This window comes from Enterobacter sp. KB-280D8 (assembly GCF_041399405.1).
In the GTDB taxonomy this organism is placed as follows: domain Bacteria; phylum Pseudomonadota; class Gammaproteobacteria; order Enterobacterales; family Enterobacteriaceae; genus Enterobacter; species Enterobacter cloacae_N.
Genome location: NZ_JBGKEC010000001.1, coordinates 623,342 through 680,336 on the forward strand (window position 1 = coordinate 623,342; position 56,995 = coordinate 680,336).

At 56.5% G+C, this 56,995-nt stretch carries 52 protein-coding genes and 1 pseudogene (2 of these 53 cut by a window edge); 20 read left to right on the top strand and 33 right to left on the bottom strand.

What is annotated here, in order from left to right:
* The 3 genes in view from AB8818_RS03020 to AB8818_RS03030 are tightly spaced (at most 18 nt apart) and all read left to right on the top strand, a layout consistent with a single transcriptional unit that may run on beyond the window.
* A protein-coding gene (locus AB8818_RS03020; protein WP_192982168.1) for a branched-chain amino acid ABC transporter substrate-binding protein crosses the window boundary here: on the top strand, positions 1 to 271 show its end. It extends 887 nt beyond the left edge of the window; the window shows 271 of its 1,158 coding nt (coding positions 888-1,158); its start codon lies off the left edge, out of view; the stop codon is at positions 269 to 271.
* Positions 272 to 289: 18 nt separating this feature from the next.
* Positions 290 to 772, top strand: coding sequence for an L-2-amino-thiazoline-4-carboxylic acid hydrolase (locus tag AB8818_RS03025; RefSeq protein WP_116339718.1), 483 nt, complete (start codon positions 290 to 292; stop codon positions 770 to 772).
* On the top strand, positions 769 to 1,995 hold the full coding sequence (locus tag AB8818_RS03030; protein ID WP_192982165.1) for a Zn-dependent hydrolase: 1,227 nt from the start codon (positions 769 to 771) through the stop codon (positions 1,993 to 1,995). Before AB8818_RS03025 ends, AB8818_RS03030 begins: the two co-directional genes overlap by 4 nt.
* A gap of 61 nt (positions 1,996 to 2,056) precedes the next feature.
* Here the strand turns inward: AB8818_RS03030 and AB8818_RS03035 are convergent, their stop codons facing one another.
* A complete protein-coding gene (locus tag AB8818_RS03035) occupies positions 2,057 to 3,544 on the bottom strand; it encodes an MFS transporter (RefSeq protein ID WP_116339714.1) in 1,488 nt (495 codons plus the stop codon).
* A gap of 116 nt (positions 3,545 to 3,660) precedes the next feature.
* Between AB8818_RS03035 and AB8818_RS03040 the strand changes: the two genes are divergently transcribed.
* The 6 genes from AB8818_RS03040 to narI all read left to right on the top strand — a co-directional run bounded on the left by AB8818_RS03040 (position 3,661) and on the right by narI (position 12,552).
* Positions 3,661 to 4,236: a TetR family transcriptional regulator gene (locus tag AB8818_RS03040; RefSeq protein WP_163329529.1), complete on the top strand. Its 576-nt coding sequence runs from the start codon at positions 3,661 to 3,663 to the stop codon at positions 4,234 to 4,236.
* A gap of 209 nt (positions 4,237 to 4,445) precedes the next feature.
* The gene (locus tag AB8818_RS03045) at positions 4,446 to 5,831 is read left to right on the top strand and encodes a NarK family nitrate/nitrite MFS transporter (RefSeq protein WP_192982162.1); all 1,386 of its coding nucleotides are present in this window, start codon (positions 4,446 to 4,448) and stop codon (positions 5,829 to 5,831) included.
* Between the two features lie 67 nt (positions 5,832 to 5,898).
* A complete protein-coding gene (locus tag AB8818_RS03050; RefSeq protein WP_192982159.1) occupies positions 5,899 to 9,639 on the top strand; it encodes a nitrate reductase subunit alpha in 3,741 nt (1,246 codons plus the stop codon).
* On the top strand, positions 9,636 to 11,180 hold the full coding sequence (gene narH, locus AB8818_RS03055) for a nitrate reductase subunit beta (protein ID WP_192982155.1): 1,545 nt from the start codon (positions 9,636 to 9,638) through the stop codon (positions 11,178 to 11,180). Before AB8818_RS03050 ends, narH begins: the two co-directional genes overlap by 4 nt.
* Complete coding sequence (gene narW, locus AB8818_RS03060; protein ID WP_192982152.1) at positions 11,180 to 11,875, top strand: nitrate reductase molybdenum cofactor assembly chaperone; 696 nt, start codon at positions 11,180 to 11,182, stop codon at positions 11,873 to 11,875. Before narH ends, narW begins: the two co-directional genes overlap by 1 nt.
* Positions 11,872 to 12,552, top strand: coding sequence for a respiratory nitrate reductase subunit gamma (narI, locus tag AB8818_RS03065; RefSeq protein ID WP_061098122.1), 681 nt, complete (start codon positions 11,872 to 11,874; stop codon positions 12,550 to 12,552). The genes narW and narI overlap by 4 nt, the downstream gene beginning before the upstream one ends.
* A gap of 82 nt (positions 12,553 to 12,634) precedes the next feature.
* On the opposite strand, the gene AB8818_RS03070 is transcribed toward narI, so the two are convergent.
* The 12 genes from AB8818_RS03070 to AB8818_RS03125 form a co-directional block, all read right to left on the bottom strand.
* Positions 12,635 to 14,074: an anion permease gene (locus tag AB8818_RS03070; protein WP_116339702.1), complete on the bottom strand. Its 1,440-nt coding sequence runs from the start codon at positions 14,072 to 14,074 to the stop codon at positions 12,635 to 12,637.
* Between the two features lie 96 nt (positions 14,075 to 14,170).
* Positions 14,171 to 16,765, bottom strand: a complete 2,595-nt coding sequence (gene acnB / locus AB8818_RS03075) for a bifunctional aconitate hydratase 2/2-methylisocitrate dehydratase (RefSeq protein WP_192982149.1) — start codon at positions 16,763 to 16,765, stop codon at positions 14,171 to 14,173.
* A gap of 17 nt (positions 16,766 to 16,782) precedes the next feature.
* Positions 16,783 to 17,331 (bottom strand): alpha/beta hydrolase, encoded by a 549-nt coding sequence (locus AB8818_RS03080; protein WP_116339699.1) that lies wholly within the window; start codon positions 17,329 to 17,331, stop codon positions 16,783 to 16,785.
* A 27-nt stretch (positions 17,332 to 17,358) separates the two neighbouring features.
* Positions 17,359 to 18,234: a triphosphoribosyl-dephospho-CoA synthase CitG gene (gene citG, locus AB8818_RS03085; RefSeq protein WP_192982147.1), complete on the bottom strand. Its 876-nt coding sequence runs from the start codon at positions 18,232 to 18,234 to the stop codon at positions 17,359 to 17,361.
* Entirely contained in the window at positions 18,209 to 18,748 is a 540-nt protein-coding gene (gene citX / locus AB8818_RS03090) for a citrate lyase holo-[acyl-carrier protein] synthase (protein ID WP_192982145.1), read from the bottom strand. The genes citG and citX overlap by 26 nt, the downstream gene beginning before the upstream one ends.
* 5 nt (positions 18,749 to 18,753) lie before the next feature.
* Complete coding sequence (gene citF / locus AB8818_RS03095) at positions 18,754 to 20,274, bottom strand: citrate lyase subunit alpha (protein WP_192982143.1); 1,521 nt, start codon at positions 20,272 to 20,274, stop codon at positions 18,754 to 18,756.
* A gap of 30 nt (positions 20,275 to 20,304) precedes the next feature.
* Positions 20,305 to 21,180, bottom strand: coding sequence for a citrate (pro-3S)-lyase subunit beta (gene citE / locus AB8818_RS03100; RefSeq protein WP_116341116.1), 876 nt, complete (start codon positions 21,178 to 21,180; stop codon positions 20,305 to 20,307).
* Positions 21,180 to 21,470, bottom strand: a complete 291-nt coding sequence (gene citD / locus AB8818_RS03105) for a citrate lyase acyl carrier protein (protein ID WP_163329545.1) — start codon at positions 21,468 to 21,470, stop codon at positions 21,180 to 21,182. The genes citE and citD overlap by 1 nt, the downstream gene beginning before the upstream one ends.
* Before the next feature lie 24 nt (positions 21,471 to 21,494).
* Complete coding sequence (gene citC, locus AB8818_RS03110) at positions 21,495 to 22,562, bottom strand: [citrate (pro-3S)-lyase] ligase (RefSeq protein ID WP_192982141.1); 1,068 nt, start codon at positions 22,560 to 22,562, stop codon at positions 21,495 to 21,497.
* A gap of 18 nt (positions 22,563 to 22,580) precedes the next feature.
* Positions 22,581 to 23,444, bottom strand: a complete 864-nt coding sequence (locus AB8818_RS03115; protein ID WP_192982139.1) for a fumarylacetoacetate hydrolase family protein — start codon at positions 23,442 to 23,444, stop codon at positions 22,581 to 22,583.
* A gap of 70 nt (positions 23,445 to 23,514) precedes the next feature.
* Positions 23,515 to 24,759 carry an MFS transporter gene (locus AB8818_RS03120; protein WP_192982137.1) on the bottom strand — a complete coding sequence of 415 codons (1,245 nt, stop codon included), beginning with the start codon at positions 24,757 to 24,759 and terminating at the stop codon, positions 23,515 to 23,517.
* A 75-nt stretch (positions 24,760 to 24,834) separates the two neighbouring features.
* On the bottom strand, positions 24,835 to 25,923 hold the full coding sequence (locus AB8818_RS03125) for a 4-oxalomesaconate tautomerase (RefSeq protein ID WP_166711303.1): 1,089 nt from the start codon (positions 25,921 to 25,923) through the stop codon (positions 24,835 to 24,837).
* Positions 25,924 to 26,077: 154 nt separating this feature from the next.
* On the opposite strand from AB8818_RS03125, the gene AB8818_RS03130 reads away from it, so the two are divergent.
* The 3 genes from AB8818_RS03130 to AB8818_RS03140 all read left to right on the top strand — a co-directional run bounded on the left by AB8818_RS03130 (position 26,078) and on the right by AB8818_RS03140 (position 28,834).
* Positions 26,078 to 27,004, top strand: a complete 927-nt coding sequence (locus AB8818_RS03130) for a LysR family transcriptional regulator (protein WP_116339681.1) — start codon at positions 26,078 to 26,080, stop codon at positions 27,002 to 27,004.
* Between the two features lie 101 nt (positions 27,005 to 27,105).
* Positions 27,106 to 27,819: an isochorismatase family protein gene (locus tag AB8818_RS03135; protein WP_192982491.1), complete on the top strand. Its 714-nt coding sequence runs from the start codon at positions 27,106 to 27,108 to the stop codon at positions 27,817 to 27,819.
* Positions 27,820 to 27,880: 61 nt separating this feature from the next.
* Positions 27,881 to 28,834 carry a GlxA family transcriptional regulator gene (locus tag AB8818_RS03140; protein ID WP_192982135.1) on the top strand — a complete coding sequence of 318 codons (954 nt, stop codon included), beginning with the start codon at positions 27,881 to 27,883 and terminating at the stop codon, positions 28,832 to 28,834.
* An 8-nt stretch (positions 28,835 to 28,842) separates the two neighbouring features.
* Here the strand turns inward: AB8818_RS03140 and nhoA are convergent, their stop codons facing one another.
* Positions 28,843 to 29,679, bottom strand: a complete 837-nt coding sequence (gene nhoA / locus AB8818_RS03145) for an N-hydroxyarylamine O-acetyltransferase (RefSeq protein ID WP_192982132.1) — start codon at positions 29,677 to 29,679, stop codon at positions 28,843 to 28,845.
* Between the two features lie 108 nt (positions 29,680 to 29,787).
* On the opposite strand from nhoA, the gene AB8818_RS03150 reads away from it, so the two are divergent.
* Positions 29,788 to 30,360 carry a flavin reductase family protein gene (locus AB8818_RS03150; protein WP_192982130.1) on the top strand — a complete coding sequence of 191 codons (573 nt, stop codon included), beginning with the start codon at positions 29,788 to 29,790 and terminating at the stop codon, positions 30,358 to 30,360.
* A 212-nt stretch (positions 30,361 to 30,572) separates the two neighbouring features.
* On the opposite strand, the gene fusA is transcribed toward AB8818_RS03150, so the two are convergent.
* Positions 30,573 to 32,672 carry an elongation factor G gene (fusA, locus tag AB8818_RS03155; protein ID WP_116339671.1) on the bottom strand — a complete coding sequence of 700 codons (2,100 nt, stop codon included), beginning with the start codon at positions 32,670 to 32,672 and terminating at the stop codon, positions 30,573 to 30,575.
* Positions 32,673 to 32,832: 160 nt separating this feature from the next.
* Here fusA and AB8818_RS03160 point away from each other — a divergent pair, with 160 nt between their 5' ends.
* Positions 32,833 to 33,132, top strand: coding sequence for a helix-turn-helix transcriptional regulator (locus tag AB8818_RS03160; protein WP_192982127.1), 300 nt, complete (start codon positions 32,833 to 32,835; stop codon positions 33,130 to 33,132).
* A gap of 40 nt (positions 33,133 to 33,172) precedes the next feature.
* On the opposite strand, the gene AB8818_RS03165 is transcribed toward AB8818_RS03160, so the two are convergent.
* Positions 33,173 to 33,409 (bottom strand): tautomerase family protein, encoded by a 237-nt coding sequence (locus AB8818_RS03165; RefSeq protein WP_192982125.1) that lies wholly within the window; start codon positions 33,407 to 33,409, stop codon positions 33,173 to 33,175.
* Positions 33,410 to 33,469: 60 nt separating this feature from the next.
* On the opposite strand from AB8818_RS03165, the gene AB8818_RS03170 reads away from it, so the two are divergent.
* Positions 33,470 to 33,931, top strand: coding sequence for a helix-turn-helix domain-containing protein (locus AB8818_RS03170; protein WP_192982122.1), 462 nt, complete (start codon positions 33,470 to 33,472; stop codon positions 33,929 to 33,931).
* Positions 33,932 to 34,017: 86 nt separating this feature from the next.
* Here AB8818_RS03170 and AB8818_RS03175 read toward each other — a convergent pair whose 3' ends face one another.
* The 11 genes and pseudogenes from AB8818_RS03175 to AB8818_RS03225 all read right to left on the bottom strand — a co-directional run bounded on the left by AB8818_RS03175 (position 34,018) and on the right by AB8818_RS03225 (position 44,296).
* Positions 34,018 to 35,019, bottom strand: a complete 1,002-nt coding sequence (locus tag AB8818_RS03175) for a Kdo(2)-lipid IV(A) acyltransferase (protein ID WP_116339663.1) — start codon at positions 35,017 to 35,019, stop codon at positions 34,018 to 34,020.
* 191 nt (positions 35,020 to 35,210) lie between these two features.
* Positions 35,211 to 35,441, bottom strand: coding sequence for a tautomerase PptA (gene pptA, locus AB8818_RS03180; RefSeq protein WP_063956516.1), 231 nt, complete (start codon positions 35,439 to 35,441; stop codon positions 35,211 to 35,213).
* A gap of 37 nt (positions 35,442 to 35,478) precedes the next feature.
* Entirely contained in the window at positions 35,479 to 36,096 is a 618-nt protein-coding gene (locus tag AB8818_RS03185) for a glutathione S-transferase family protein (protein ID WP_192982120.1), read from the bottom strand.
* Between the two features lie 41 nt (positions 36,097 to 36,137).
* Entirely contained in the window at positions 36,138 to 37,025 is an 888-nt protein-coding gene (locus tag AB8818_RS03190) for an ABC transporter substrate-binding protein (RefSeq protein WP_192982117.1), read from the bottom strand.
* 9 nt (positions 37,026 to 37,034) lie between these two features.
* Entirely contained in the window at positions 37,035 to 37,808 is a 774-nt protein-coding gene (locus AB8818_RS03195; RefSeq protein WP_163329568.1) for an amino acid ABC transporter ATP-binding protein, read from the bottom strand.
* On the bottom strand, positions 37,792 to 38,718 hold the full coding sequence (locus tag AB8818_RS03200) for an amino acid ABC transporter permease (protein WP_116339655.1): 927 nt from the start codon (positions 38,716 to 38,718) through the stop codon (positions 37,792 to 37,794). The genes AB8818_RS03195 and AB8818_RS03200 overlap by 17 nt, the downstream gene beginning before the upstream one ends.
* Before the next feature lie 9 nt (positions 38,719 to 38,727).
* Positions 38,728 to 39,237 (bottom strand): GNAT family N-acetyltransferase, encoded by a 510-nt coding sequence (locus AB8818_RS03205; RefSeq protein WP_192982115.1) that lies wholly within the window; start codon positions 39,235 to 39,237, stop codon positions 38,728 to 38,730.
* 9 nt (positions 39,238 to 39,246) lie between these two features.
* Positions 39,247 to 41,510 (bottom strand): annotated as a pseudogene (locus AB8818_RS03210) (NtaA/DmoA family FMN-dependent monooxygenase).
* A 16-nt stretch (positions 41,511 to 41,526) separates the two neighbouring features.
* A complete protein-coding gene (locus AB8818_RS03215) occupies positions 41,527 to 42,648 on the bottom strand; it encodes an amidohydrolase (RefSeq protein WP_116339649.1) in 1,122 nt (373 codons plus the stop codon).
* Complete coding sequence (locus AB8818_RS03220) at positions 42,645 to 43,646, bottom strand: LLM class flavin-dependent oxidoreductase (protein WP_192982109.1); 1,002 nt, start codon at positions 43,644 to 43,646, stop codon at positions 42,645 to 42,647. Before AB8818_RS03220 ends, AB8818_RS03215 begins: the two co-directional genes overlap by 4 nt.
* 110 nt (positions 43,647 to 43,756) lie before the next feature.
* Positions 43,757 to 44,296 carry an AAA family ATPase gene (locus AB8818_RS03225; RefSeq protein ID WP_192982105.1) on the bottom strand — a complete coding sequence of 180 codons (540 nt, stop codon included), beginning with the start codon at positions 44,294 to 44,296 and terminating at the stop codon, positions 43,757 to 43,759.
* Positions 44,297 to 44,713: 417 nt separating this feature from the next.
* On the opposite strand from AB8818_RS03225, the gene ansP reads away from it, so the two are divergent.
* Positions 44,714 to 46,210 carry an L-asparagine permease gene (gene ansP / locus AB8818_RS03230; RefSeq protein WP_371199757.1) on the top strand — a complete coding sequence of 499 codons (1,497 nt, stop codon included), beginning with the start codon at positions 44,714 to 44,716 and terminating at the stop codon, positions 46,208 to 46,210.
* Positions 46,211 to 46,260: 50 nt separating this feature from the next.
* Here ansP and AB8818_RS03235 read toward each other — a convergent pair whose 3' ends face one another.
* The gene (locus AB8818_RS03235) at positions 46,261 to 47,322 is read right to left on the bottom strand and encodes a YncE family protein (protein ID WP_192982102.1); all 1,062 of its coding nucleotides are present in this window, start codon (positions 47,320 to 47,322) and stop codon (positions 46,261 to 46,263) included.
* Between the two features lie 242 nt (positions 47,323 to 47,564).
* On the opposite strand from AB8818_RS03235, the gene pqqU reads away from it, so the two are divergent.
* Positions 47,565 to 49,679, top strand: a complete 2,115-nt coding sequence (pqqU, locus tag AB8818_RS03240) for a TonB-dependent receptor PqqU (RefSeq protein WP_192982099.1) — start codon at positions 47,565 to 47,567, stop codon at positions 49,677 to 49,679.
* Positions 49,680 to 49,798: 119 nt separating this feature from the next.
* Here the strand turns inward: pqqU and AB8818_RS03245 are convergent, their stop codons facing one another.
* The 3 genes from AB8818_RS03245 to AB8818_RS03255 all read right to left on the bottom strand — a co-directional run bounded on the left by AB8818_RS03245 (position 49,799) and on the right by AB8818_RS03255 (position 52,403).
* Positions 49,799 to 50,467, bottom strand: coding sequence for a GntR family transcriptional regulator (locus AB8818_RS03245; protein ID WP_116339639.1), 669 nt, complete (start codon positions 50,465 to 50,467; stop codon positions 49,799 to 49,801).
* A gap of 254 nt (positions 50,468 to 50,721) precedes the next feature.
* Positions 50,722 to 51,762, bottom strand: coding sequence for an NADP-dependent oxidoreductase (locus tag AB8818_RS03250; RefSeq protein ID WP_192982096.1), 1,041 nt, complete (start codon positions 51,760 to 51,762; stop codon positions 50,722 to 50,724).
* A gap of 65 nt (positions 51,763 to 51,827) precedes the next feature.
* A complete protein-coding gene (locus tag AB8818_RS03255; RefSeq protein ID WP_116339635.1) occupies positions 51,828 to 52,403 on the bottom strand; it encodes an XRE family transcriptional regulator in 576 nt (191 codons plus the stop codon).
* Positions 52,404 to 52,551: 148 nt separating this feature from the next.
* On the opposite strand from AB8818_RS03255, the gene mddA reads away from it, so the two are divergent.
* Both mddA and AB8818_RS03265 read left to right on the top strand, forming a co-directional pair.
* Entirely contained in the window at positions 52,552 to 53,070 is a 519-nt protein-coding gene (gene mddA / locus AB8818_RS03260) for an L-methionine sulfoximine/L-methionine sulfone acetyltransferase (protein ID WP_116339633.1), read from the top strand.
* Entirely contained in the window at positions 53,067 to 53,516 is a 450-nt protein-coding gene (locus tag AB8818_RS03265; protein WP_371199758.1) for a DMT family transporter, read from the top strand. The genes mddA and AB8818_RS03265 overlap by 4 nt, the downstream gene beginning before the upstream one ends.
* Before the next feature lie 3 nt (positions 53,517 to 53,519).
* Here the strand turns inward: AB8818_RS03265 and AB8818_RS03270 are convergent, their stop codons facing one another.
* Both AB8818_RS03270 and AB8818_RS03275 read right to left on the bottom strand, forming a co-directional pair.
* Positions 53,520 to 53,753 carry a YdcY family protein gene (locus AB8818_RS03270; RefSeq protein ID WP_371199759.1) on the bottom strand — a complete coding sequence of 78 codons (234 nt, stop codon included), beginning with the start codon at positions 53,751 to 53,753 and terminating at the stop codon, positions 53,520 to 53,522.
* A gap of 95 nt (positions 53,754 to 53,848) precedes the next feature.
* Entirely contained in the window at positions 53,849 to 55,447 is a 1,599-nt protein-coding gene (locus AB8818_RS03275) for an ABC transporter substrate-binding protein (RefSeq protein WP_371199760.1), read from the bottom strand.
* Between the two features lie 283 nt (positions 55,448 to 55,730).
* Here AB8818_RS03275 and AB8818_RS03280 point away from each other — a divergent pair, with 283 nt between their 5' ends.
* Positions 55,731 to 56,995, top strand: the 5' portion of a protein-coding gene (locus tag AB8818_RS03280) for an SrfA family protein (RefSeq protein WP_371199761.1). The gene runs 70 nt beyond the window's last position; only the first 1,265 of its 1,335 coding nucleotides appear in the window; its start codon is at positions 55,731 to 55,733; its stop codon lies off the right edge, out of view.

Sequence of the window (56,995 nt, forward strand, 5' to 3'; positions counted from 1 at the left end):
GTACCAGTCACGCTACCACACCCATATCGAACTGCACGCCCCGTTCGCCTATGACGCTACCCGTGTGCTGGTTGCGGCGATGGAAAAAGCAGACTCCGTTGAGCCGTCCGACTATCTGCCCGCCCTGCGCGCTATCAGCTACGCCGGCGTCACCGGACAGATCGCGTTTGATAAAGAAGGTAACCTGAAATCGCCGTCTTTCACCGTTTACAAAGTTGTCGATGGCAAATGGCAGCCGCAGACCGTGCTGGGTGGCGCAAAAGCGAAGTAACGCAGTGAGGGCAATGTGATGAGTGATAATAACGAGCTGGGCATTCTCGCCCGCCGCAAAATTGAAGCAGAAATTATTAAGCCAATTTATGAAATTCTGGTGCGCGAGATAGGAAAAGCTCGCGCCCAGGCGGTCATTGGCGAGGCTATCGAGCAGGCCGCGATTGACGCAGGCAAAGCGTTTGCCAGCAAAGAACCCAACGGCGCGGACGTCAAGAGTTTCATCGCTCTGCAGTATCTGTGGGAAAAAGATAACGCGCTTGACGTGAAGGTGATCGACGCCGACGACCAGCAGTACAACTACAACGTGACCCGCTGCCGCTACGCGGAGATGTATCACGAAATGGGGCTGGGAGAGATTGGTCATCTGCTCTCCTGCGCGCGCGATGAAAAATTCATCGTTGGCTATGCGCCGGACGTAAAGCTGACCCGCACGACCACCATCATGCAGGGCGGTTCGTGCTGTGATTTCCGCTACCGCAGCAGTAAGGACAAGACATGATCCGCATTAACGCCGAACGGCTGTGGTCAACGCTTGAGATGATGGCGCAGATCGGCGGCACGCCCGCCGGTGGCGTGACCCGTCTGGCACTGAGCGAGGAAGATCGCATTGCGCGTAACCTGCTGCGCGACTGGGCGCTGGACGCGGGTTTCACCTGCGACATCGACAGCATGGGCACTATGTTTATCCGCCGCGCCGGGAAAAACCCGCAGCTTGCTCCGGTCATGACAGGTTCACATGTGGATACCCAGCCGCTGGGTGGTAACTACGACGGGGTGTACGGCGTGCTGGCCGGGCTGGAGCTGCTGCGTACCCTAAACGATCGTCACGTTGAGACTGAACGTGACGTTGTGCTGGTGAACTGGACTAACGAAGAAGGCGCGCGCTTTGCGCCGGCCATGCTCGCTTCAGGGGTCTGGACGGGACAATTTAGCGAAGCGTACGCGCATTCCCGCGCGGATAACGAAGGCATCACCGTGGGGGAAGCGCTGGACAACATCGGCTACCGGGGTGAAACCCCTGCCCGCGCGTTTCCGGTTCACGCCTGCTACGAACTACACATCGAGCAGGGCCCGATCCTGGAAGATGAAGCCGTCGATATCGGGTTAGTCCGTGCGGCAATGGGCCAGCGCTGGTTTACCCTCACGCTGGACGGATTCGCCGCCCATGCAGGCACCACGCCGATGCACAGCCGCCGCGATGCGTTAACCGCATTTGCCGATCTGGCGCTGAAGGTGGAAGAGATTGGCTATCGGCATGCGCCGGACGGACGCGCGACGATCGGTATGGCGCAGGTTACGCCAAACTCGCGCAACGTAGTGCCGTCTCGCGTGGTGTGCAGCGTGGAGTTCAGACATCCTGCCCGGGAGGCGCTGGAAGCGATGGAGACAGCGCTGCATCTGGCGGCGCAAAGCCTGAGCGCGCGGGGCGTAACGGCTGATGTGGAACGGATTTTTGACTACGCGCCGATTGCGTTTGATGCCGTATGCCTGGCCCGCACGGAGAAAGCACTAGCGGAACTGGGCTATTCGTCGAAATCCATGGTCTCTGGCGCGGGACACGACGCCTGCTACGTCAGCAAAGTCGCGCCTGCCAGCATGATCTTCATTCCCTGCGTGAAGGGTATCAGCCACAACGAAGCCGAGAAGATCCTGCCGGAGTGGGCAGAGAAAGGGGCAAACGTGCTGCTGCACAGCGTGCTTGCCGCCGCGCAGGACACATAAGCCGCCTTACCGGGCCTGCAAAAACGCTCCCGCAGGCCCGGTAAGCTCAACCTGGCACATTTTACGGCTTCGGCACCTTCGCCAGGCTAAACCAGATCCCGACGGCCAGCAGCAACAGCATTCCTCCTGCGCTGCCCAGCGCCACGCTGTGCGAGGTGATAAACGCGCTTTTCGCCGCCTCAATCACCGGCTCCGCCAGCGTTGGCGTCAGATCCTGCGCTACCTTCATTGCCTCACCTATGGATGACGAAGCCTGGTCGACGAGCGATGCATTGAGCCCCTGCGGCAGATTAATTGACGCGGAGAAGCTGCGGGTCAACAGCAGACCAAAGATGGCGATCCCCAGCCCGGCGCCCAGTTCATAGGACATGGTTTCAATGGCCCCTGCGGCGGCTGCTTTCTCTTTCGGCGCGGCCGCCATAATGGCCGAGGTCGAGGCCAGAAGCGCGCTGGCGGCGCTAAAGCCCAGCAGCACCATCAGGCCCCACGCCTGCCACTGCTGCGTGCTGAAATCAAGCATCGACAGACCGATAAAGCTGACCGCACTGAGGCCCATACCACCCGCAGCGACAATGCGCAGCCCCAGACGGCCCACCAGCACACCGGCGATCGGCCCGCTGAATCCGCTAGCCACCATCACCGGGAGCATGAACATGCCCGCCTCGAAGGGCGTAAAGCCGTGGACAAACTGCAGCTCTTGCGCCATCAGCAGTTCAAAGCCCACCAGCGCGATCATCGCCGTCATCGCCATCACCACGCCGCTTAAAATGATGCGGTGACAGAACAGGCGCATGTCGATCATCGGCACCCGGGCGCGCAGCTGGATACGCACGAAAATAAACAGCATCACGGCCCCCGTGAGCAAGGTACACGCCACAAGCCACGGCGACAGAACGCCTTTTAACGCGGTTTTGGCGCTGTAGACCAGCAGTAGAATGGCCACAATCAGCATGATCGCATGGCTGATATTTAACGGCTGCTCAGGGCGCCCTTCCTGCTGCGGGACAAAGCGCGCGGCAAGGGTAACGACGATAAGCACGATCGGTACGTTGATCAAAAATACCGAGCCCCAGTAGAAGTGCTCCAGCAGCATACCGCCAATCAGCGGACCAAACGCCGCCCCGCCTGAACCCACCGCCGCCCAGACGCCGAGCGCGATGTTGCGATCTTTCGCGTCGGTAAAGAGCGTACGGATCCCCGCAAGCGTAGCCGGGATGATCATTGCCGCACCGATCGCCAGCGAGGCGCGCGCCGCTATCAGCCACCCTGCTGAGGGGGCAAACGCGGCCGCCAGCGACGACAGGCCAAACAGCGTGCTGCCGATCATCAATAGCCGTTTAAAACCGATGCGGTCACCCAGGGCGCCCATCGGCAGCACCATTCCCGCCATCACCAGCGAGTAAATATCGATGATCCACAGCAATTCATTGCCGCTGGCGCCCAGCGTCATGCTCAATGTCGGCGCCGCCACGTGCAGCACCGTCGCGTCAATCGCCACCGGGATATACACCAGCACGATAATCACTAACGCTAACCACTGACGAAACATAAATTTCCTTTTTATTTCAAACATGGACACATGTCCAGGATGCGATCCTACGTAAAGTTGAACGCATGTCCAGCTTTTTGTTACACTCGTTTCGGTCCTATTGAGGGTAGAAAAAAATGCGGTATTTGAACAAGGAAGAGAGACGGGAAGCAATCCTCCAGGCCGCGATGCGTGTGGCCCTGAGCGAGGGGCTGGCCGCCATGACGGTACGGCGCATTGCCGCAGAAGCGGGCGTCGCGACCGGACAGGTCCACCACCACTTTGCCTCCGGCGGCGAGTTAAAATCGCTGGCGTTTGTGCGCGTGATCCGCGAGCTGCTGGATGCCGACGTGGTGGGCGAAAACGCCAGCTGGCGGGAACGGCTGCACAGCATGCTCGGCAGTGACGACGGTGGCCTTGAACCTTACATTCGCCTCTGGCGGGAAGCCCAAATTCTCGCCAGCCGGGATCCCGAGATCAAAGCGGCTTATGTCCTGACCATGGAGATGTGGCATCAGGAGACCGTGGCGATTATCCGTGCCGGGGCGGCTGCCTGCGCGTTCACGCTTAGCGATCGGGCGGAAAATATCGCCTGGCGTTTAATAGGGCTGGTTTGTGGCCTGGATGGGATCGCCGTATTAAATATGCCAGAAATGGACGAGGCGGCGTTTAATAAGCATCTCGACAAACTTATCACGCTGGAATTGTTTTAATACTCCTTCTGGAGTATTAATTTTTGCACTAGTTACAATTAGTAACACATTAAGCGAACCCTTATTTCCATTCTAATCTCGGGGGTTCGCTTTTTTATCTATCCTTTCAGATGCATCCCAAAACATCCTAAAAACCCAATAATACATAACCACCCATCTTTTTGTTTTTACTTCATTTTTCTCTCCGTCAAGGTAAGCAAGAGGGCGATATGTCGCAACAAAGTGAAAAGAATAATCAGCATCTATTGAGTAACTGGAAACCTGAAAACGCGCAATTTTGGGAGAATAAAGGAAAACATATCGCACGAAGAAACCTATGGATTTCTGTGGCTTGTCTGCTCCTTGCGTTTTGCGTGTGGATGCTATTTAGCGCCGTTGCGGTCAACCTCAATAAAGTCGGATTTAATTTCTCCACCGATGAGCTTTTTATGCTAACGGCATTACCTTCGCTCTCCGGCGCGATATTACGCGTCCCCTACTCGTTTATGGTGCCAATATTTGGCGGACGTTACTGGACGGTATTGAGTACCGTTATCCTGATTATTCCCTGCGTCTGGCTGGGGATTGCCGTTCAAAATACGTCCACCCCGTACTGGGTTTTTATCATCATCGCGCTGCTCTGCGGTTTTGCCGGGGCCAACTTCGCATCCAGCATGGGTAACATCAGCTTCTTCTTCCCGAAAGCCAGACAGGGCAGCGCGCTGGGCATCAACGGCGGGCTGGGCAACCTGGGCGTCAGCGTGATGCAGCTGGTGGCGCCATTGGTGATTTTCCTGCCGATGTTTACCTTCCTCGGCGTGCACGACGTGCCGCAGGAGGACGGCTCGACGATGTGGCTGGCCAATGCGGCATGGATCTGGGCGCCGCTGCTGCTGCTGGCAACCCTTGCAGCGTTTTTTGGCATGAACGATATTGCCAGTTCAAAAGCCTCCATCGCCAGCCAGCTGCCGGTGCTGAAGCGCTTTCACCTCTGGCTGCTAAGCCTGCTCTATCTGGCGACCTTCGGCTCCTTTATCGGCTTCTCGGCGGGCTTTGCCATGCTGTCAAAAACCCAGTTCCCGGACGTGAACATCCTGCACCTCGCCTTCTTTGGCCCACTTATCGGCGCGCTGGCGCGTTCAGCGGGCGGGATGATCTCTGACAAACTGGGCGGCGTGCGGGTCACGCTGATTAACTTCGTCTTTATGGCCCTCTTTAGCGCCCTGATCTTCCTGACCCTGCCCGGCTCTGGCTCCGGCAGCTTTGTCGCCTTCTATCTGGTGTTTATGGGCCTGTTCCTTACCGCCGGGCTGGGCAGCGGTTCGACCTTCCAGATGATCGCGATTATCTTCCGCCAAATCACCCTCGACCGCGTCAAAAAGCAGGGCGGCACGGACGAACAGGCGCAGCACGAAGCGGTGACGGAGACCGCCGCCGCGCTGGGCTTTATCTCCGCCATCGGCGCCGTTGGCGGGTTCTTTATTCCCAAAGCCTTTGGCACCTCGCTGGCGATGACCGGGTCACCGGTCGGTGCCATGAAGGTCTTCCTCGCGTTTTACATCGTCTGCGTGCTTGTCACCTGGCTGGTGTACGGCCGCAAATCCTCACAAAAATAAAAATTACATCTTCGCCGGAGCGTGATGCAGCACTCTCCGGCCATGCTATCGAAGCAGGAGAAATGTCATGAGCAAACTGCTGGACCGTTTCCGTTACTTCAAAACAAAAGGTGACAGTTTCGCCGATGGGCACGGGCAGGTGTATCACACCAACCGCGACTGGGAGGACAGCTACCGTCAGCGCTGGCAGTTCGACAAGATTGTCCGTTCCACCCACGGCGTGAACTGTACCGGCTCCTGCAGCTGGAAGATTTACGTCAAAAACGGCCTGGTGACCTGGGAAACCCAGCAGACCGATTACCCCCGCACCCGCCCTGACCTGCCCAACCACGAGCCGCGCGGCTGCCCGCGTGGCGCAAGCTACTCGTGGTATCTCTACAGCGCCAACCGTCTCAAATACCCGCTGGTGCGCCGCCGGCTGATTGAACTCTGGCGCGAGGCGCTGGCGCAGCATACCGATCCGGTGCTGGCCTGGGATGCCATTCAAAACGATCCGCAAAAGGCGCAGAGCTACAGGAAGGCGCGCGGTAAAGGCGGGTTTATCCGTTCGAACTGGAAAGAGCTAAACCAACTGATTGCCGCCGCCAACGTCTGGACCATCAAACACTACGGCCCGGATCGCGTGGCCGGTTTCTCGCCTATTCCGGCGATGTCGATGGTCTCCTACGCCGCCGGCACGCGCTATCTTTCCCTGCTGGGCGGCACCTGCCTGAGCTTCTACGACTGGTACTGCGACCTGCCGCCGGCGTCGCCGATGACCTGGGGCGAGCAGACCGACGTGCCGGAGTCCGCCGACTGGTACAACTCCAGCTACATCATTGCCTGGGGCTCGAACGTGCCGCAAACCCGTACCCCGGACGCCCACTTCTTCACCGAGGTGCGCTACAAGGGGACCAAGACCGTCGCCATTACGCCGGACTTCTCTGAAGTGGCTAAGCTGAGCGACCAGTGGCTTGCCCCTAAACAGGGCACCGACAGCGCCCTCGCTATGGCGATGGGCCACGTGATCCTCAAAGAGTTCCACCTCGATAACCCGAGTGATTACTTCCTTAACTACTGCCGCCGCTATACCGACATGCCGATGCTGGTCATGCTGGATGAGCAGTCAGACGGTCGCGTGGTACCGGGCCGGATGCTGCGCGCCTCGGACCTTGTCGACGGGCTGGGGGAAACTAATAACCCAGAGTGGAAGACCGTCGCCTTCAATATTGCCGGGGATTTGGTGGTGCCAAACGGATCTATCGGTTTCCGCTGGGGAGAAAAAGGCAAATGGAACCTGGAATCACTTGCCGCAGGCCAGGAAACCGAACTGACGCTTTCGCTGCTCATTACCCACGATAGCGTTGCGGACGTTGCCTTCCCCTACTTTGGCGGCAACGAAAACCCGCACTTCCGCAGCGTGAAGCAGGAGCCGGTGCTGACCCGCCGCGTGCCGAGCAAAACCCTGACGCTCGCCGACGGCAGCGAGAAGCGAGTGGTCAGCGTTTACGATCTGGTGCTGGCTAACTACGGTCTCGATCGCGGCCTGGAAGACAGTAACGCCGCAGAAGGCTATGACCAGATCAAAGCTTATACCCCCGCCTGGGGCGAGCAGATCACCGGCGTGCCCGCCTGGCTGATTGAAAAAATCGCTCGCGAGTTTGCCGACACGGCGCACAAAACGCACGGTCGCTCAATGATCATCCTCGGTGCCGGGGTGAACCACTGGTACCACATGGACATGAACTACCGCGGGATGATCAACATGCTGGTCTTCTGCGGCTGCGTCGGGCAGAGCGGCGGCGGCTGGTCCCACTATGTGGGCCAGGAGAAACTGCGCCCGCAAACCGGCTGGCTGCCGCTGGCCTTCGCGCTGGACTGGAACCGCCCGCCGCGCCAGATGAACAGCACCTCCTTCTTCTACAACCACGCCAGCCAGTGGCGCTATGAGAAGCTGACCGCGCAGGAACTGCTCTCCCCGCTGGCAGATACGTCGAAATTCACCGGACACTTGATCGACTTCAACGTCCGCGCCGAGCGCATGGGCTGGCTGCCGTCAGCGCCGCAACTCAGCCTGAATCCGCTGCACATAAAAGCCCGCGCGGACGCGGCGGGCATGACGCCGCAGGAGTACACCGTTCAGGCGTTAAAATCCGGCGATATCCGCTTCGCCTGCGAGCAGCCGGACAACGGTAAGAACCATCCACGCAACCTGTTCGTCTGGCGCTCTAACCTGCTCGGCTCGTCCGGGAAAGGCCACGAGTACATGCTGAAATACCTGCTCGGCACCGAGAGCGGCATTCAGGGCGAGGATTTAGGCTCAACGGACGACGTGAAGCCTGAGGAAGTGGAGTGGCAAACCGCCGCCATCGAGGGCAAGCTGGACCTGCTGGTAACGCTCGACTTCCGTATGTCCAGCACCTGCCTGTTCTCGGATATCGTTCTGCCGACCGCCACCTGGTATGAAAAAGACGATATGAATACCTCGGACATGCACCCGTTTATTCACCCGCTCTCGGCCGCCGTCGACCCGGCGTGGGAATCGCGCAGCGACTGGGAGATCTACAAAGGCATCGCCAAAGTTTTCTCCGAGGTCTGCGTCGGCCACCTGGGCACTGAAACTGACGTGGTGTTGCAGCCGTTACAGCACGACTCCCCGGCGGAACTGTCGCAGCCGTTTGATATTCAGGACTGGCGCAAAGGGGAATGCGATCTGATCCCCGGTAAAACGGCTCCGAACATCGCCGTGGTCGAACGTAACTACCCGGAAACCTGGGAGCGCTTCACCTCCCTCGGCCCGCTGATGGACACGCTCGGCAACGGCGGAAAAGGCATATCGTGGAACACCCAGAACGAGGTGGATTTCCTCGGCAAGCTCAACTACGTCAAGCTCGACGGCCCGGCGAAAGGCCGACCGCGTATTGAAACCGCCATTGATGCCTCCGAGGTGATCCTCGCCCTCGCGCCGGAAACCAACGGCCAGGTGGCGGTGAAGGCCTGGGAAGCGCTCGGGGAACTGACCGGGCGCGATCACACCCACCTGGCGCTGAACAAGGAAGACGAGAAGATCCGCTTCCGTGATATCCAGGCGCAGCCGCGTAAAATCATCTCCAGCCCGACCTGGTCCGGTCTGGAAAGCGAGCATGTCTCCTACAACGCGGGCTATACCAACGTCCACGAGCTGATCCCGTGGCGTACCCTCTCTGGCCGGCAGCAGCTGTATCAGGATCATCCCTGGATGCGCGCCTTCGGTGAGAGCCTGGTGGCCTATCGTCCACCGATTGACACCCGCAGCGTCACCCATATGCGCGAGATCCCACCGAACGGCTTCCCGGAAAAAGCGCTCAACTTCCTGACGCCGCACCAGAAATGGGGCATTCACTCCACCTACAGCGAAAACCTGCTGATGCAGACCCTGTCGCGCGGCGGCCCCATCGTCTGGATCAGCGAAACCGACGCGCGCGAGCTGGGCATTGAGGACAACGACTGGATCGAAGCCTTCAACGCCAACGGCGCCCTCACCGCCCGCGCGGTGGTCAGCCAGCGCGTGCCGCCGGGTATGACCATGATGTACCACGCCCAGGAGCGCATCCTGAACATTCCCGGGTCAGAAGTGACCGGACGGCGCGGCGGGATCCACAACTCAGTCACCCGCGTCTGCCCGAAACCGACGCACATGATCGGCGGCTATGCCCAGCTGGCTTACAGCTTCAATTATTACGGCACCGTTGGCTCCAACCGCGACGAGTTCATCATGATCCGCAAAATGAAAAACATTAACTGGCTGGACGGCGAAGGTCGGGATCAGGTACAGGAGGCGAAAAAATGAAAATACGCTCACAGGTTGGCATGGTTATGAATCTCGATAAATGCATTGGCTGCCACACCTGCTCGGTCACCTGCAAGAACGTCTGGACCGGGCGCGAAGGGATGGAGTATGCGTGGTTTAACAACGTCGAAACCAAACCGGGCATCGGCTACCCGAAAAACTGGGAAGATCAGGAGGAGTGGCAAGGGGGCTGGATCCGCGGCATACACGGCAAGCTGACGCCGCGCCTCGGCGGCAAAATGGGCGTGCTGTCGAAAATTTTCGCCAACCCCGTCCTGCCGCAGATTGACGATTATTACGAGCCCTTCACCTTTGACTATCAGGATCTGCACCGCGCGCCGGAAGGGGATCACCTCCCTACCGCTCGCCCGCGCTCGCTGATTGACGGCAAGCGGATGGACAAAATCGTCTGGGGCCCCAACTGGGAGGAGCTGCTGGGGGGCGAGTTCGAAAAACGCGCCCGCGACCGCAACTTCCAGAAGATCCAGAAGGAGATGTACGGCCAGTTCGAAAACACCTTCATGATGTACCTGCCGCGCCTGTGCGAGCACTGTCTGAACCCGAGCTGCGTCGCCACCTGCCCGAGCGGCGCAATTTACAAGCGCGAAGAGGACGGCATCGTGCTGATCGACCAGGACAAATGCCGCGGCTGGCGCCTGTGCATCAGCGGCTGTCCGTACAAGAAAATCTACTTCAACTGGAAGAGCGGCAAGTCAGAAAAATGCATCTTCTGCTACCCGCGCATTGAGTCCGGCCAGCCGACCGTCTGCTCGGAAACCTGCGTCGGGCGCATCCGCTATCTCGGCGTGCTGCTGTACGACGCGGACCGCATTGAAGAGGCGGCAAGCACCGAGCATGAAACCGATCTGTACGAACGCCAGTGCGACGTGTTCCTCAACCCGAACGATCCGGCGGTGATTGAGGAAGCGCTGAAACAGGGTATTCCGCAGAACGTGATTGACGCCGCCCAGCGTTCGCCGGTCTACAAAATGGCGATGGACTGGAAGCTCGCCCTGCCGCTGCACCCGGAATACCGTACTCTGCCGATGGTCTGGTACGTGCCGCCGCTGTCGCCGATTCAGTCCTACGCGGACGCCGGCGGCCTGCCGCAGAGCGACGGCGTCCTGCCTGCCGTGGAAAGCCTGCGTATTCCGGTGCAGTACCTGGCAAACATGCTCAGCGCGGGCGATACCGGCCCGGTGCTGCGCGCCCTGAAGCGCATGATGGCGATGCGTCACTACAAACGCTCCCAGACCGTGGAAGGCGTAACCGATACCCGCGCCATCGAAGAGGTCGGCCTGACCGAAGCGCAGGTTGAGGAGATGTACCGCTATCTGGCCATCGCCAACTACGAAGACCGCTTCGTGATCCCTACCAGCCACCGCGAAATGGCGCGCGACGCCTTCCCGGAGAAAAACGGCTGCGGCTTCACATTTGGCGACGGCTGCCACGGCTCCGACACCAAATTCAACCTCTTCAACAGCAGCCGCATCGACGCGATCAACATCACCGAGGTGCGCGAACACGGGGAGGGAGAATAATGCAGATCCTTAAAATCATCGCGCTGCTGATTGAGTATCCCGATGAGCTGCTGTGGGAAAACCGCGCTGAGGCGCTTTCCCTGGTTGAGCAGGACGCGCCCATGCTGCTGCCGTTTGCGCAGCAGCACCTGAGCGCCCCGCTGCTGGATAAGCAGGCCGAGTGGTGCGAAGTGTTTGAACGCGGGCGCGCAACGTCCCTGCTGCTGTTCGAGCACGTTCACGCCGAGTCTCGCGATCGCGGTCAGGCGATGGTCGACCTGATGGGGCAGTATGAGAAAGCCGGGCTACAGCTCGACTGCCGCGAATTGCCGGACTATCTGCCGCTCTACCTGGAGTACCTCAGCATCGTTACTGATGAAGAGGCGCGCGAAGGATTGCAGAACGTCGCACCGATCCTGGCGCTGATTGGCGGCCGCCTGAAGCAGCGCGGCGTGGCGCACTATCAGCTGTTTGATGCCCTGCTGACGCTTGCGGGCACGCGGCTCTCCAGCGACAGCGTGGCGAAACAGGTATCCGGTGAAAAACGGGATGATACCCGCCAGGCGCTGGACGCCGTATGGGAAGAGGAACAGGTGAAGTTTATCGAAGACAACGCCACATCGTGCGACAGCTCGCCGATGCAGCAATATCAACGACGCTTTAGCCAGGACGTCGCGCCGCAGTACGTGGACGTCAGCGCCGGAGGCCCAAAATGATCCATTACCTGAATGTGTTTTTCTATGACATTTACCCCTACATCTGCGCCACCGTGTTTTTCCTCGGCAGCTGGCTGCGCTACGACTACGGGCAGTACACCTGGCGCGCCTCGTCAAGCCAGATGCTCAGCAAGCGCGGTATGAACTGGGCCTCTAACCTGTTTCATATCGGGATTCTGGGGATCTTCTTCGGGCACCTGTTCGGCATGTTAACCCCGCACTGGATGTACGCCTGGTTTTTACCCGTCGCGGTTAAGCAACAGCTAGCCATGATTGCGGGCGGAATTTGCGGCGTGCTGACGCTGATTGGGGGGTCAATGCTGCTTTACCGCCGCCTGTTCAACCAGCGGGTGCGCGCTACGTCCACCACGCCGGATATCATTATCATGAGTATTTTGCTGATCCAGTGCATCCTCGGGCTTTCAACCATTCCTTTCTCCGCCCAGTACCCTGACGGAAGCGAGATGATGAAGCTGGTCGGCTGGGCGCAGGGGATCGTGACGTTTAAGGGGGGCTCGTCGGAGATGCTGAGCGGCGTTGCGCCGATCTTCCGCGTTCATCTGGTGCTGGGGATGACGATCTTCCTTATCTTCCCGTTCACCCGCCTGGTGCACGTGTGGAGCGCGCCGTTTGAGTACTTTACCCGGCGGTATCAGGTGGTGAGATCGCGCCGTTGATTTTGTCGGGTGGCGGCTTCGCCTTACCCGACCTGCGTTCAAGCTAGTGTAGGCCCGGGAAGGCGATGCCGCTACCGGGCGATTAAAACTGCAGCATCCCGTGCTGCATGAGGAATCCCCACCAGGGAATGCCGAGGAACATGTGGACTAAAAACGTGCACAGCGCCACGATCGTGCCGATTGTCCACCATGACTTAATGTCATTGTACCCCGAGGCGAAGATAATAGGTCCTGCTGCGCCACCATAGTGCGTGATACATCCGCCGTAGGAATTGGAAAACAGAATAGCAAGCGCCAGCAGAACAGGCGCCGTTCCGGTGACCAGACCCACGGTGGCAAACACCGGCACCATGGCCGCAACGTATGCCCCGCCGGAGGCAAAGAAATAGCGAACCAGCACGCTGAGAAACACGATAATCACGATAGTCATATTACCGGCGCTGAGAAAATCCAGATGCGCAGACAGGAAATCCGCCAGCCAGCGGAAAAATCCCTCCTTGCTCAGGGTGGCGCTCAGACCGATGATACCCCCGTACCACATCAGGGTATTCCAGCCGCCTTTATTTTTTTGAACATCACTCCAGCCAATAATATTAAACAGCAGCGCCGCCCCCATCGCGATAATAGCGACGGCGGATTCAGTGAGTCCAAGATGACGTGAGAAGATCCAGCCCAATAAAGCGGCGATAAAAATAACCACCAGTCCCTTCTCTTTAAGGCTCATTGCCCCAAGACTTTCCAGCCCGCTGGTCGCAATCGCGACATTATCAATATGCTTAATTTCCGGCGAGGCTACTCGGTAGCAAATATAGGGAATGATACACAGCATCAATAACCCCAGCGGGGCACCCGCCAGCATCCAGCCGATCCAGCTAATATGAATATGGAAAATATCTGAAATGAGCTGAAGCGCTAACGCGTTTCCGGCAAAGCCCGTTAAAAACATATAACTGGTCGTTTTAGTGACCATATAGACATTAACCATTAAATAACGGCCAGCCTTGCACGGTGTCTCTTTTGGCGTTGACCCCAGAACGGTCGCGATACTGTTAATAATCGGAAAAACCACCCCACCTGCCCGCGCGGTATTGGAGGGCGTAGCGGGTGCCAGCACCAGGTCCAGTAAGGCGGTAACATACCCCAGCCTTAGCGTCGTACTGCCAAATTTGAGGATGAACCAGTAAGCAAGCCGCTTTCCCAGGCCGGTCGTAACGAACGCCGCGCTAAGCGTAAAGGCGCTGAACACCAGCCAGGTTGTGCCTGAGGCGTATCCGCTCAGCACATCCATTGATTTGACAGGTGAATCCGGGAATTTTGTCACGGTAAAACAGGTTAACGCGACCGCAACGAGCATAATGACGGGTTCGGGATACGGTTTAATGACCAGGCCAACGATAGCGGACAAATATATTCCTGCCAGTATCCACGCCTCTTTAGTTAATCCATCAGGCGGAGGGATAAATATTGATAATAATATTATTAAGGCAAGTAAGATTGTTTTTAAAATATTGGACTTAAGCATATCTCACCCATGAGAAAAGGGTCCCTGAATAGCAGAGGATTCTCCTGGGAGACGCCTCTGCCGGATAAATACATTTTCTAAATAAATAATAAGAAACTACACACCTACAACCGGGATATTATCACCTTCTGTGATTTTATATTCGGACAGGGTGTCAAAACTGAGATAGCGATAGATATTTTCATGCGCGCCATGAAGTTTTTCCGTATAGCTTAAATATTCTTCAACGGTTGGCATTTTACCCAGTATGGCCGCGACGGTGCTTAATTCTGCCGAGGCAAGGAACACGCTGGCATTCGTTCCCAGACGATGCGGGAAATTTCGGGTGGATGTCGATACCACGTGGCTCCCTTCGCGTACCCTCGCCTGGTTCCCCATGCAGAGGGAGCAGCCCGCAGGCTCGATTCGTGCCCCCGACTTTATAAACTGGCTAAAATAGCCCTCGCGGGAAAGCTGCCCGGCATCCATTTTGGTGGGAGGCGCAATCCACAACCGCGCCCGGCTTTCACGGGCGTCGGCCAGGATTTCACCCGCAGCGCGGAAATGACCGATGTTGGTCATGCAGGAGCCAATAAAGACCTCCTCTATCGGCGTGCTGGCCACCTCAGAAAGTAAGCAAGCGTCATCCGGATCGTTAGGTGCACAGACCACCGGTTCGGTGATTTCATTGAGATCAATGTTAATGACTGCGGCATATTCCGCTTCAGGATCGGCCGACAGCAGCGACGGGTTAGCCAGCCACGCCTCGATTTCAGCAATGCGTCGTTCAAGCGTGTTGGCGTTTTCATATCCCTGCTTAACCATCCAGCGCAGCAGGGCCGCGTTGGAACGCAGGTACTGCGCGACCTTGTCTTCCGCCAGGCGCATCACGCAGGCGGCAGCGGACCGTTCAGCGGAGGCGTCAGCCAGCTCAAACGCCTGCTCTGCACTCAGTGTTTCCAGCCCTTCAATTTCGAGGATCCGGCCCGAGAAAATATTGCGCTTATTCTTTTTCTCGACCGTCAACAGGCCCTGCTTTCTGGCGTAGAGCGGAATGGCATGCACCAGGTCGCGCAGGGTGATCCCTTTCTGCATCTCACCCGTAAAGCGAACCAGCACCGATTCCGGCATATCCAGCGGCATAATGCCGGTTGCGGCGGCAAACGCCACCAGCCCGGAACCACCCGGGAAAGAGATCCCCAGCGGGAAGCGGGTATGGGAGTCGGCGCCGGTGCCCACCGTATCCGGCAGCAGCATACGGTTAAGCCAGGAGTGGATAATGCCGTCGCCCGGTTTCAGCGCGACCCCGTTACGACGGGTGATAAACTGCGGCAGGGTCTCATGAAGCTGAACGTCGACGGGCTTAGGGTACGCTGAGGTGTGGCAGAAAGACTGCATCACCAGATCGGCTGAAAACGTCAGGCAGGCAAGATCGGTTAACTCGTCGCGCGTCATCCCGCCGGTGGTGTCCTGAGAGCCCACGGTCGTGATTTTCGGCTCGCAATACTGTCCGGGACGGATCCCCGCGACGCCGCAGGCTTTACCCACCATTTTTTGTGCCAGCGTAAAACCGGCGGTGGATGGCGCTGGAGCGGAGGGCTTGCGGAATGCCTCTGAAGGCGCAAGCTTCAGCGATTCCCGCGCTTTCGCGGTCAGGCTGCGTCCGATAATTAGCGGGATCCGCCCGCCGGCCCGCACTTCATCCAGAAGCACCTCGGTTTTAAGCGTAAAGCGCGTCACCAGACGCTGGCTTTCCGTCTCGCGAATTTCGCCTTTGTAGGGATACAGATCGATCAGCATCCCGGTCGTCAGCGAGGAGACGTCCATCTCTACCGGCAAGGCACCGGAATCTTCCAGCGTATTGAAGAAAATCGGGGCAATTTTGCCGCCGAACACAAACCCACCGTTACGCTTGTTCGGCACGAAAGGAATATCATTCCCGATGTGCCATAAGATCGAGTTGGTGGCGGACTTGCGCGATGACCCGGTTCCCACGACGTCGCCGACGTACGCCAGCGGCCAGCCTGGCTCTTTTAATTCTGCCAGCTGGCGCAAAGGGCCGCGCGCGCCGGGCTCATCAGGCTCAACCCCTTCCCTGGCGTTACTGAGCATGGAAAGCGCGTGCAGCGGAATATCCGGACGTGACCACGCCTCCGGTGCCGGAGACAAATCGTCGGTATTGGTTTCGCCCGGAACCTTGAACACCTTCAGGGTGATTTTTTCAGGCATCGCCGGACGGCGGGTAAACCACTCGGCATTTGCCCATGACTGAAGCACCTCTTTTGCCCGGACGTTACCGTTCAGCGCTTTGGCTTCAACCTGGCTGAATTTTTCGAAGATTAGGATAGTCGAACAAAGCTGCTGTGCGGCCAGCGGTGCCAGGCTCGGGTGGTCCAGAAGATCGATCAGCGGCTGAACATTATAGCCACCCTGCATGGAACCCAGCAGCGTCGTGGCCGCTTCGGGAGAGAGACCGTCAATACGGTATTCCTGTAGTGCCAGCTTAAATAAAAATTCGGCTTTTAACTTAGCCGCGGGATCGACGCCCGGGGGAACGCAATGGGTTAATAAATCGATTAATCGCGGATGATGCGTGGGCGCATCGTGAATTAAACGAGAAATAAGCGCATCGGTCTGCTCCGCAGTTAAGGGTTTTGCCGGAATACCCGATTCAGCGCGCGCTTTCAGGTGCTGATTATAATCATCTAACATACGTACTCCTGTTAAAGCTAAAGTTGTTCACAAAATTCTGTTAGTCGTTCGAGCCCGTAAGGCCATTCACCAAAGCCTGATTCGGCATTAATATGCCCGGCCTCACCGATATCGATTAAGTGTCCCTCCCAGCGTGCCGCCCAGATCTGAGCGCGCGCGAAAGGCATCAGGGGGTCGTTTCTGCTGGCAAACATCAGGCAGGGAACCGGTAATGACGCTGGCTGAATGGCCTCTTCCAGGCCGAAAAAAGCGGGTTCTGCCGGCGCGACCATCACCACCCCGGCGACGTTGACCTGACGCGTTTGCAGCAGCCGGCATGCCGCCAGCGCGCCAAAACTGTGGCCGACGAGAATGGCGGGCAGCTGACACGCTGCCAGCTCTCGGGAAATGGCGGAGACCCAGTTTTCAATGTCGGGCTCGAACCAGTTTTTCTGCTGGATCCGTTTCCAGAAAGGAAAACGCCGCCCCCAGCAGCTTTGCCAGTGATGTTCATCGCTGTCTCTCAGCCCCGGCACCAGAATAGGGGTATAAACGTTACTGAGCTGCTGCAGGCGTTGTTCAATCATGACGTTTTCCTGTTACGCTATTCGCGATTATTCGGGTGGAAACTGCGACAATAACCAGCCAACGGAAATAAGATCGGCGCTACCCCCGGGGCTTAAATTGCGTTTGATAAATTCCGCGTCCATTCTGAGTAGCGCGTTAACCAATTTATCCGCCGGGAGACGTTTTATTTTTAATAACCGCCTCGCATAGCGTCTGGCGTAGTTCAGACCTTCTATTCCCCCACGGGAAACCAAGTTGGTATCCGGATTCGCGGCCATCAAACCCAGCAGCATCCTCAAAAGCGCCACGTCTTCGGATTCGCCCTGACCTAACGCGGTGTGCAGGGGCGGGAGACCCGCCTGGCGGACGGTCATAAAACCACTGGCAGCTTCCCCTCTCGCCCCGGTAAAGCCGTATGCCTGGAACTGCTGCTCGCCCTTCGTTCTGGCGATGCCTGTGGTTTTCAGCTCCTGCTCAACGATGCCGGTACAGATAATGCGGGTCTCATGGCATAAACTGCGCTGCGTGAGCGTTTCATCCCTTTGCGTCAGACGTCCCGCCGCCGCACACAGCAGCCCCAGCGAGAAGATCCCGCCTTTATGGGTATTCACCCCGCCGGTGGCGTTAAACATCGCCTGCTCGCAGGCCAGACCGGTTGGCCTTATCGCCCGCAGCGTTTGCGGGCCAGCAAGACGAGCCGTCTCTCTGCCAACGTTAAAAAACGTTGAGAACCAGGGGGCAATCGCCGCGATACTGGCCATGAACAGGGCGTAATCCATATCCTTATGCGCCCCGCTGTTTACGCGATCCACCAGACCCGGTTTTGGGGTCAAGCGAATTTCCCGGTACATCGCCTCGACAGCCAGCTCCGCGAAGGGTTGCTGGACGTCCGGCGCATTACATCTGGCAAGCGAAGTAGTCATCGGTTAACGCCTCGATTACGCGCGTGAGCTCGGCCTGCGAATGACGTCGCATGCGGGAACAAACATGAGCAGGTTCATGACAGATAAAGCATCTGCGCATCGGTTGCTGGATGGCATTTCTTTTTAGCAGGCCCGCTTTCGGACACAGCACGTCGATATCCCATAAGCGTCCCAGCGGATGGCTATCTTCCAGATGCGCCGTCACGTGTTTGATCATCCACGCGGGGGCCGCCACCGACCAGAGCGCTTCCGGGCCCGTGACTAGCTGTAGGGTCTGCTGGCGGCAGACCGTCCACTGATGGGTCCGTAACAGGTCACCGATCGCGTCATTGGCGGCGGCCATCACCCGTCTGGCCAGCGCGGTATCTTTGACCTCCCCCGGCCAGACCAGAGTGACGGAAACCACCGCATGATCCGACTGAAACAGCCACGCCTGTTGGCGACGGGCTCGTTGCTCTCTGCCGTTCAACACCTGTTCCAGAGAGACCTTCACGTTTGAGGCTTTATCCGTCATGGGAATTACTCCTTAACCTGGCGAACCACATCAATCACGCTGCCGTCGCGGTAGCGCACCACGCCCACGATCCGGTCAGTAAATTCGACAGGCTTAGGCTCACCCGAGATGAGCAGCGCTTTGTGGTACAGCGCATCGATATCGACAACGGCCAGCCCGGCGTTAATCAGACGTTCGCGGATCTCCGGACGCGCCGGGTTAACGGCAATACCGTGATCGGTAACCAAAACGTCAATGCTTTCGCCCGGCGTCACCAGGGTGGTGACCTGCCTGACAACGGTAGGAATTCGGCTGCGGATCAGCGGGGCAACTACAATGGTGAGATTGGCCGCCGCGGCGACGTCGCAATGCCCGCCCGACGCGCCGCGCATCACGCCGTCAGAACCGGTCAGCACGTTGACGTTGAACTGCGTGTCCACCTCCAGCGCGCTGAGGATGACCACGTCTACCCTGTCGCAGCAGGCAGCTTTTGCAGCCGGGTTCGCATAGACGTTGGTGGAAATTTCCACATGGTCGGGATTGACGGTCATGGAAGCGGCCGCAGCACCATCAAAGCTTTGCGTATCGAGGATCTTTTCAATAAGCCCTTTTTGATGCAGATCGACAATGCTGCCGGTAATCCCGCCGAGCGCAAAACGGGCGACAATATTGTGTTTGCGCATACGGGTTTCCATAAACCGCGTACAGGCGGTAGACGCCGCACCTGAACCGGTCTGAATGGAAAAGCCGTTGCGGAAATAGCCTGAATGTTCAATAACGTCGGCGGCAGAACGGGCAATCATCAGCTCACGTGGATTACTGGTGACCCTGGCGGCGCCTACGCTGATTTTTGCCGGGTCGCCGACGCTCTCAATCTGCACCACATAGTCAACCCGATCCTGAACGATACTGGCCGGCAGGTTGGGGAACGGCTTCAGGGTTTCAGTAAGCAAGACCACCTTTTTGGCATATTGCGCGTCGACCATGGCGTAACCGAGCGAGCCGCACTGCGATGCGCCGCCGTTGCCGCTGGCATTGCCATATTCATCGCAGCAGGACACCGCCAGAAAGGCGACATCAATGGCAATTTCACCCTTTTGAATCAGATTCACCCGCCCGCCGTGGGAGTGGATCTGTACCGGCTCGTCCATCAGCCCGTGTGAAATCGCATCCGCCAGCTCGCCACGCATGCCGGAGGTATAGATTTTGCCAATCACGCCACTGCGAATGTGTTCAATAAGCGGCGCATTGCACGACATCAATGAACTGGAGGCGAGTGTGATCCCTTTCAGACCGCGCTGAGCCAGCTTATCCATCACGTAGTTAATGACCTTATCGCCCTCGCGGAACGCGTGATGAAAGGATACGGTCATGCCGTCATGCAGATCGCAGCGGGCCAGCACGTCGTCCACACTGGCAAAAAGCTTGCGGTGAGACTTTTGCTGAGGATCAGCAAGATAAGGCGTCGTCGCGTTGGCGCCGCTGAAGGCGACGTACTCACGGCGAGAGCCAGGAATGTGGTGCAGGGTTTCAGTGAGACTTTTCATTATTCATCCTGTCGCTTGCTGTTAAAGGGATTACTGACGAATGCCCGAGGCATTTTTGCGCTCGATAACGACGCGGGCATGGTTGATGATTGGCGCATCGATCATTTTTCCGTTCAGCGAAATCACCCCCAGTCCGTTGCGTTCTCCCTCTTCTGCGGCAGCAATCACGCGCTGGGCGTAATCCACTTCTTCCTGCGTGGGCGCGTAGGCGTTGTGAAGAATTTCAATTTGTCGCGGATTAATCAGCGATTTTCCGTTGAAGCCCATCCTGCGGATGAGATCCACTTCTTTCAGGAAACCGACCTCATCATTCACGTCGGCGTAAACCACGTCAAAAGCGTCGATCCCTGCCCCGCGCGCGGCATGCAGTACGGCACAGCGGGCATAGAACAGTTCGGTCCCATCGCCCCGCTCAGTTTGCATATCCATCACGTAGTCAAAGGCGGCGAGCGCAATCCCCATTAAACGGTCGGAGGATTTCGCAATGGCGACAGCATTAATGACGCCGACGGCGGATTCGATTGCCGCCATTAATTTCGTTGAGCCAACAGGACGCCCGCAGCTTTCTTCAATGCGGACGATTTCACGTTCGAGCTGATAAATATCTTCCGGAGTATCGGTTTTCGGCAGACGAATAACGTCCACCCCTGCCCTGACGGCGGCTTCCAGATCCTTTAAGCCAAAAGGGGTATTCAGCGGGTTAATTCTGACAACGGTTTCAATATCGTTGTACATCGGGTGTTGCAGGGCGTGAAATACCAAAAGACGCGCGCTGTCTTTTTCTTTCAGCGCAACGGCATCTTCCAGGTCAAACATAATTGAGTCTGGTTTATAGATAAATGCCGTCGACAGCATAGCGGCACTTGAACCGGGAATAAATAACATACTGCGGCGTAGCTTTTTCATCATAACGTTTCCCATGCAATGTCTTCCCGGGCTGCACCTCTGAGCAGAGCAGCCTGCACGCGGGCGCGGATCACGCAATCCAGCGCGCCTTTATCATCAATAACGACAAGCCCCTGCTCGATGTTGAACGCGGCCAGGGTTTCATTGACAACCTCAGTAATTCGGTCGCCAAATTGCTTATACACTTCGCTCTGGATGACCACATCCAGCCCGCTCTCGACGGGACTGACCTTAACCATCAGGTCGCTGGACTCCAGCGTTCCCGCCATCGCGGCTTGCACAATTTTCATATTCTTATTCCTGTGATAATGCGCTTAAACCGCTGCCGTCAGCGGCTCGGATAAACAGGGCTGATGCAGCGATCCGTTATTCAGAAACGCGCGCGTGGTGGCAGGCACCATGCGGCTGGCGGCAGCAATGTTGTTTTCTTTTAATAAACGACGAACGGCTGAAGCCGATACCGGCACATTATTACCGTCCGTTCTTCTTGCTATTTCGTGTACGCTAATACAGGCCGCCGCGCTCGTCTCTTCTTCCAGCCAGCGGTGCATCGCCCGGTTATATTCGGCGGTTAACGGACAAAACGGCTCGGTACCCACAAAACGATGATTAATATTCAACGCGGGGGCGATGTAATTTCTGAACAGCAGGAGATCAATGGCCGCGTAGGTTTTATCGATGATCTGCTTATCTTTCAGGAAATAGCCCGGGAAAGTGCCGCGCGAAATAATATATGCCGACCCCGGATGAACGGTGACGTTTGGCAGGTGCCGCGACCCATCCCTGACCATCGCGAACCGTTCTTTAAACGAAAATGCGGAGATATCTTCCTGGACCACGAAAACATGTAACGCGTCGCACCGGCTTGCCGCATGTTCAATTAGATATTGATGGCCGAGGGTGAACGGATTGGCGTTCATCACAATGGCGCCGATATTTTTCCCCGGCATGAAATGAAGGCGGCGCAGCTGGCTGCAATAACGATGAATACCTACCGGCGTATTCTCCATTAATGACGCACGGTTCTCGACCGTCACCAGCGGATAAAACCCGCATCCGCGAAACGATTTCACGTTATCCGGACAGGTAAAAAGAAAGAGCTGATGTTCACCGTTTTGTTCCGCCTGAAGCTCGGCCTCATGAATTAACGTCAGGCTTAACGACGTGCCCCGCCACGCGGGATCCACCGCGATGCACTTCAGCGTGTTACCCGCAATGCCGGTACAGGCAACAAGATGGCGTTGATAGCGCGCAACAATAAATTGCTCAATATCATCATCAATGCCTAAACCGTTGCGGGCCAGGAAGCGGACAACCTCTTCCCGGGACTGGGCGTTACCGGCGTGAATAACCTCAAACTCGGGTGTTCTGTCGGTGTACATCTTCTCTCTCCTGAGCGTTTAGACAGCTAACGCTTGTGGCTGCGGTTGAGCTTCCACAATGGTATTGACCAGTCGGCCAATGTTTTCGATCTCCACTTCAACGCGATCGCCGTCGTGCATAAACAGAGGCGGGTTACGCTTTTTGCCGACCCCGCCCGGCGAACCGGTAATAATGACGTCGCCGGCGCTGAGGGAGGTGAACGTGCTGATGTAGGCGATAAGATCCGCCACTTTGTGGATCATGCTGCCGGTGGAGTCATTCTGGACCAGCATGCCGTTCAGCCAGGTGTGAATAGTCAACGCGTGAGGATCGGGGATCTCGTCCGCCGTGGTCATATACGGGCCGAAGGCGCCGGTTTGCGTCCAGTTTTTACCGGCGGTGAACCAGGCGTGCTGCCAGTCGCGAACGGAGCCGTCCATATAGCAGCTGTATCCCGCGACATAGCTGAGCGCGTTATTGACGTCAATCCGGCTGCCGGGTTTACCGACGATCACGGCCAGCTCGCCTTCGTAATCGAACTCGCTGGAGAGAACCGGTTTTATCACCGGCCGCGTATGCCCGGTTTGCGAATCAGGAAAACGGATAAACAGCGTGGGGGCATTATTCGTCTCAGCAAACTCTTTTCTTTTTTCAGCGTAATTCATCCCCACGCAGAAAATCTTTCCGGGCTCTTCTATAACGGGCAAAAAGATGATTTCTTCAGGACTAATATCCACCGGGCAATCGAGATACTGTCTGGCGACGTCTAACGCGTCCCACTGAAGAAGGTCTTTCAATGTCGCATATTGATGGCCAATTTTATTACCCAAATCGATAAAGCCGGATGGCGTATAAATTCCGTAGCTTTTACGGCCCTGATGAATATAGCTTGCTAATTTCATGATAATACCCGATTGATATACGTGTTCTTTCTGTGTTCACGCCCCAGGGCGTGAACACATTGCCTGCTTTTTATTCTGCGGACTGGGCGGGTACCAGTACCGGTTTATTACCGGATGCCAGATACGTCGCCACCACGACGCCAACCCCAAGCAATGCCAGAATAAATCCAGTCATCCCCTGCCAGCCCATCGAATGGAAAACAAAACCGTTAATAAAACCAATAACCGAACCGCCCATGTAGTAGAAGAATAAATAGAGCGCGACGGCCTGGCCTCTTGCATGCGTTGCGTTTTTACTGACCCAGCTTAAACCGATAGAGTGGCAGCCGAAGAAACAGCCGGTAAAAATCACGGCGCCAACGATAAAGGTCACCACATTCGACGTGAGTGTCAGCAGCATGCCGAGCGCCATGATCAGGAACAACACGCGCAAGACTTTCATAGCGCCATATTTCGCCGATAAGCGACCTGCCTGCGGAGCCGTAAAGAAGCTCAGGGCGAAGCTAAAGGAGAGCAGACCCGCGTTTGCCGGTGAAATATGGAACGGCTCGCCTTTCAGGAAGAAGGCCAGATAGTTATAAAGTGAGGTAAATGCGCCGAAAATTATGAAGCTGATAACAAATGCCAGCGCCAGATTTTTGTTTTTGAAATGCGATGCCGCCCCTTTTACCATGCGCATCACGTTCAGACTCTGCGTAGGCGTGAAGTTCTTCGATTCTGGCAGCAGGAACTTCACCAGAATGGCAACTGCAATCAGACTGACCGCAAACCCGTAAAAGATGACATTGATGGAAACGTGATCGATAAGCTGGCTGGCAACAATACGCCCGGACATGCCGCCCATCGAGTTACCGAAGACAAAATAGCCCGTCACGATGCCAGCCGCCACCGGGGCGACCTCTTCACTGATGTAGGCGGTGGCCGCCGCCGCGATGCCGCTCAGCGCCAGACCAATCACCGCACGCAGCGCCACCAGCATCGCCCAGGATTCCACCAGCGGGCAGAGCAGCGTCAGAATGCCGCCCAACAGGAGGGAGACGATAATTAACCGCTTCCTGCCATAGTGGTCGGATAACGTTCCGGTAAACAGCAGCCCAATTGCCAGCAATGCCGTTTCTGCGGATAAGATAATACTCACCTGGCTGACCGGAACATTATATTCCACAGCAAGCGTCGGGAGCAGTGGCTGAATAAAAAACAACGAAGCAAGTTCCGCAAGCCCGGATAATGCCAGCGCCAGAATCACGCGAATATGCGCGCTGGCTTTTACCGGATCGGGAGCTTTCGGGGTATTGTTAGCATGCGTTAACGCCATAATAACCTCAGTATTATAGTTAAGGTACAGAATGTAATTGTTTAAGGTAGATATATTTCTTAGTCTGGCTTTTACCTAATCAACTTCAGAGAGCATTTTTTCAGGCACGCAGACAACACCCTCAAATAGCTTACGGGAAGTGCGAATTACCGCGGCTCGGGTGTTTTCGATATTATTCCCGTCCCTCAGTAATGATACGGATATTTTTCCACTTGGGTGTTCAATATCAATAATATTGGTAAAGCGCTCTTTTGGTCGATCGGCGACAATTTTAGCGGCGACGGAGCCTTCAATAAGCGTCGCGGTCGAAATTCCAATCGAGCCGGTAATGGCCAGTGATTTATGGCAGGTGTGTGGCATGAAATACCGCACCTGAAGCGTTCCACCATTACGCGCCCGGCTCAGGAGAACCGGTTTAGGGATCACTTTATTTGCCACGTCCCCTAAACCCATCGCCTCGCCCGCCTGACGACGCAGGTTTTCCAGTCTTGCTTTAAACGCCGTATCGGCATCCAGTTCCGCGGGTGACTCCCCTCCTGTTTTCCCAAGGGCCGATGCCTCTATCAATACCATCGGCATTGCCATATCAATACAGGTAACCTCAATACCGTCGAATACGTTTATGACGCTGTCCGTCGGCAGCAATTTCCCTGTTTTTGAGCCCGCAGAATTCAGGAAGGTTAAGCCAACGGGTGCGGCCGTACCCGGAACACCATCAATCTGGGTATCACCTTCATACTCGACCCGATAATCAGGCGTTTGCACTTCTGCGTCGACCAGCGTTCCGGTATTGAGATTGCGTATCCGTACAGTCGTCACCGGGCTTTGCGCCTTCACCAGCCCTTTTTCAATGGCAAAGGGGCCCACGGCACAGAGCATATTGCCGCAGTTTGGCGTGGTATCGACGCGACGCTCGTTCACCATCACCTGTGCGAATAAGTAATCCACATCAGCATCCGGACTGTCGGATGGACTGACGATCGCCACCTTACTGGTTTGCGGGCTTCCACCGCCAATGCCGTCAATTTCGAGTTCGTGGCCTGCGCCCATCAGGCTGAGTAAAACCGCGTCACGCGCTTCAGTTTCCGCAGGCAGATCGCTGGCCAGAATGACCGGGCCTTTTGAGGTGCCGCCACGCATTAATACGCAAGGGATCTTTAACATGTCTTTTTCTCATTTCGCGTTTATCAGGAACGCAATAAGGTTTTCACACTCCTGTTGATAACTCTAATGTCAAAAAAAGCAGGATTAATACGCTTTGCGTATTAATAGCCATTACGATACTGTGGGTATAGGAAAGTCATAATCAGGTGCGGATATGCAGCATGAATTACAGGGAATACAAGCGTTTGTAAAAATTGCAGAAATCGGATGTTTTACAAAAGCGTCGCAATTTCTTCATATTTCACAACCGGCTTTAACACGAAGAATTCAGAAACTGGAAGAGAGCCTGGGAACCACGCTGTTTGAACGGTCCACACGCAGCGTCAAGCTCACAACCGTGGGAAGGGAGTTTTTACCTAAGGCTAAGAATTTAATAGATTTTTATGAAAGCGCGATCCTGAGTATTAAAGAGATGGCGACGCATCAGGCAGGGGTTATTACCGTTTCCTGTATCCCAACTGCCGCGTTCTATTTTCTGCCTTCAGTGATACGAGATTATAACAATGACTATCCAAACATCCGTATCCGTATACTTGAGCACAGTGCCAGCGATTGTCTCGAAGCGGTGTTAAATGGCGACGCAGATTTCGGCATAAATATGATAAACGTCACACATCCCAATATAGATTTTGCGCCGCTGGTGAATGAACCCTTTGTTCTGGCATGCCGACGAGACAATGAGCTGGCGAAGAAACCATTGGTGACATGGGACGATCTGGCAGGCATGAAGCTAATTGGCGTAAGGCGCTCCAGTGGGAACCGTTCGCTTATCGATCAGGCGTTCGAGAAAATGGCCTGGAAACCGAACTGGTTTTATGAAGTGCGTCATCTGTCAACGTCACTGGGGATGGTAGAAGCGGGTCTTGGCGTGTCTGTCGTTCCCAGCCTGGCGATGCCGACCGACGAACATCATGTTCTTGTCAGCCGTCCGCTGATTGAACCCGTCATACGGCGTACGCTGGGGCTGGTCCAACGCCGTGAAACGCCGCTAAGCCCGGCTGCGGAAAAATTCAGAGAGATGCTTGTTCAACTTTGGTCTGGTGAAAACAACAGCCCCTGGATCAGCAAATTTACTCAGTAATTTGGCCCAAAAGTATCGTTATTGGTTCTCCAGGTGACTCATACCGTTAGCGACAGTGCGAAATAATGGCTCCCGAACACAACACAGAAGGAGTTCGCGTGATGAAACCATTTTTTCGTACAGCATTACTGATCGGCATGATGAGCACTTTTTCCACTTATGCTAGCGAGCAGGAAACAACCGACAGGAATAGCAAAACCATTCGTGCAATGACAGGCGCAACGGCGACTTCGTCTTTATCCGCCTCACAAACTGCGTTAATCGTGGTGGATATCCAAAACGAATATTACGCAGGTAAAGATTTTCGTGGTCAGATGGTGATCCCTGATGGTGATAAGGTACTGAAGAATAGTCAAAAGCTGGTTAGCTATGCCCACCAAAAGGGGATGCCGGTCTACTTCGTTCGTCATATGGGGCCGAAAGACAGTCCACTGTTTGCCGAGGGATCCATCTATGCGCAGTTCCATAAAGATCTGCAGCCTTCTGCGCAAGACGCCATTATCACCAAAGCGACCCCGAGCTCTTTTGTTGGCACCGATCTGGATGCGCAATTAAAGAAAAAAGGGATTAAAAAGGTGATTGTGATTGGCCTGATGACGCATATGTGCATTTCGTCCACCGCGCGTGACGCTGTACCGCTGGGTTACAGCGTGATTATTCCTGACGATGCAACAGCAACACGCGATCTGGATGACGGTCAGGGTGGCGTGGTGGATCACAAAACGCTTCAGCGGGCGGCATTAGCCGGTGTGGCCGATGTATTTGCTGAGGTAATGACCACCAAAGACGTTATGGCACTGCCGGTCACAAAATAAGACCGGGCTTGCTCCCTGTCACCAGCCAGGCTTCTATACTGGCTGGCACATGGAGGCTTTTATGACGCTTAAAATTGGTATTGTGGTATTTGATGGCATCATCCCTTTTCACCTCTCGGTGCCCTATGCCGTATTTGAGAAAGCGCTAACGCCACAAGGCGAGCCCCTTTGTCAGTTGGTCGTTTGCGCCACTACGCCCGGCGCACTTAAAACCAATGCCGGATTCTCTATCGTTGTCGAACGTGGGCTTGATGAGCTGGCCGGAATGGATATGGTGATCGTCCCAAGCTGGGACAGTCCCGAGCATGCCCCGGCCCCCGATCTCCTGCAGGCCCTGCAAAAAGCACATGCCGCGGGTTCGCGTATTGTGGGTTTGTGTATGGGCGCGTTTGTGGTTGCCGCCGCCGGGTTACTGGAACATCGCCCTGCTACGACGCACTGGCGATGGGCGGCTGATTTTCAGCGCCTTTATCCCTCCGTGCAGATGAATAAAGACGTTCTTTATATCGATAATGGTGACGTTGTCACTTCTGCGGGCACGGCGGCCAGTATCGACTGTTGCCTGCATCTGGTGCGTCAGGCCTGGGGTGCGGAAGTGGCAAATAGCGTAGCGCGGTTGCTGGTGGTACCGCCCCATCGCCAGGGTGGACAACGTCAATACGTAGAACTGCCGGTTCAGAACACGCGTCGTGGAGATAACTTTACCGACGCGCTAGCCTGGGCGACGGAAAACCTCCAGCTTGCGCTCACGCTGGACTGCGTGGCGGAAAAGGCCTGCATGAGCCGTCGCAGCTTTACCCGGCGTTTTCAGCAAACCACCGGTGAGAGTTTTTCGCGCTGGCTGCTCAACCAGCGCATTATCGTCGCACAGCGCTATCTCGAAAAAACCGACCAGCCTGTGGATGACATTGCCGAGCGTGTCGGTTTTCCCTCAACAACGTCCTTGCGCCGTCACTTTCATAAGCTGCTTAATACCTCGCCATCTCGCTATCGGCGCGAGTTTCGCGGCCGATAGCGAGGAGGCTATTTCCCCTGAGTTTCAAACCCTGCCATCACCGCCGTCAACTCCGCCAGTGAAAAACCGTGCTTCGGATCGTCAACGCCCAGCCCGAAGCGCTCCTGCATCAGCTGATACAGCGCCCCGGCATCCGGTAAATGGATCTGCTCCTCCACGTGACCGTTCTGCCAGTGGGTGAAGTTGAAGTTGGTCAGCGTCAGCTTGCCGCCGTCCGGCAGATGGCGACACATCAACAGATGATGACGGAAATGGGACTGCGGCCAGTACGCCGACCAGAAGTTCCCCATCACGTAATCGCTGAAATATTGCGTCGTCAGGTCAAAATGGTACATCGACTGCCAGTGTTCGTGGTGGCGGAACTGCAGCACCCAGTCGTTGCCCTCGCTCAGCAGACGGTACAGCCCGTGCGGGGTCTCCTGCTCCTCGTTGGCAAGCAGACGAATCGGCGCCGTCAGCGTCTGTCCGCCAAACCCCACGTCGGCAATCCAGCGCTCGCCATTCAGCTCGACCAGCAGCAGGCGATGCGTGCGCGGCGGCATTTGCGGCGGATTTGCCAGCACGACCCGACCCAGCACGCTGCGCACGGTAAACCCGACTTCACGCAAAACGCGCTCAAAAAGACCGTTTTGCTCAAAGCAATATCCCCCGCGTCGCGCCGTCACCAGCTTGTCCACCAGACATTGATCTTCAAGATGGATTTCGCGCGGCAGAACAACATCAATATTCTCAAAAGGGATCGCACAGTTGTGGTGTAAATGCAGCGCGCGCAGGGTATCGATATCCACCCGTGTCGGTTGCGCCCAGCCGATGCGGGCGAAATAGGCGGTCAGAAATGGGGACATACATCAGTTTCCTTTGATTGTGATGTTCTGTTTATAAACTAATTTTACGCAGTCACTTTGATTTACGTGCTTTTTCGTCATACTCATCAAAGTAAATAAGGAGCCTCTATGAATCACTTTCGCCCTGTTGAATTACGTCATGCCAGCCGTCTGCTGAACCACGGCCCGACTGTGCTTATCACCAGCCGTGATGACACCCTCGGCAGACGCAACGTGATGGCCGCCGCATGGTCAATGCCCGTTGAGTTTGAACCGCCGCGCATCGCGATAGTCGTGGATAAAAGCACCTGGTCACGCGAGCTGATCGAGCGCAGCGGAAAGTTTGGCATCGTCATCCCCGGCGTGGCGGCGGCCAACTGGACATATGCGGTCGGTAGCGTCAGCGGGCGCGATGAAGACAAATTCAACTGCTACGGGATCCCGGTCGTTAACGGTCCTGAACTTGGCCTGCCGGTGATTGAAGAGAAATGCCTGGCGTGGATGGAGTGCCGGTTGCTACCCGTCACTTCCGCGGCAGAAAAATACGATACGCTGTTTGGCGAAGTGGTTTCCGCGGCGGCCGATGACCGCGCGTTTGTCGCCGGTCGCTGGCAGTTTGACGGGGATAAGCTGAATACACTGCATCATCTGGGCGCGGGGACATTTGTGGCGAGCGGGAAAATAGTCAAGGCACTGGATTGAGAAACTCTCCCACAGGGCTTAGGAATCCCCAGTAATTTGCACGTTCACAGGCCATGCCGTTACAGAGTAGCAAGGAACATAAAGTGAACGGAATGACCACCAGAGCCGTATGTTCCCCCTCACCCCAGCCCTCTCCCTCAAGGGAGAGGGGGTCGTCTGTGCAGCATTATTTTGTGGGGATCCCTCAGCCCGACAGGGAGAGGGTGAGCTTATTACTTCGCACGCCGTGAAATAATCTCATCCGCAACATTCCGCGGTGCTTCCGCAAAATGATGGAACTCCATCGTATACGTCGCGCGCCCCTGGGACATCGAGCGCAGCGTGGTGGCGTAACCAAACATCTCCGCCAGCGGTACGTCAGCGCGAATAATCTGGCTTCCGTACTGCTCCGCCATCCCCTGCACCATGCCGCGGCGGGAAGAGAGATCGCCCATGATGTTACCGGCGTACTCTTCCGGCGTTTCCACCTCCACGTGCATGATCGGCTCAAGGATAACCGGATCCGCTTTCCGAGCGCCCTCCTTGAAGCCGAGGATCGCCGCCATGCGGAACGCCATCTCCGAGGAGTCGACGTCGTGGTACGAGCCAAACGTCAGCGTCGCTTTGACGTCGACAACCGGATAGCCCGCCAACACGCCGCTGTTCATCGCCTCCCGCAGCCCTTTCTCAACGGACGGGATATACTCGCGCGGCACCACGCCGCCCTTGGTGGCATCTTCAAATTTAAAGCCACTTCCGGGCTCCAGCGGCTCCAGGCTCAGGACCACATGGCCGTACTGCCCTTTACCACCGGACTGCCGGACAAATTTGCCTTCGATATCCTTCACCGCCTTGCGCAGGGTTTCGCGGTACGTCACCTGCGGACGACCAATATTCGCCTCGACGCCAAACTCACGCTTCATGCGGTCGACGATGATCTCAAGGTGTAGCTCGCCCATCCCGGAGATAATCGTCTGACCGGACTCTTCGTCAGTGTGCAGGCGAAACGACGGATCTTCCGCCGCCAGACGCTGCAGCGCGATCCCCATTTTCTCCTGATCGCCCTTGGTTTTCGGCTCGATCGCCAGCGAGATAACCGGGTCCGGGAACTCCATGCGCTCAAGCGTGATGACGGCGTTCGGATCGGTGAGCGTATCACCGGTGGTCACGTCCTTCAGCCCAACGCATGCTGCGATATCGCCCGCGCGCAGTTCGTCCACCTCATGGCGATCGTTGGCATGCATCAGCACGATACGACCGATGCGCTCTTTCTTCCCTTTCACCGGGTTATACACCGCGTCGCCTTTGCGCAGCACGCCAGAATACACGCGGATAAAGGTCAGCTGCCCGACGTACGGGTCGCTCATCAGCTTGAACGCCAGGGCCGAGAACGGCTCATCATCGCTCGGGTGACGCTCCGCGTGCTGCCCTTTTTCATCCACACCGTCAATGGCAGGCACGTCCAGCGGCGACGGCATCAGCTCAATCACCGCATCGAGCATGCGCTGTACGCCTTTATTCTTGAATGCGCTGCCGCACAGCATCGGCTGGATTTCGCCCGAGATAGTGCGAATACGCAGTCCCCTGATGATTTCCGCTTCGTCGAGATCGCCCGTCTCCAGGTATTTGTCCATCAGATCGTCGCTGGCTTCCGCCGCCGCAGAGACCATTTTCTCCCGCCATTCTCTGGCGGTGCTGACTAAATCATCCGGCACGGGCGCATAGGTAAATACCATGCCCTGCGTCGCATCGTCCCACAGAATGGTGCGCATCTTGATGAGGTCCACCACGCCTGTGAAATGGTCTTCGGCACCCACCGGGATGACAATCGGCACCGGATTGGCCTTCAGGCGTTCCTGCATCATCCGCACGACGCGGAAGAAATCGGCACCCGGACGGTCCATTTTGTTGACGAAGGCCAGTCGCGGAACGTGATATTTATTGGCCTGACGCCAGACGGTTTCCGACTGCGGCTGCACGCCGCCCACGGAGTCATACACCATCACGGCACCGTCGAGCACGCGCATAGAACGCTCCACTTCAATGGTGAAGTCCACGTGTCCCGGGGTGTCGATGATGTTAATCCGGTGCGGTTCAAACCCTCTGTCCATACCCGGCCAGAAGCAGCTGACCGCCGCGGAGGTAATCGTGATCCCGCGCTCCTGCTCCTGCGCCATCCAGTCAGTGGTTGCCGCGCCATCGTGTACTTCACCCAGCTTGTGGCTCATCCCGGTATAAAACAGGATGCGCTCAGTGGTGGTGGTTTTACCGGCATCGATATGCGCGGAGATACCGATGTTGCGATAACGTTCGAGAGGGATGGGTCGGGGCATGATATTTCCTTAAGTCTCATGACTTGTCTGTGACGACCGGGATGGTCGTGCATTCGTTCGTTTGCTATAATAGTCCTATTGTACGAGTATTATCGAACTATTTTTTAACGGTTGACCTATTGTTGATATAGCTCAATCTGACGCCAAACGCAGGAAAACGATGATCCCAAACCACCCTGAAACTGAACAAATACTGCTGGAAAATGTGCTGTTTGCCCTCGGCAACCCGCTCCGGCTGTCGATTATCCGCCGGCTGGCCGATGGCATTGAACTCAGCTGTAACGCGCTGCGCCCGGACGACGTGGTGAAGTCCACGATGACCCATCACTGGCGCGTTCTACGCGACAGCGGGGTCATCTGGCAGCGTCCGCAGGGACGAGAAAATATGATTTCATTGCGAAGAGAGGATCTGGATGCCCGCTTTCCGGGGCTGATGGACATCCTTTTACGTGCTCATTAAACCTCTTATCGCCGGGAGGGATATGTGCCTCCCGAACGTATCAGGACGACTGCGTCGACGCGAATTTGTTCGCAATCATTTCAGCAGTAGGCTGTAATCCCCCCAGGCTCCATTGCTCCGGCTCGTGTTCATCAATACGGATCCAGACCGAATTCCGGAATGCCGGATCCCCTTTCCCCTCGATTTCCACCATTAAGTCCGTCATTCGGCGCAGCAATTCACTTTTTTGCTCGGCGTTCATGATCCCTTTAATCGTTTGTACATTCACAAATGGCATTGTATTCTCCCTATAATTAAGGTCTAAAAATCATACTCAGATTAGAAAGGAAAACACCCTGTGTCAAAAGATAAATCATTGCCTTATCTCTCACCCGAACTGTGCGGGCTCGCAGAAGGGGCAAAAATCATTGGCGATCAATGGATTTTGCTGATTTTGAGGGAGGCTTTTTACGGCATCACTCGCTTCGAGACCATGCGCAACCATACCGGCATCACTAAGCAGACGTTAGCAACGCGCTTAAAGTTGATGACGGAGCTGGGGTTGCTTTCCCGAAGACCTTACCGGGAAGAAGGATCACGGGAACGGTATGAATACCAGCTTACCGACAAAAGCCGCGCTCTTGCCCCGGTGCTGCTATCTCTGATGGAGTGGGGACACCTGCATGTTTTACACACCGCACCGCATATCACGCTGGTTGATAAAGCGAGTGGTGAACCGGTGCGCATTGGCTATGTGAATACGCAGGGCCATGAGGTCATGCGAAGCCAGGTTCAGATTGTGCCGTCAACAGAGGGGTAAGCCGGGCAGTGTGCCCCCTGCTTCCCCTGTCAGGTTACCTAATCCAAACCCTCAGCAGCGTGGCGCTCAGCGCAAACGGCACGCTTTTAGTGCTGAACGCCCGAGCGGTCAGAAAAATCGCTGGCGGAGAGAAGATCGCTCCGTGTTGCCGTCTGTTTCTGGCGGGCATACCGGTCAGGTACGCCTTCAGGACGCGTTTTGAAGCGACGGTGCAGCCACATATATTGTTCAGGTGCCATCCGCACGGCGCGCTCAATCGCCCTGTTCATCTGCGTCGCCACGGCGACTTTGTCGCTGCCCTGTAACGCCTCGCTGATATCCTCCAGAATAATCAGCTCGTATCCTGTACCGTCCGCCCTGCGGCGCGGCACGAATGGAATCACGGCAGGTTTCGCGCTTTTGACCAGCATATAGCTTCCAGCGGTCGTGGCGGCATCCGGAACCGCAAAAAACGGCGCAAACACGCTATTGGCTTTGCCATAGTCATGATCCGGGGCGTACCACAAAATCTCATTCTGTTTCAGCGAGCGGATCATGCCCTTTAAATCATGGCGATCGAGCATGGTTTTATTGGCGCGCAGACGCCCGCGCGTCTGTAGCCAGTCCAGGAGCGCATTATTGTTAGGGCGATACACCCCAATACCGGGGTTGAGCATGCCAAATATCCGCGCGCCCAGCTCAAGCGTCAGAAAATGCATCCCGACCAGCACCACGCCCTTTCCCTGCGCCCTGGCTTTTTCCATGTGCTCGTAACCCGTCACGGTAAAGCATTTCCGCACCCGCCATGCAGGCCAGAACCACGCCATGCCGGTTTCGATTACCCCCATCCCAACGGATTCAAAATTACGCTGCAGCAAAGATTCACGCTCTTCTGCTTTCATCTGCGGAAAGCAAAGCTCCAGGTTTCTGCGGGCAATCTCGACGCGGCGAGGAAGTAAGCGCATCGCCAGCCGACCAAGGCCATGACCGATTCTGAACAGTAGCGGATAAGGGAGCAGCATGATGAGCCACAGCGCGGCGATGCCTGTCCAGCTTAGCCAGTATCGAGGGTGGAAAAAGGCAGGTGAAAACCGGGGTAATTTTGTCATGAGAAAATTATCCTTTAACGTTGCTGTCCTTAATTGATTCTGTTGGCGATCTTTCCTAAGGATTTATTAAATGTCAGTCAGAAACGTTAAGTGTAACGGATCGGATAAAACTCACTTTTATCGTTTTTTGCGAAATGAGGGTCTGAGAGTCAGGAGAAACCGGGTAAGACGACGCTACCCGGCCCCAAAAATTACATTGAATACCCAGGCTTCTTAATTAACTCGTCCAGCTTCGGTCCTATTTCGGTATCCCAGACCTGGGCTTTCCAGTCTTCCTGGTTCACCTGGTTCAACGCCACCGATACCGAACTGTCTTTGCTGTTGAAATGGCGAATAATCACCTCGGCGATATCTGCCGCCAGCGCGTTTTTTTGCTCGTCGTTAAGATCGCGGGGAAAACATTTGATATCTACGTGTGGCATATGCAGGCTTCCTGTTATGTGTGAGCCTTCCACGTTATCAGATTATGTTGTTGGCCTTTAACACCTTGTGCAGTTCCGGCAGTTGACACACCGTATCCGCAATCGCCGTAAACCTGGGCGTGTTTGCCGCAAACCAGTCATGCCGAGGCCCCCAGGTGCGCGCCACCGCAATATATACGTCCAGCAGCGTCAGCCGTTCCCCCAGTGCAAACGGGGCAGCCTTAAGCTGGCTTTCAAACCACAAGTAGAGGGATTTCCGGTATTCGATGCAGTTTTTCTGCAGCTGTTCCGGCGCATCCGGCACCCAGCGTTCGGGATAGTCTGCATACGTAAACGTGGGATAGACGTTGGCCACAAACCAGATGAGCAGACGCTGAAACTGCTGACGCTCGGCCAGCCCCACGGGTGGAGCAAGATCGGGACATCTGTCGAGCACCATCAGGGCAATTGCCGCGGTTTCGGTCATGATGGCGCCATTTTCCAGCGCCAGCGTTGGCACCTGACACAGCGGGTTGAGCTTTTGCAGCAGCTCGCGCTGCGGGCCGGGCTGGTCAAACCCGTCCACGTTCACAAACTGATAAGGGATATCAGCCAGGGTGAGCATCGCTTCACCGATCGCCGAGCCCCAGCCGGGTACGCCATAGAGTTTAATCATGTTGCCCCCTGCGGGATGAAAACCCTAAGTGTAGAGCACCATTAGTAGGTTATCCCAGGCGGGTTGACCTCCGACTGCGTCACCGCTTCCCCCTGTTCGCCCCAGCGCGCCAGCACCTTCTGGTAATCTCCCCGCTTAATCGCGCCGTCAAGCGCGGCCTGCAGCGCGTACACCAGCTCATTACCTTTTTTGGTGGTGGTCGCAACATAGGCTTTTTTTGGCCCTAAACCGACCACGCGGGTTTTGCCCGTAAGCGCTGCTTTGTAAGCTGAAACCGACTGAGGGCCAAAGAACACATCCGCCCTGCCGGACTGGATATAGAGATTGCCCGAGGCATCGTCGTGGAGATAAACCGGCAGCGCGGGCGTCCGCCCCGCCTTTTTGTTCTCTTCGTTCCAGCCCAGCAGAATGCGCTCCTGATTCGTGCCGGAGCCGACAATCACCGTTTTCCCGGCCAGATCTTCCGCGCTTTTGATTGACTGGATCTCGCTTGTGGATTTCACCGAAAACGCCAGAGAATCGACGCGGTAGGTCGCAAAATCAAACTTCTCTTTACGCTGCTCGGTCACCGCAATGTTCACCAGCGCCACGTCGTATCGCCCGGAGGCAATCCCCAGCGGCCAGTCTTCCCACGCCGTCGGCACCAGCTTCAGCTTTAGCCCCAGGCTACCCGCCAGCAGGCGGGCCATATCCGGATCGCTGCCGATGCGCGTACGGTTATCGCTGGCCAGCAGCGCCAGCGGCGGAGAATTCAGCATCGAGATGGCGACCGTCAGCGTACCCGGCTCAACGAATTTGTAATTGGCGGGGATCTTCGCCACGGCCTGCGGATCCACCGTCACCGGCAGCGGCTGCTCGTTGGCTTTCAGATCAATGCTGGCGTGGCTCGCCGTTGTGAAGATCAGCCCCGCCAGAAGCCCATATTTCATTGGCACTCCTTATAAGACTTTCGAGAGGAACTGGCGCGTTCGCGGGTGCGATGGGCGGTTCAACACCTCGTCGCTGCTCCCCTGCTCAACGATTTTCCCGTCAACCATAAACACCACCTGATCCGCCACTTCACGGGCAAAGCCGATCTCATGGGTGACCACCACCAGCGTGGTGCCGGAACGGGCGAGCTTTTTGATCACGTCCAGCACTTCGCCGACCAGTTCAGGGTCGAGCGCCGAGGTGGGCTCGTCAAACAGCATCACGCGGGGACGCAGCGCCAGCGCGCGGGCAATGGCGATACGCTGCTGCTGACCGCCGGAAAGATGGCGTGACCAGGCATCGGCTTTATCCCGCAGCCCAACCACGTCCAGCAGGCTGTACGCCCTTTCCACCGCCTCTTTTTTGCCGAGCTTTTTATGCGCGATGGGCGCCTCTATCAGGTTTTCCAGCACCGTAAGATGCGGGAAGAGATTGAAGTTCTGGAACACGTAGCCCACGTTGACGCGCTGCCTGAGGATCTCCTTCTCCTTCAGCTCATAAAGCTTATCGCCCTGACGACGGTAGCCGATGTAATCCCCGTCTATCTGGATAAAGCCTTCGTCGACGCGCTCCAGGTGGTTAATAGTACGCAGCAGCGTCGATTTGCCCGACCCGGACGGCCCGAGGATCACCGTTACTGACCCGGGAGGGATCTCAAGCGAAACGTTGTCGAGCGCCTTATGGCGGCCAAAAAACTTGCTGACGCCGGTGATCGAGATATGTCCTTCAGGAGAGGCTTGCATGGACGGGCTCCTGTGCTGGCGTGGTGGTCACGGAACGGGCGCGGCGGGTGTCGCGGTTCTGATTCACGGCGGAGCGGCGTTCGCTGCGTGCCAGACCGCGCTCGACAACATACTGAATTGCGGACAAGACGGTGGTAATGACCAGGTACCAGGCAGCCCCGACCATCAGCAGCGGGATCACCTCCTGCGTGCGGTTGTAGATCATCTGGATGGTATAGAACAGCTCCGGCATCGCCAGGACGTACACCATCGCCGTGCCCTTGGCGAGGCTGATGATTTCATTGAATCCCGACGGCAGGATTGTGCGCAGCGCCTGAGGCAAAATGATCCGCACCGTGCGGCGCCAGGCCGGGAGACCCAGCGCGGCGGCGGCTTCATACTGGCCGTGATCGACCCCGAGGAATCCACCGCGAATGATCTCGGCGGTATAGGCGCTCTGCACCAGCGTCAGCCCCACCACGGCGGTGGAGAACTGCCCCAGCACGTTAATGGTCTCAAAGCTGCCCCAGGTGATGCCGGTGAACGGCACGCCGAGAGAGAGCGTGTCGTAGAGATAGGAAAAGTTGTACAGGATGATCAGCACCACGATCAGCGGCAGCGAGCGAAACAGCCAGATGTAGGCCCACGCCAGGCTGCTCAACAGCCATGACGAGGACAGTCTCGCCAGAGCCAGCATGCCGCCAATCACCACGCTCAGCGCGGTGCCGATCAGCGTCAGGAGCAGGGTCTGCCCTACGCCTTCGAGGATCACCGGGTCAAAGAACCAGCGGGCGAACACCGCCCACTCCCAGCGCGGGTTAAAGGCCACGGACTGAATCACGACGGCCAGGACAAACAGCGCCACCGCGGCGCCGACGGCCCGCAGCGGATAACGCGCCGGGACCACCTTAATGGTTTCAACGTTGCTCATCGTCGTTCCTCATGCGGTTTTACTGAACGCTTCGCGTACCAGCGTTTTAGTGAAGCGCAGCCGACCGTCAAAGGGCGGCTGGCTGTACTCTTCCGGATCCCGGTTCAGATCGAACTGCGGCTGATAGCCCTGGCTAAGATAAAGCCTGACCGCTTCCGGCTGGCGAAAACCGGTTGTCAGATAGATCTGGCTGTACCCTGCCAGCACCGCCCTGCGCTCCAGCTCCTGCACCACGCGCCCGGCAAGCCCCTGCTGACGCAGGGTTTTGTCCGTCCAGATGCGTTTGATTTCCGCGGTGCGTTCGTCGAAGGGCTTGTACGCGCCGGTGGCGATAATCTTCCCTTCGCGCTCCAGGACGATAAACAGCCCCTGCGGCGCTAAGTACCACTCGGTGAGTTCCACTTCCGCGTCTTTAGAGAAGTAGTCCCCGTAGCGGGCGGCATATTCACCGAACAGCCCCTCAATGATGGGCTGAAGCTCAGCATCTTCCGGCGACACGTCACGAAATCGTTCACTCATAGCGCCTCCTTAATCGCCCAGGCCAGCCGGGTTGACTTCTGACTGAGGAATGCGCTCAACGCCTTCCCCCCAGCGGTTCAGCACTTTGTCGTAATCGCCGTTTTTGATGACGCCGTTCAGCGCGGTTTGCACCGGCTCAACCAGCCCGCTGCCTTTTTTCAGCGTCACCGCGATGTGCGCCGCCTTCGGCCAGCCGCCGTCGACGCTACCCACCAGTTTGGTTTTCCCGTTCAGTGCCGCTTTCCAGGCACCAATCACGTTCGGGCCAAAGTAGGCATCCGCGCGCCCGGACTGCAGCGCCAGCGTTTGTGCCGCGTCGTCTTTGGTGTAGATCGGGGTAAAGGGCTTCAGTCCCTTCTTCAGGTTTTCGGCATTCCACGCCAGCAGGATGGCCTCCTGGTTGGTGCCGGAACCGACGATAATCCGCAGCCCGGCAATGTCCTCCGCTTTCTGAAGCGATTTGATCGGGCTGGTCGATTTCACGTAGAAACCGAGGGAGTCCTTACGGTAGGTGGCGAAATCAAACTTCTCTTTGCGCGCTTTGGTGACGGTAATATTGCTGATGGCCGCATCGTATTTCCCCGATGCCACCCCCAGCGGCCAGTCTTCCCACGAGGTCGGCACCACGTTCAGCTCCAGCCCGAGGCTGTCAGCCACCAGACGGGCGACGTCAACCTCACTGCCGAGCAGCGTTTTGTTGTCGTCGGAAAATACCGTCAGCGGCGGTTGATTAAGGCCCGCCACCGCCACGGTAAATTTCCCCGGCACGGCAAAGCGATAATCTTTCGGGAGCTGCGCCACCGCCTCGCTGTTTTTGGCGGTGTTGATCGGCGTTTTGTTGGCCTCGATGCTCACGCCGGTGCCGTTAATATTCACATTCTCTGCCCAGACGGCAGGGGTAAAGGCCAGCGCGAGCGCCAGAATAAGCGATGTTTTCTGCATAGCGGTGTTCTCTTTTATTGTTGTGTGAACTGGTTTTTAGGTTGGTCTAAGCCCAGGCTCTCGCGCAGCGTGGTGCCTGGGTAGTCAGTACGGAACAGGCCACGGGCCTGCAGAACAGGTACAACCTGGTCAACAAAGCGCGGGAAGGTGTCCGGCGTACCGCCCTGAATGATGAAGCCGTCTGCGGCATAACCTTCAAACCAGGCCTGCAAACCGTCAGCCACCTCCTCCGGCGTGCCGGAAAAGCGCGGGCGCGGCGAAGCGGCTTCAAGCGCCACCTGACGCAGGGTTAAGCTGCGCTCGCGGGCATTACGCTTAATTTCATCGGTAGTGCTGCGGAAGCTGTTTTTGCCTAAGTCGCCGATATCCGGGAACGGCTCGTCAAGCGGATACTGGCTGAAATCGTGATGTTCAAAATAGCGTCCGAGGTAGTTGAGGGCATCGTTAATCGACACCAGCGCCGCCGTGGTTTGATACTGGTTTTCCACGTCATCGGCATCTTTCCCCACTATGACGCTGACGCCCTGGAAAATATGTAGATCTGACGCGCGGCGACCGTTCGTTTCCAGCTGCTGCTTCACGTCGAGATAAAACGCTTTCGCTTCTTCGAAGGTTTCGTGATGGGTAAAAATGGCGTCAGCATGTTTCGCCGCCAGTTTTTTACCGTCATCCGACGCGCCCGCCTGAAAGACAATCGGTCGCCCCTGCGGCGTACGGCCAATATTCAGCGGCCCGGCGACCTGGAAGAAGTCCCCACGATGATCGAGCGTATGCAGCCTTGCTGGGTCAAAAAACTGGCCGCTCTCTTTGTTGCGGATAAAGGCGTCGCCTTCCCAGGAATCCCACAGCCCTTTCACCACGTCGAGATACTCATCGGCAATGCGGTAGCGCAGCGCATGCTCGGGGTGTTTTTCGCGGGAAAAGTTCTTTGCTGACCCTTCCAGCGGGGAAGTCACCACGTTCCAGCCCGCTCTGCCATTGCTCAGGTGATCGAGGCTGGCGAACTGGCGCGCCGTGGTAAAGGGTTCGCTGTAGGATGTGGATAAGGTTCCCACCAGCCCCAGGCGTGAAGTGATGCTTGCCAGCGCGGAGAGTACCGTTAACGGTTCAAAGCGGTTTAAAAAGTGCGGAATAGATTTCTCATTTATATAGAGGCCGTCGGCAACGAACAAAAAATCGAGTTTGCCCTCCTCCGCTTTTAATGCCGTTTCTTTTACGAAATTAAAATTAATACTGGCATCGGCGACGGCCTCAGGGTGACGCCAGGCAGACATATTTCCGGACGCACCATGCAAAATGGTCCCGAGCCGCAGTTGACGATGTGCAGACATATTTACCTCTCCAGAATTAAACGTGTTGCAGCGCTTTTTCCGCAAGCTGTGCAAAATAGCGGGCAGCGGGCTCAATTAATGCTTCGTCCGGATTAAATGCCGGATGGTGTAAACCAAACGGGCTATTACTGCCGATGCTGACAAACGCCCCGGGAATAGACTGCAGATAAACCGCGAAATCTTCTCCGCCCATATGCAGTTCCGCGTGCCGGGTTTCGTACCCCGCCTCGCGGGCAACCGAGGTGGCAAAATCGGCCCAGCGCTCGTCGTTCACCAGCGCGGTGGGTCCGGCATACCAGGTAATATCAATCTGTGCGCTGAAGGCGCTGGCAAACCCGGCGGCGATTTCGCCCACGCGGGCCTTCACGTTCTGCTGCACCTCCGTGCGGTGGGTGCGCAGCGTGCCTTCAAGCTCGACGCTTTCCGGCAGCACGTTCCAGGTATTGCCGCCAGCAATGCGCGTCACGCTGAGCACCACTGAATCCAGCGTATTGACGTTGCGGCTGGCGACGCTTTGTAGCGCCGTTACAAGCTGGCTCGCCAGCACAATGGCGTCGTTGCCTTCGTGCGGGCGCGCGGCGTGTGCGCCTTTGCCGGTGATGCGGATCACGAAGCGGTCCACGTTGGCATAGAACGGTCCGCCGCGGGTGGCGAACTCACCGACCGGCAGGCCGGGCTCATTGTGCATGCCGAAAATCGCGCTGACGTCACGCAGGGCACCGGCCCGCACCATGCTCTTCGCCCCGCCAAAGTTCTCTTCGGCAGGCTGGAAGAGGATACGCACCCGGCCGTTGAGCGAGGCTTCACGCTCTTTTAGCTTTAACGCGGCGCCGAGGATCACGCTGGTATGGATATCGTGTCCGCAGGCGTGCATCACGCCTGCACGCTGCGAGCTAAACGGCACGCCGCTGCGCTCCTCAATCGGCAGAGCATCAATATCTGCCCGCAGCGCAATCAGTTTGTTGCCCGAGCCGATTTCTGCCACCAGCCCGGTCGACAGGTCGTAAGGCTGTGGGGTAATCCCGGCATTCGTCAGCCACTGGCGCAGGCGTGCCGTGGTTTCCACTTCCTGACCGGACAGCTCAGGGTTCTGGTGCAGCTCGCGGCGCCAGGCTATCAGCTGTTCGCTAAAGCTCATACGGTGACCTCCCTGTTAAGACGCGCCTCGGCAAGCAGACGCAGCGACGCGACGCGCGTTGCCCCCTCCGCGACAGGCGTGTCGATGATGAATTCGTCAATGCCCCACAGCTGGTGCAGCGCGTTGAGCTGCTCCAGCACCGACTCAGCCGTGCCCGCCAGCAGCGACTGGGCCCGACGGGCAATGCGAACCGGCTCGCTTCCCGCCTGACGCGCAAAGGCGTAGGCCTGCTCTTCGCTGGCCACGGTGACACGCTGGCCATTTTCCAGCTCAACGCCCCACACTTCGACCTTTTGCGCCAGCGCGTCTGCCTCGGCCTGCGTCGGCGCAACAATCGCCTGTACCGCCACAATCACCTCCCGCGCGCTGTTCTTACGCCAGGTCGTTACCACGTCGCGCAGCAGTTCCGGGTCACCGTTGAGATGTGCGGCAAAGACGAAGTGCCAGTTGAGCGAGGCGGCAAGCAGCGCGCTTTCGATGCTGGCGCCCAGCAAAAAGCCCTGAGCAGGAACCGGTGGCAGCGGCGTGGCGCGAACGGCTTCATCGGCAGACTGACGTTCAGGACGGATCCAGCGATCGAGCTGGGCCAGCTGTTCGGCAAAGCTGCCTTTTTCCTGTTGATGCAGACCCTGCTGCAGCACGCGGGTCGAGAGCGGTAGCCCGCCGGGGGCTTTTCCGACGCCGAGATCCACGCGACCGGGCGCCAGCGCGGCCAGCAGGTTGAAATTCTCGGCTACCTTATAGGGGCTGTAGTGCTGGAGCATCACGCCGCCGGAACCGACGCGGATGCGCGTGGTTTGCCCAAGGATCCAGGCAATCAGCAGCTCCGGCGAGGGGCTGGCAAGGTGTGGCGTGTTGTGATGCTCGGCAATCCAGAAGCGGTGATAGCCCAGACTTTCTGCCTGCTGCGCCAGCGTCAGGGTGCGCGCCAGTGCATCGGCTGCCGTTTCGTTTTCAGCGATGGGGCTTTTGTCCAGAATGCTGATTCGCCATGACATGTTGCGTTCTCGTTTGACTTAACATGTCGACATTATTAAAGGCGTATTTCACCACAGAGAAACAATTAATTTACATTTGGTTTGCCGGAAATCAGATATACATGACCCTGCTAAGGGTGTGATTTCAGCGATGAAATCAGCGCATCCGCCTCCTGACGACGGGTGATTCGGACAAACTTGATATGGCTGTACTGCGGGTTTTTCATGTCGGCTTCGTAGCGTTCGCGGTTGCTGCGCCAGGTTTTAATTGTCCAGATGATGATGGACTCCCGGCTGAAAAATGAGCGGCGAAAGCTTTCACGGTTTCCGGTGCCGGGCCAAAGCTCCTGCTGGTGCCATGCGCGTTTGAACGCGCGCGTGACCGCCTGCCAGAGCGTACGGGTAAACCCGATGTCCACCCACACGACCACATCTACATCACGCCACTTCACCGGGCGTGTGCGATTGTAGTTGCCGTCAAGCACCCAGCCGGGCGTGGCAGCGAGCGTATCCGCCAGCGTATTTAGCAGCACTTCATCCGGTGTGCCCTGCCAGTCAGGGCGCCAGTACAACCTGTCCATCTCAATATACGGGAGCGACAGCTCCGTCGCGATGCGTCTGGCAAGCGTACTTTTTCCACTTCCGCTGGTACCGATAATATTGATTTTCACCGTTCCGCCCGATCGTGCTGAAGAAAAGGGATCGCATCATATCGTTTTAGTTTTGTTAATGAAACGCCAGCGAAGCGCCACCTCCTGGCGCTCTACCTCAACGTAATTATTAAGGGTTTCTGATGATTAAAGCAGCACTTCACTGTTTGTTTTGTCTAAAAACTCACCACGATTCAGCGCGTTGTAATCCTTGTCTGCTCTGACCACACGATTTCCTTCGACGTGCATCACTTTCGGCACGGTTATATTTTGCGTCGCTTATGAATTGCAGGTAGGATGCCTCGCCATGTTTCGCCTTATCCATACGCAGAATGACTGGGAAGGCGGCATGTGTTTGCGCAGAAGCAATCGTTTGTATTGCTTTCTGCCAGGCAGGACTATCACGATAATGGTTCAGACAGGCAAACAGGTAACTCAATGAAAACAAGCAATAAAAGCGCAGCCGATCATCATGCTGCGAAACGTCGCTGGTTGAACTCCCACGAAGAGGGCTACCACAAAGCGATGGGCAACCGTCAGGTTCAAATGATCGCCATCGGCGGCGCTATCGGTACGGGTCTGTTTTTAGGTGCTGGCGCACGTCTGCAGATGGCGGGCCCGGCTCTCGCACTGGTTTATCTGGTGTGCGGGATCTTCTCCTTCTTCATTCTTCGCGCGCTGGGTGAACTGGTACTGCATCGCCCCTCCAGCGGAAGCTTCGTCTCTTACGCCCGAGAATTCCTCGGTGAAAAAGAGGCCTACGTTGCCGGCTGGATGTACTTCGTCAACTGGGCGATGACCGGTATCGTTGATATCACCGCCGTTGCGCTGTATATGCACTACTGGGGCGCGTTCGGTGACGTGCCGCAGTGGGTCTTTGCCCTTGGCGCGCTGGCCATTGTCGGCACCATGAACATGATCGGCGTGAAGTGGTTCGCCGAGATGGAGTTCTGGTTTGCGCTGGTAAAAGTGCTCGCCATTGTGATTTTCCTGGTGGTCGGTACGGTCTTCCTCGGCAGCGGCAAGCCGCTGGATGGTAATGCCACCGGTTTCCACCTGATAACCGATAACGGCGGATTCTTCCCGCACGGCCTGCTGCCTGCGCTGGTTCTGGTTCAGGGCGTGGTGTTTGCCTTTGCGTCTATCGAGCTGGTCGGTACCGCAGCGGGTGAATGTAAAGACCCGCAAACCATGGTGCCAAAAGCCATTAACAGTGTGATCTGGCGTATCGGTCTGTTCTACGTCGGTTCCGTGGTGCTGCTGGTTCTGCTGCTACCGTGGAACGCCTATCAGGCCGGTCAGAGCCCGTTTGTGACCTTCTTCTCTAAGCTCGGCGTGCCTTACGTGGGCAGCATCATGAACATCGTTGTGCTGACGGCGGCGCTCTCCAGCCTGAACTCTGGCCTTTACTCTACAGGACGTATCCTGCGCTCCATGTCCATGGGCGGTTCCGCGCCGAAGTTCATGTCGAAAATGAGCAAGCAGCACGTACCGTACGCCGGCATTCTGGCTACGCTGGTGGTGTACGTCTTCGGGGTATTCCTGAACTATTTGGTGCCGTCTCAGGTCTTCGAGATCGTGCTGAACGTGGCCGCACTTGGGATTATCGCCTCCTGGGGCTTCATCGTGGTCTGCCAGATGCGTCTGCGTAAAGCCATTAAAGAAGGCAAAGCCGCTGACGTCAGCTTTAAGCTGCCGGGCGCCCCGGTGACCTCCTGGCTCACCCTGCTCTTCCTGTTCAGCGTGCTGGTTCTGATGGCGTTCGACTACCCGAACGGTACCTATACCATCGCCACCATTCCGCTGCTTGCCGTGCTGCTGATCGCTGGCTGGTTTGGCGTGCGTAAGCGCGTTCACGAAATTCACAGCACCGCGCCGGTTCATCCAGATGATGAAAAACACGACGCGCCGCTGGTGGAAGAGACGTCGCGTTAAGCACCAATTAAGCATTAAAAAGGGAAGGCATCTGCCTTCCCTTTTTTATATCACAGCGCGATACGCACCACGTCGTCAGGCTGGGTCGCTTCCTGCTGACGGGTAGATTTCTGCTTCACCGTTACATAGAGCGTTTTGCCATCCGCCGAGAGCGCCAGGCTGTTCGGGTAGACCGGCGTATCGAACGTTTTCGTTACTTTGTAGGTTTTCGCGTCAATCACGCTCACCTTACCGGCCTCACGGTGCGTCACGTAGGCTTCATTGCGAGCCGGGTTAAACAGGACCGCCAGGGACTCCGGCGCGGCGATTTTCTCGATCACACTGCCGTCTTTCAGGCTCACCACCAGCACTTCCGGTTGTTTTGAATCGGTCAGGAACGCGCGCTGGCCGGCGGTGTCGAGGCTCAGGTTCAGGTAGAAGTGCTCTTTACCGTCGTCCTGCACTTTTTTACGGCTCAGGATTTTATTGGTGGCGGTATCAATGGTGACGAGTTCGCCGTCAGCATTAGTGGTATACAGGCGTTTCGCTTTAGCATCCAGCGCCAGACCGGTGCTGTATGTGCCGGTATTGGCAATGGTCTCTTTCAGCTTCAGCGTTGCGCCATCCACGACCCAAATCACGCTCTCTTTGCCGACACCGGTAATGTAAATCGTGTTGCTCGCATCATCCGCCACCAGCTGACGCGGCTGCAGCGGCTTGACGGTTTCACTGCGCTGACGGCTATCAAGCACCAGACGCCCTTTCACGTCGCCCGTTTTGGCATCAATGGCCGTCACCGCGCCGTTGATCGTGTTACCCAGCCACAGGGTTTGCGTCGCGCCGTCGAGGGTGGCGCCAAACGGTTTGAGATCGCTGTGAATGGCCTGCGTCACCTCCAGCGTGGCTGGATCGAGGCGGTAGATAACGCCACCCGTGTCGAGTTTACGGCTTTGCGACGTCGCAACCCACAGGGCGTTCTCCTGCTGGCTGACCGCCATTTCATAGGCACCTTTACCCACCGCTTTACGCAGCATCTCTTCGGCGGCATGCGCCTGGAAGGTTCCGGCAAACAGTAAAGCGGCAGACAGCAGAGACGTACTCAGGCGTGGCGAGCACAGATGGCGTAAAGACATAACAATTCCTTTTTTGAAAAGAGGGGTTTCCGCTGACATCACTTCCGGCAGGCAACGTCATGGCATCGCCTTTTGATAATGAGAATAGTAATCATTAATGGGCTGAATGTGGAGTTTTTCTTTTCCCTGTTGCCTTTCATTAACGCAATGTGCGGTTATAGTTTTCAAAACATTTACAAAACCTTTAACATGTATGGACATGTTCCATTTGGTTCGTTTATACATCACAACCGGTTTTACTCATGAAAATCATATCTGCCCGTAAGGCATCTCTCCCGCTGCTGCTGGTTCCCGTTGTTTTTGCACCTCTGAGTGCAATGAGCGCCGAGGAACAGACCATGATCGTCAGCGCCGCGCCGCAAACCGTATCAGAGCTTGATACCCCGGCGGCGGTCAGCGTCGTGAATGGCGATGATATGCGCCACGCCACGCCACGTATTAATCTCTCCGAATCGCTTGGCAGCGTTCCGGGACTACAGATTCAGAACCGTCAGAACTATGCTCAGGATCTCCAGCTTTCGATGCGCGGGTTTGGTGCCCGCTCAACGTTTGGCGTGCGCGGCATCCGCATGTATGTCGACGGTATTCCTGCCACCATGCCGGACGGACAGGGCCAGACCTCCAACATCGATCTCTCCAGCATTGATACAGTCGAGGTGCTGCGCGGTCCCTTCTCTGCCCTGTACGGCAACGCCTCTGGCGGCGTGATTAACATCAACACCCAGACCGGACAGCAGCCGCCAACCATTGAAGCCAGCAGCTATTACGGCAGTTACGGGACATGGCGCTACGGCATGAAAGCCACCGGCGCGATGGGTGACGGCACCCACGCGGGGGATGTGGATTACACCGTATCCACCACCCGCTTCACCACCAAAGGCTACCGCGACCACAGCGGCGCGCGGAAGAATCTCGCTAACGCCAAACTGGGCGTACGCATTGACGACGCCAGCAAGCTGACGCTGGTTTTCAACAGCGTGGACATGAAGGCCAACGATCCGGGCGGGCTGAGCTATCAGGAGTGGCAGGATAACCCGCGTCAGTCCCCACGCGGCGATCAGTACAACACGCGCAAGACCATTAAGCAGACCCAGGCGGGGCTGCGCTATGACCGACAGCTTAGCGCTCAGGACGATCTCAGCGTGATGATGTACGCCGGCGAGCGTGAAATGACGCAGTACCAGTCGATTCCCTACCAGCCGCAGCTGAGGCCTTCTCACTCCGGCGGCGTGATCGATATGCAGCGTCACTATCAGGGGGTTGATACCCGCTGGACGCACCGCGGCGAGCTGTTGGTGCCGGTCACCTTCACCACCGGTCTGAACTATGAAAACATGAGTGAAGACCGCCGTGGGTACGAGAACTTCGTGATGAACAACGGGGTGCCGGACTACGGCGTGAAAGGTGATAAACGCCGGAACGAACGTAACCTGATGTGGAACGTTGACCCTTACCTGCAGACCCGCTGGCAGCTGACGCAGAAACTCTCCGTCGATGCGGGCGTGCGTTACAGCTCGGTCTGGTTTGATTCCAACGACCATTACGTTACGCCGGGCAACGGCGACGACAGCGGTGATGCGAGCTATCACAAGTGGCTCCCGGCGGGCGCCGTGAAGTATGCGGTGACGGACGCATGGAACCTCTACGCTGCCGCAGGACGTGGATTCGAAACGCCAACCATCAACGAGCTCTCCTATCGCGCCGATAACCAGGGCGGCCTGAACATTGGCCTGAAGCCGTCCACCAACAACACGTACGAAGTGGGCAGCAAAACCCGCATCGGCAATGGCCTGCTGACGGCAGCACTGTTCCGCACCGATACGGATGACGAGATCGTGGTGGATGCCAGCGCTGGCGGCCGGACAAGCTATAAAAATGCCGGGAAAACCCGTCGTCAGGGAGTTGAAGTGTCTCTCGATCAGCAGTTTGCTGAAAACTGGAAGCTGAAAATGGCGTGGACCTATCTGGACGCCACCTACCGCACCAACGTCTGCGGCGACGCAGACTGTAACGGCAACCGCATGCCGGGCATTGCCCGCAATATGGGCTACGCGTCATTTGGCTGGCAGCCTGAAGAAGGCTGGTACGCGGGCTCGGACGTGCGCTACATGAGCGATATCATGGCCGACGACGAGAACACGGCGAAAGCGCCGTCGTACACGGTGGTCGGGCTGAATACCGGGTACAAATTCAACTATGGTAACTGGGGGATGGACGTCTTTGGCCGCGTAGATAACCTGTTCGACAAAGAGTACGTCGGCTCAGTTATTGTAAATGAATCCAACGGGCGGTATTACGAGCCCGCGCCGGGCCGCAACTACGGCGTAGGGCTGTCTGTCTCTTATCGATTCGAGTAAGAAATAAGTAAAGTTTATTTTATAAAGAAAATAACGCTCCTGATGGCAATATGCCATCAGGAGTTATTCACCATATAAATAATTGGATAGCGTATATAGTCGCTCTGTTAAATAATCTCTCAGTTAAAATATTGTCGCTGTAAAAGCGTATTCGCTTCATCAATCAACTTTTCTATTGCCTTCTGGCTGGCGTCGACATCCCGGCGTTCCAGGGCTGAAAGCAACTCGTCATAGTGATACGTCGCTTCTTTAATGTCATTAAGCTCCTGGTGCAGATAGTTAATGCACGGCCCGATGCGCACCCAAAGCTGTTCAATTAAGGCATTAAGCGTGGGCATTTCCGCGTACTGGTAAAGCGTAAAGCGGAAAACGCGATTCGCATGCAGTGCCTGCTGTACGTTTCCGTTGCGCATGGCCTCATGAAACGCTTCCGACAATTTGCGCAACGTCTCCAGCTTTTGTTCAGACATATTCTGGCAGGCTGCGGCAACCGCCATGGGCTCAAGCTGCTTGCGAATAGCGTTGATTTCGTTATAACGGTCCAGCGTGACCTCCGGCACCAGAAATGCCTGTGCTGGCGTGGCATGTAATGCCCCTGCTGACACCAGACGCAGCAGCGCCTCGCGTACTGGGGTAATGCTGGTTCCTAATTTATCGGCGATCTCTTTCGTAATCAGTCGTGCACCAGGTTTAAGGGAGCCCGTAATTAACGCTCCTTTCAAACTGAGTTCAACTTGCATGGTAAGACTGATCCTTTGGGCTTTTTCTAAGTGATCCAAATCAAGCATGTTCAATTCCTGTAGCTAAAACTTAATGCTATTTATAAACGTCAGTTTTAATAAAACGACGCTGGTCCGATATATCCTGTATCGTCATGCCTGGTGGTGGGAAGTACGTAAAACAGCCAAAAATGCAAAATGTGTTTTTTTATCGGTTTCGGGCTCATCCGGGGTGATGGCGCGAAAAGCCATGTCCGTTAATTAAAGACAATATATCGTATCTTCACAAATAAATATGGCGGGAAACCCCGCCATATTGCTGTTTATTTATTGTCACCCGCGACGTGAATCACGACTTTGCCGAAGTTTTTTCCTTCCAGCAGGCCAATCAGCGCCTCAGGCGCGTTCTCCAGCCCGTCCGTCACCTGTTCGCGATAGTGAATTTTGCCCTCCTGCACCCAGCGCCCCATCTCTTCCTGAAACTCATGAATGCGGTGACCGTAGTCCTGGGCGATGATAAAGCCCTGCATCCGAATGCGTTTCTTCAGAATGGTGCCCATCAGAAGCGGCAAACGGTCCGGCCCATCAGGCAGGCCCGTTGCATTGTAGCCGCTCACCAGGCCACACACCGGAACGCGCGCGGAGGTATTCAGCAGCGGCAGCACGGCGTCAAACACTTTCCCACCGACGTTTTCAAAATAGACATCAATGCCTTTCGGGCAGGCGCGTTTCAGCTGCTCAGCGAAATCCGCCGCGTGGTGATCCAGACACTCGTCAAACCCGAGAACCTCTACGGCGTGGCGGCACTTTTCTGCCCCACCGGCTACGCCAACCACCCGGCAGCCTTTAATTTTGCCAATCTGCCCAACGGTCGCGCCCACAGGGCCCGTCGCCGCGGCCACCACCAGCGTTTCGCCCGCTTTAGGCTGCCCGATATCCAGTAACCCCATATAGGCGGTAAAGCCCGGCATCCCAAGAATGCCCAGCGCCCAGGAAGGATGTGACGGATTGTCGCCCAGCTTCACCAGGCCGCTGCCGTCTGACAGTTCGTACTCCTGCCAGCCGCTGTAGCCCAGCACCCACTCCCCGGCTTTGAAGTCGGGATGATTTGACTGCTCAACGCGGCTAACCGTTCCCCCCACCATCACCGCACCAATCTCCACCGGCGGAGAATAGGATGGCGCATCGCTCATGCGCCCCCGCATGTAAGGATCCAGCGACAGCCAGACGGTGCGAAGCACCAGCTGCCCCGCCTGAGGTGCAGGAACAGGCTGCTCTTCCAGACGAAAATTCTCCACCACCGGCGCACCCTGTGGACGAGAGGCCAGCACCCAGCGACGATTTTGCGAAACAGATTGATTCATCAGGAGCTCCTTCTGGTACAAATGTCATTACAGCCTGGCTCACGATCGGCATTATCGCCTTAACATTACGAGGCAGACTGGTTAAGCCGGACCACAAGATAGATACAGGTTTCATTGGTTTCGTTGATGAAACGGCAGTCGTTTGGCGGCCCCAGTTCCAGACAGTCTCCGGCCTTCATCTCGTGGCGGGTATCGCCCTCCTGAAATACCAGCTCGCCGGACTGCAGCCAGATAAGCTGACGTGCGAGCGCGTATGACGACGCAGGCATCGGGACATCGCTTCCCGCTGGCAGTTCAATCTGGACGAGGTCGATAGGCAGATCGGTACGCGGGGAAACGTGGCGACGAAGATAGTGCGTTTGGGGATCGCGCCAGACGGGCTGGTTTGCCAGTCGCAGGAGTTTTCCCTCCTGCATCTCGGCTCTGGCAATCAACGTTGACATGCTGATCCCAAACGCGCCGGACAGGCGTGCCAGAAGGGTTGCCGTCGGGCTGCTGTCTCCACGCTCTATTTTGTGGATCATGGCGCGAGAAACGCCTGCCCGCTCAGCCAGCTCGCTCAGAGACCATCCGCGAGACTCGCGTTCAAGGCGAATTCTGGCGCTAATGCGTTGATTCATTGTGTCTGTTATTGTGCTCATGACGTCATACTATAGTGTATGGACGGCATTTCAATGGGGTTCTAATAACAAAAAAACAGGCTTTATGACGTAGCGCTCTTAGGAAGCAGTTGTGTAATATCGTATCTATAACGTAATACTATAGTGAACAACACACAGAGGATTAATCATGATCGTTCGTCATGCCTGCAAGGAAGATTGCGCCGCGATAGGAGAGATCTACAACCACGCGGTACTGCATACTGCCGCAATCTGGAACGATAAAACCGTCGATACCGATAACCGAATCGCGTGGTTTGAGGCCCGCACGCTCGCGGGTTACCCGGTTCTGGTCAGTGAAGAAGACGGTGTTGTCACCGGCTACGCCTCTTTTGGCGACTGGCGCGCCTTCGACGGCTTCCGTCATACGGTTGAGCACTCGGTCTACGTCCACCCGGCCCATCAGGGCAAAGGGATTGGCCGCACGCTGATGAAGGCGCTGATTAACGAGGCTCGCATCATCGGCAAACACGTGATGGTGGCCGGCATTGAGGCGCAAAATAAGGCCTCAATTCACCTCCACGAAACGCTCGGTTTTGTCACCACGGGGCAGATGCCTCAGGTGGGCACCAAGTTTGGCCGCTGGCTGGACTTAACCTTTATGCAGCTTCAGCTGGACGAGCGCAGCGATCCGGACGCTATCCCATGAATCAGTTACTGACGCTGGCGTTTCTGGTGGCGGCGGGGATCGGTCTGGTGGTGCAAAACACCTTAATGGTGCGTATCACCCAGTCCTCCTCCACCATTCTTATCGCGATGCTGCTGAACTCCCTGGTCGGCATTGTGCTGTTTGTCAGTATTCTGCTGCTGAAGCAGGGCGTCGCCGGATTCAGCGAGCTGGCCGCAACGGTGCGCTGGTGGACGCTGATCCCGGGGCTGTTGGGGTCGTTTTTTGTATTTGCCAGCATTAGCGGCTACCAGAACGTGGGCGCGGCGACGACCATCGCCGTGCTGGTGGCAAGCCAGCTCATAGGCGGGCTGGTTCTGGACGTACTGAGGAGCCACGGCGTTCCGCTGCGCGCCCTGGTAGGCCCGGCGTGCGGCGCGGTGATGCTGGTCGTGGGGGCCTGGCTGGTGGCGCGACGCCAGTTTTGACTATTACAGTATGGTACCGCCTTTGGTCAGCTGTTCTTCACGCGCGTCCATCTCCTCCTTATGCTGCTTGCCGTGGTGTGAAATCGCGGTACGCAGACGCTGCTGCTGGGTATAGCGATCTTCACGGCTGAGATCGGCATCATCGCTCAGTTCAATCAGCAGTTCATTCATGTGGGTAATCACGCTCTTTTCAATGGCGGCATCCACACGGGCGGTAACTTCATTTAAATGTGACATTGTCACTCCTTGTTAATTGCCGGGTGGCGGCTACGCCTTATCCGGCCTACAGGGGAACCGTAGGCCCGGTAAGCGCAGAGCCACCGGGCAACAAACTAGTTCAGTTTCGCTTTGGAGAAGTCGCTGCCCATCAGGCTCACGCTGTATCCGGTCACGTTGCTGCGGGTCGCGTAAAACGTTTTGCCGTTTGCCAGTGCGATCCACGGCGCCTGCTGGTAGAAGATCTCCTGCGCCTGGCCGTACAGTTTCGCACGCTCGGCCGGATCGCTGGTCAGCTTCGCTTTTTGCACCACAGCATCATAACCCTTATCGCACCAGCGCGCGGCGTTTGATCCGGTTTTAATGCTGTTGCAACCCAGCAGCACGTCGGCGAAGTTATCCGGGTCGCCGTTATCGGACATCCAGCCAAACAGCGCGGAGTCATGTTCGCCTTTACGCATGCCGGAGAGATATTCCCCCCACTCGTAAGAGACGATTTTGGCCTTCACGCCGACTTTCGCCCAGTCGCTCTGGATCATCTCCGCGATACGACGCGAGTTAGGGTTATACGGACGCTGAACCGGCATTGACCACAGTGTGACTTCCGCCCCCTTCTCCAGACCCGCCTGCTTCAGCAGCGCTTTCGCTTTTTCAGGATCGTAGCCGTAGTCCTTCAGGTCTTTATTAAAGCCCAGCATATTTGGCGGGATCGGCGATTTTGCCACCGTGCCAGATCCCATAAAGACCGCATTAACGATAGCCTTCTTGTCGGTCGCGTAGTTCAGCGCCTGGCGCACCAGCACGTTATCGAACGGCTTTTTCTCGGTGTTAAACGCCAGATAGCCGACGTTCAGCGCATCGACCGAGTGCAGCGTCAGGTCTTTGTTCTTTTTAATCACGTCAAACTGGACCGGAGACGGTGCAGGAATAATCTGGCATTCGTTGGTCTGCAATTTCGCCAGGCGGGTTTCCACGTTTGGCGTGATGGAGAAGATAAGATGTTTGGTCGGCACCTCGCCATCCCAGTAGTTCGGATTAGCGACGTAGCGGATCAGCGAGTCTACCTTGTACTGCTGCAGCACATACGGCCCGGTACCAATTGGCCAGGTGTCCACGTTCTCCGGCGTGCCTTTTTTCAGCATTGCATCGGCGTATTCGGCGGAAAGAATCGAGGCGAAATCCATCCCCCAGTCGGCCAGAAATGCGGCGTTTGGTTCACTCAGGGTGAACTGGACGTGGTAATCATCAACCTTTTTAACGTCCTGAATCAGCTTATCGAGCCCAACGTCGTTAAAGTATTCGTAGTTGCCCTGCGAGACATTGTGGTACGGATGCTTAGGGTCTTTCTGACGCATCACCGAGAAAATAACGTCATCGGCGTTAAAGTCGCGGGTTGGCTTGAAGTATTTGTTGCTGTTGAACTTCACCCCTTTGCGCAGGGTAAACGTATAGGTCTTGCCGTCCGGTGAAATCGTCCAGGATTCCGCCAGAGACGGGACCGGGGTATTTTTCACCGGATCGAAATTGATCAGGCGGTTGTACAGCACCTGAGAGCTGGCGACAAAAGACGGGCCGGAGCTGGCGATTTGCGGGTTGAACGATTCGGGGGAGGCTTCCGAGCAGTAGATAAGGGTGTCGTTGTTTGCCGCCCATGCGGCACCGGCTGGTAAAAGAGCGCTCAGCGCAAGGGCGAGCAGTGTTTTCCCTGTAGACATGGTTATAACCCTGACAGTTTTATTATATAGGTCAGTAATAACAGCACAGCCGTTATGACCTGGCAAATAACGAAACACTATCAGGTTATTCTAAAGCCGCGTTTTTTGCTGATTTAACCGTCAGCGCCCAAAACCGTGATTTGCCTTAAGGGCCATTATTCGTCAAGCACAACCGTCATTTTCTATGCCGCAAGAAATCGGCGCTTTTAGCGTCTCTTCCTCCGTTTGGTTGCTTCCTCAGTTCGTTAAAGTAACGGTGTGAAGAAGTATATGGGATCAAATCGTGGCAAAAACTCTTTTACGCAGCGGTAATCTGGATGATTTTCAGGCCGTTGGCGGCGGCGGACAGGCCGTTTTTGAATCAGCGTTACAAATCCGGGAAGCGCTCCGGTTGCGCAAACAGCAGGCCATTGTGGACTGTCTGGCTATTCCTCAGGTCAATGACAGCGGTGACCGCGTGGACTGGTACTCTCCTGTTGAAGGGAGCGTAACCAGCTGGAAAGCGGCCGATGAAGATGACCGCTATCGCGCCCTGCGCTATCTGGAAAATACGCTCGCCAGCGTGGAGTCGTTAAGTAAGAAATGCCTCCAGTCGCCTAAAACCGCGCAGCAGCTTTTTGGTTCTCTGCTGTCGAAGGCGTTTCAGTTCCCGGGTGAAAACTTCCTCTTCCTGGTGGACGGAAAGCCGGTCATCAGCTTCTGGGGGTTTGTAAAACTGAACGAAAATGCGCGCGACGATGTCCTCGACTGCCTGCGCGAATCGCTGATCCCCGAGCCCGCGCCCGTTGTGATTGAAGATCCCGAGCCGGAGCCGCAACCCGTTATTACCTTTGAAAAAGCAGACGAGCCGCTGGTAGCCCCTGTCGCCGCCGTGCGTATTACGCCGGAAGAACTGTATGAGCCGGAGCCCGCGCCGGTTGTTGCGCAACCTGCTCAGGAACCTGCGCCTGTTGCCGTCACGAAAAAGCGCCGCGTCCCCTTGTGGACGCTGCCGGTTGCCGCCGTGATTGTGGCAGCCGTTGCCGCGCCGCTGCTGTGGCCAAAACAGGGCCCTTCGGCAGAGCCCGTCCCTGCACCGGCTCCAGAGCCCGTGGCTATTGCACCACAGCCGATTAAAGCGGTGGAGCCGCTGGCCATGAATTTACCGCTTCATCAGGCTGAGGTCGTAGCAAGTAAAGAAAAAGAACCCGCTCCTGCGCCTGAAGCCGCGCCGGTGGTGATTGTTCCAATCCCGAAAGATGCCATGGTGATGGAAGCCAGTCAGGTGAAAGCCGGATCAACGCGCTTCCTAAACGGTACCTGGCGAGCGGTTCTCGACGTGAAAGATCCGGTCACCGGCAAGCCGCCGTCCATGCGCTATCAAATCCAGAACAATAAAGGTTTCGCCCGCGTCGTGCACGGCGACAACGTTGTCTGCCGCGCGGAGATCTTCTCCGGGCTGCACAGCAATGGAGAGCTGATGATTAAGAGTCGCGGCACCGCCCGCTGCACCGACGGTTCCCGCTACCCGATGCCGGAAGTCGCCTGTAAAGCCGGGGCCAGCGATAT

What these genes read in the sequence shown, in the direction of transcription:
- AB8818_RS03275 (WP_371199760.1), bottom strand. Translation starts at nt 55,447, where the DNA reads ATGTCTACAGGGAAAACACTGCTCGCCCTTGCGCTGAGCGCTCTTTTA.
- AB8818_RS03125 (WP_166711303.1), bottom strand. Translation starts at nt 25,923, where the DNA reads ATGTTAAAGATCCCTTGCGTATTAATGCGTGGCGGCACCTCAAAAGGC.
- ansP (WP_371199757.1), top strand. Translation starts at nt 44,714, where the DNA reads ATGAAAACAAGCAATAAAAGCGCAGCCGATCATCATGCTGCGAAACGT.
- AB8818_RS03140 (WP_192982135.1), top strand. Translation starts at nt 27,881, where the DNA reads ATGACGCTTAAAATTGGTATTGTGGTATTTGATGGCATCATCCCTTTT.
- AB8818_RS03035 (WP_116339714.1), bottom strand. Translation starts at nt 3,544, where the DNA reads ATGTTTCGTCAGTGGTTAGCGTTAGTGATTATCGTGCTGGTGTATATC.
- pptA (WP_063956516.1), bottom strand. Translation starts at nt 35,441, where the DNA reads ATGCCACACGTAGATATCAAATGTTTTCCCCGCGATCTTAACGACGAG.
- narW (WP_192982152.1), top strand. Translation starts at nt 11,180, where the DNA reads ATGCAGATCCTTAAAATCATCGCGCTGCTGATTGAGTATCCCGATGAG.
- pqqU (WP_192982099.1), top strand. Translation starts at nt 47,565, where the DNA reads ATGAAAATCATATCTGCCCGTAAGGCATCTCTCCCGCTGCTGCTGGTT.
- mddA (WP_116339633.1), top strand. Translation starts at nt 52,552, where the DNA reads ATGATCGTTCGTCATGCCTGCAAGGAAGATTGCGCCGCGATAGGAGAG.
- AB8818_RS03115 (WP_192982139.1), bottom strand. Translation starts at nt 23,444, where the DNA reads ATGAAATTAGCAAGCTATATTCATCAGGGCCGTAAAAGCTACGGAATT.
- AB8818_RS03040 (WP_163329529.1), top strand. Translation starts at nt 3,661, where the DNA reads ATGCGGTATTTGAACAAGGAAGAGAGACGGGAAGCAATCCTCCAGGCC.
- AB8818_RS03205 (WP_192982115.1), bottom strand. Translation starts at nt 39,237, where the DNA reads ATGAGTGAACGATTTCGTGACGTGTCGCCGGAAGATGCTGAGCTTCAG.
- AB8818_RS03185 (WP_192982120.1), bottom strand. Translation starts at nt 36,096, where the DNA reads ATGATTAAACTCTATGGCGTACCCGGCTGGGGCTCGGCGATCGGTGAA.
- citX (WP_192982145.1), bottom strand. Translation starts at nt 18,748, where the DNA reads ATGACGGATAAAGCCTCAAACGTGAAGGTCTCTCTGGAACAGGTGTTG.
- nhoA (WP_192982132.1), bottom strand. Translation starts at nt 29,679, where the DNA reads ATGTCCCCATTTCTGACCGCCTATTTCGCCCGCATCGGCTGGGCGCAA.
- AB8818_RS03160 (WP_192982127.1), top strand. Translation starts at nt 32,833, where the DNA reads ATGATCCCAAACCACCCTGAAACTGAACAAATACTGCTGGAAAATGTG.
- AB8818_RS03255 (WP_116339635.1), bottom strand. Translation starts at nt 52,403, where the DNA reads ATGAGCACAATAACAGACACAATGAATCAACGCATTAGCGCCAGAATT.
- AB8818_RS03190 (WP_192982117.1), bottom strand. Translation starts at nt 37,025, where the DNA reads ATGAAATATGGGCTTCTGGCGGGGCTGATCTTCACAACGGCGAGCCAC.
- citE (WP_116341116.1), bottom strand. Translation starts at nt 21,180, where the DNA reads ATGAAAAAGCTACGCCGCAGTATGTTATTTATTCCCGGTTCAAGTGCC.
- AB8818_RS03270 (WP_371199759.1), bottom strand. Translation starts at nt 53,753, where the DNA reads ATGTCACATTTAAATGAAGTTACCGCCCGTGTGGATGCCGCCATTGAA.
- AB8818_RS03080 (WP_116339699.1), bottom strand. Translation starts at nt 17,331, where the DNA reads ATGATTGAACAACGCCTGCAGCAGCTCAGTAACGTTTATACCCCTATT.
- AB8818_RS03025 (WP_116339718.1), top strand. Translation starts at nt 290, where the DNA reads ATGAGTGATAATAACGAGCTGGGCATTCTCGCCCGCCGCAAAATTGAA.
- citF (WP_192982143.1), bottom strand. Translation starts at nt 20,274, where the DNA reads ATGAAAAGTCTCACTGAAACCCTGCACCACATTCCTGGCTCTCGCCGT.
- AB8818_RS03215 (WP_116339649.1), bottom strand. Translation starts at nt 42,648, where the DNA reads ATGAGCTTTAGCGAACAGCTGATAGCCTGGCGCCGCGAGCTGCACCAG.
- AB8818_RS03235 (WP_192982102.1), bottom strand. Translation starts at nt 47,322, where the DNA reads ATGTCTTTACGCCATCTGTGCTCGCCACGCCTGAGTACGTCTCTGCTG.
- AB8818_RS03120 (WP_192982137.1), bottom strand. Translation starts at nt 24,759, where the DNA reads ATGGCGTTAACGCATGCTAACAATACCCCGAAAGCTCCCGATCCGGTA.
- fusA (WP_116339671.1), bottom strand. Translation starts at nt 32,672, where the DNA reads ATGCCCCGACCCATCCCTCTCGAACGTTATCGCAACATCGGTATCTCC.
- narH (WP_192982155.1), top strand. Translation starts at nt 9,636, where the DNA reads ATGAAAATACGCTCACAGGTTGGCATGGTTATGAATCTCGATAAATGC.
- citG (WP_192982147.1), bottom strand. Translation starts at nt 18,234, where the DNA reads ATGACTACTTCGCTTGCCAGATGTAATGCGCCGGACGTCCAGCAACCC.
- AB8818_RS03245 (WP_116339639.1), bottom strand. Translation starts at nt 50,467, where the DNA reads ATGCTTGATTTGGATCACTTAGAAAAAGCCCAAAGGATCAGTCTTACC.
- AB8818_RS03050 (WP_192982159.1), top strand. Translation starts at nt 5,899, where the DNA reads ATGAGCAAACTGCTGGACCGTTTCCGTTACTTCAAAACAAAAGGTGAC.
- citC (WP_192982141.1), bottom strand. Translation starts at nt 22,562, where the DNA reads ATGTACACCGACAGAACACCCGAGTTTGAGGTTATTCACGCCGGTAAC.
- AB8818_RS03150 (WP_192982130.1), top strand. Translation starts at nt 29,788, where the DNA reads ATGAATCACTTTCGCCCTGTTGAATTACGTCATGCCAGCCGTCTGCTG.
- AB8818_RS03165 (WP_192982125.1), bottom strand. Translation starts at nt 33,409, where the DNA reads ATGCCATTTGTGAATGTACAAACGATTAAAGGGATCATGAACGCCGAG.
- AB8818_RS03030 (WP_192982165.1), top strand. Translation starts at nt 769, where the DNA reads ATGATCCGCATTAACGCCGAACGGCTGTGGTCAACGCTTGAGATGATG.
- AB8818_RS03135 (WP_192982491.1), top strand. Translation starts at nt 27,106, where the DNA reads ATGAAACCATTTTTTCGTACAGCATTACTGATCGGCATGATGAGCACT.
- AB8818_RS03195 (WP_163329568.1), bottom strand. Translation starts at nt 37,808, where the DNA reads ATGCAAGCCTCTCCTGAAGGACATATCTCGATCACCGGCGTCAGCAAG.
- AB8818_RS03045 (WP_192982162.1), top strand. Translation starts at nt 4,446, where the DNA reads ATGTCGCAACAAAGTGAAAAGAATAATCAGCATCTATTGAGTAACTGG.
- AB8818_RS03220 (WP_192982109.1), bottom strand. Translation starts at nt 43,646, where the DNA reads ATGTCATGGCGAATCAGCATTCTGGACAAAAGCCCCATCGCTGAAAAC.
- acnB (WP_192982149.1), bottom strand. Translation starts at nt 16,765, where the DNA reads ATGTTAGATGATTATAATCAGCACCTGAAAGCGCGCGCTGAATCGGGT.
- narI (WP_061098122.1), top strand. Translation starts at nt 11,872, where the DNA reads ATGATCCATTACCTGAATGTGTTTTTCTATGACATTTACCCCTACATC.
- citD (WP_163329545.1), bottom strand. Translation starts at nt 21,470, where the DNA reads ATGAAAATTGTGCAAGCCGCGATGGCGGGAACGCTGGAGTCCAGCGAC.
- AB8818_RS03070 (WP_116339702.1), bottom strand. Translation starts at nt 14,074, where the DNA reads ATGCTTAAGTCCAATATTTTAAAAACAATCTTACTTGCCTTAATAATA.
- AB8818_RS03130 (WP_116339681.1), top strand. Translation starts at nt 26,078, where the DNA reads ATGCAGCATGAATTACAGGGAATACAAGCGTTTGTAAAAATTGCAGAA.
- AB8818_RS03200 (WP_116339655.1), bottom strand. Translation starts at nt 38,718, where the DNA reads ATGAGCAACGTTGAAACCATTAAGGTGGTCCCGGCGCGTTATCCGCTG.
- AB8818_RS03265 (WP_371199758.1), top strand. Translation starts at nt 53,067, where the DNA reads ATGAATCAGTTACTGACGCTGGCGTTTCTGGTGGCGGCGGGGATCGGT.
- AB8818_RS03175 (WP_116339663.1), bottom strand. Translation starts at nt 35,019, where the DNA reads ATGACAAAATTACCCCGGTTTTCACCTGCCTTTTTCCACCCTCGATAC.
- AB8818_RS03250 (WP_192982096.1), bottom strand. Translation starts at nt 51,762, where the DNA reads ATGAATCAATCTGTTTCGCAAAATCGTCGCTGGGTGCTGGCCTCTCGT.